This window comes from Geotalea toluenoxydans JCM 15764 (assembly GCF_001311985.1).
GTDB lineage: Bacteria > Desulfobacterota > Desulfuromonadia > Geobacterales > Geobacteraceae > Geotalea > Geotalea toluenoxydans.
Genome location: NZ_BBCJ01000012.1, coordinates 1 through 57,671, shown reverse-complemented (window position 1 = coordinate 57,671; position 57,671 = coordinate 1). Strand labels below are relative to the sequence as shown.

43 protein-coding genes, 14 pseudogenes and 1 riboswitch (1 of these 58 running past the window's edge) are annotated in these 57,671 nt (G+C 55.1%); of the genes and pseudogenes, 16 read left to right on the top strand and 41 right to left on the bottom strand.

Annotation, left to right across the window (positions count from 1 at the left end):
• From JCM15764_RS09480 to JCM15764_RS09440, 9 genes and pseudogenes are all read right to left on the bottom strand, one after another.
• Window positions 1-164: the 5' portion of a hypothetical protein gene (locus JCM15764_RS09480; protein WP_054695051.1), read on the bottom strand. Its footprint begins 409 nt before the window's first position; only the first 164 of its 573 coding nucleotides appear in the window; its start codon is at window positions 162-164; its stop codon lies off the left edge, out of view.
• A gap of 3 nt (window positions 165-167) precedes the next feature.
• Window positions 168-1,361 (bottom strand): hypothetical protein, encoded by a 1,194-nt coding sequence (locus JCM15764_RS09475; RefSeq protein ID WP_054695048.1) that lies wholly within the window; start codon window positions 1,359-1,361, stop codon window positions 168-170.
• A 28-nt stretch (window positions 1,362-1,389) separates the two neighbouring features.
• Window positions 1,390-2,090, bottom strand: a pseudogene (locus tag JCM15764_RS09470) (cytochrome C).
• 15 nt (window positions 2,091-2,105) lie between these two features.
• Window positions 2,106-3,320, bottom strand: coding sequence for a hypothetical protein (locus JCM15764_RS09465; protein ID WP_054695045.1), 1,215 nt, complete (start codon window positions 3,318-3,320; stop codon window positions 2,106-2,108).
• Between the two features lie 555 nt (window positions 3,321-3,875).
• The gene (locus tag JCM15764_RS09460; RefSeq protein ID WP_054695157.1) at window positions 3,876-5,045 is read right to left on the bottom strand and encodes an MFS transporter; all 1,170 of its coding nucleotides are present in this window, start codon (window positions 5,043-5,045) and stop codon (window positions 3,876-3,878) included.
• 155 nt (window positions 5,046-5,200) lie between these two features.
• Window positions 5,201-7,108, bottom strand: a complete 1,908-nt coding sequence (gene speA, locus JCM15764_RS09455; RefSeq protein ID WP_054695043.1) for an arginine decarboxylase — start codon at window positions 7,106-7,108, stop codon at window positions 5,201-5,203.
• 119 nt (window positions 7,109-7,227) lie between these two features.
• On the bottom strand, window positions 7,228-8,382 hold the full coding sequence (nspC, locus tag JCM15764_RS09450; RefSeq protein ID WP_054695041.1) for a carboxynorspermidine decarboxylase: 1,155 nt from the start codon (window positions 8,380-8,382) through the stop codon (window positions 7,228-7,230).
• Between the two features lie 87 nt (window positions 8,383-8,469).
• A pseudogene (locus JCM15764_RS09445) lies at window positions 8,470-9,662 on the bottom strand (saccharopine dehydrogenase family protein).
• Window positions 9,663-9,955: 293 nt separating this feature from the next.
• Entirely contained in the window at window positions 9,956-10,501 is a 546-nt protein-coding gene (locus JCM15764_RS09440; RefSeq protein WP_012646762.1) for a helix-turn-helix domain-containing protein, read from the bottom strand.
• A 434-nt stretch (window positions 10,502-10,935) separates the two neighbouring features.
• On the opposite strand from JCM15764_RS09440, the gene proC reads away from it, so the two are divergent.
• A complete protein-coding gene (proC, locus tag JCM15764_RS09435; RefSeq protein ID WP_439645274.1) occupies window positions 10,936-11,682 on the top strand; it encodes a pyrroline-5-carboxylate reductase in 747 nt (248 codons plus the stop codon).
• A 305-nt stretch (window positions 11,683-11,987) separates the two neighbouring features.
• Here proC and JCM15764_RS09430 read toward each other — a convergent pair.
• The 6 genes and pseudogenes from JCM15764_RS09430 to truD form a co-directional block, all read right to left on the bottom strand.
• Window positions 11,988-12,811 (bottom strand): annotated as a pseudogene (locus JCM15764_RS09430) (polysaccharide deacetylase family protein).
• Between the two features lie 105 nt (window positions 12,812-12,916).
• Window positions 12,917-13,722, bottom strand: a pseudogene (locus JCM15764_RS09425) (sugar phosphate isomerase/epimerase family protein).
• A gap of 9 nt (window positions 13,723-13,731) precedes the next feature.
• Window positions 13,732-14,964 carry a putative nucleotidyltransferase substrate binding domain-containing protein gene (locus tag JCM15764_RS09420; RefSeq protein ID WP_054695039.1) on the bottom strand — a complete coding sequence of 411 codons (1,233 nt, stop codon included), beginning with the start codon at window positions 14,962-14,964 and terminating at the stop codon, window positions 13,732-13,734.
• A 92-nt stretch (window positions 14,965-15,056) separates the two neighbouring features.
• A complete protein-coding gene (locus JCM15764_RS09415) occupies window positions 15,057-16,580 on the bottom strand; it encodes a VC_2705 family sodium/solute symporter (RefSeq protein ID WP_054695036.1) in 1,524 nt (507 codons plus the stop codon).
• Window positions 16,573-16,896, bottom strand: a complete 324-nt coding sequence (locus tag JCM15764_RS09410; protein WP_054695031.1) for a DUF4212 domain-containing protein — start codon at window positions 16,894-16,896, stop codon at window positions 16,573-16,575. The genes JCM15764_RS09415 and JCM15764_RS09410 overlap by 8 nt, the downstream gene beginning before the upstream one ends.
• 35 nt (window positions 16,897-16,931) lie before the next feature.
• Window positions 16,932-18,161 (bottom strand): annotated as a pseudogene (truD, locus tag JCM15764_RS09405) (tRNA pseudouridine(13) synthase TruD).
• Window positions 18,162-18,329: 168 nt separating this feature from the next.
• On the opposite strand from truD, the gene JCM15764_RS09400 reads away from it, so the two are divergent.
• The 5 genes from JCM15764_RS09400 (at window position 18,330) to JCM15764_RS26395 (ending at window position 22,222) form a co-directional block, all read left to right on the top strand.
• On the top strand, window positions 18,330-18,572 hold the full coding sequence (locus JCM15764_RS09400) for a hypothetical protein (protein WP_054695029.1): 243 nt from the start codon (window positions 18,330-18,332) through the stop codon (window positions 18,570-18,572).
• Window positions 18,553-19,878: a phosphoglucose isomerase-related protein gene (locus tag JCM15764_RS09395; RefSeq protein WP_243688668.1), complete on the top strand. Its 1,326-nt coding sequence runs from the start codon at window positions 18,553-18,555 to the stop codon at window positions 19,876-19,878. The genes JCM15764_RS09400 and JCM15764_RS09395 overlap by 20 nt, the downstream gene beginning before the upstream one ends.
• A gap of 36 nt (window positions 19,879-19,914) precedes the next feature.
• Window positions 19,915-20,853, top strand: coding sequence for a rhomboid family intramembrane serine protease (locus tag JCM15764_RS09390; RefSeq protein ID WP_054695022.1), 939 nt, complete (start codon window positions 19,915-19,917; stop codon window positions 20,851-20,853).
• A 113-nt stretch (window positions 20,854-20,966) separates the two neighbouring features.
• On the top strand, window positions 20,967-21,611 hold the full coding sequence (locus JCM15764_RS26400; RefSeq protein WP_279384352.1) for an exo-beta-N-acetylmuramidase NamZ domain-containing protein: 645 nt from the start codon (window positions 20,967-20,969) through the stop codon (window positions 21,609-21,611).
• Window positions 21,581-22,222: an exo-beta-N-acetylmuramidase NamZ domain-containing protein gene (locus JCM15764_RS26395; RefSeq protein WP_279384351.1), complete on the top strand. Its 642-nt coding sequence runs from the start codon at window positions 21,581-21,583 to the stop codon at window positions 22,220-22,222. Before JCM15764_RS26400 ends, JCM15764_RS26395 begins: the two co-directional genes overlap by 31 nt.
• 8 nt (window positions 22,223-22,230) lie before the next feature.
• On the opposite strand, the gene JCM15764_RS09380 is transcribed toward JCM15764_RS26395, so the two are convergent.
• The 8 genes and pseudogenes from JCM15764_RS09380 to fdhD all read right to left on the bottom strand — a co-directional run bounded on the left by JCM15764_RS09380 (window position 22,231) and on the right by fdhD (window position 28,263).
• Window positions 22,231-22,659, bottom strand: a complete 429-nt coding sequence (locus JCM15764_RS09380; protein WP_054695019.1) for a toxin-antitoxin system YwqK family antitoxin — start codon at window positions 22,657-22,659, stop codon at window positions 22,231-22,233.
• 227 nt (window positions 22,660-22,886) lie between these two features.
• Complete coding sequence (locus tag JCM15764_RS29475; RefSeq protein ID WP_243688667.1) at window positions 22,887-23,189, bottom strand: TOBE-like domain-containing protein; 303 nt, start codon at window positions 23,187-23,189, stop codon at window positions 22,887-22,889.
• A gap of 142 nt (window positions 23,190-23,331) precedes the next feature.
• Window positions 23,332-23,856, bottom strand: coding sequence for a sulfate/molybdate ABC transporter ATP-binding protein (locus tag JCM15764_RS29470; RefSeq protein WP_439645277.1), 525 nt, complete (start codon window positions 23,854-23,856; stop codon window positions 23,332-23,334).
• A 190-nt stretch (window positions 23,857-24,046) separates the two neighbouring features.
• Window positions 24,047-24,918: pseudogene (gene cysW, locus JCM15764_RS28085) on the bottom strand (sulfate ABC transporter permease subunit CysW).
• Between the two features lie 136 nt (window positions 24,919-25,054).
• The gene (gene cysT / locus JCM15764_RS09365; protein WP_054695016.1) at window positions 25,055-25,882 is read right to left on the bottom strand and encodes a sulfate ABC transporter permease subunit CysT; all 828 of its coding nucleotides are present in this window, start codon (window positions 25,880-25,882) and stop codon (window positions 25,055-25,057) included.
• 30 nt (window positions 25,883-25,912) lie between these two features.
• Window positions 25,913-26,917, bottom strand: coding sequence for a sulfate ABC transporter substrate-binding protein (locus tag JCM15764_RS09360; protein ID WP_243688664.1), 1,005 nt, complete (start codon window positions 26,915-26,917; stop codon window positions 25,913-25,915).
• A 75-nt stretch (window positions 26,918-26,992) separates the two neighbouring features.
• The gene (locus JCM15764_RS09355) at window positions 26,993-27,454 is read right to left on the bottom strand and encodes an RrF2 family transcriptional regulator (RefSeq protein ID WP_054695013.1); all 462 of its coding nucleotides are present in this window, start codon (window positions 27,452-27,454) and stop codon (window positions 26,993-26,995) included.
• Between the two features lie 102 nt (window positions 27,455-27,556).
• A pseudogene (fdhD, locus tag JCM15764_RS09350) lies at window positions 27,557-28,263 on the bottom strand (formate dehydrogenase accessory sulfurtransferase FdhD).
• A gap of 615 nt (window positions 28,264-28,878) precedes the next feature.
• On the opposite strand from fdhD, the gene JCM15764_RS22615 reads away from it, so the two are divergent.
• The gene (locus JCM15764_RS22615; protein ID WP_243688663.1) at window positions 28,879-29,454 is read left to right on the top strand and encodes a hypothetical protein; all 576 of its coding nucleotides are present in this window, start codon (window positions 28,879-28,881) and stop codon (window positions 29,452-29,454) included.
• A gap of 64 nt (window positions 29,455-29,518) precedes the next feature.
• Window positions 29,519-30,631 (top strand): hypothetical protein, encoded by a 1,113-nt coding sequence (locus tag JCM15764_RS22610; protein ID WP_243688662.1) that lies wholly within the window; start codon window positions 29,519-29,521, stop codon window positions 30,629-30,631.
• 110 nt (window positions 30,632-30,741) lie between these two features.
• Here JCM15764_RS22610 and mobA (JCM15764_RS09340) read toward each other — a convergent pair whose 3' ends face one another.
• The 6 genes and pseudogenes from mobA (JCM15764_RS09340) to fdnG (JCM15764_RS28080) all read right to left on the bottom strand — a co-directional run bounded on the left by mobA (JCM15764_RS09340) (window position 30,742) and on the right by fdnG (JCM15764_RS28080) (window position 36,805).
• Window positions 30,742-31,416, bottom strand: a complete 675-nt coding sequence (gene mobA, locus JCM15764_RS09340) for a molybdenum cofactor guanylyltransferase (RefSeq protein ID WP_054695152.1) — start codon at window positions 31,414-31,416, stop codon at window positions 30,742-30,744.
• Window positions 31,406-31,576 (bottom strand): formate dehydrogenase accessory protein FdhE domain-containing protein, encoded by a 171-nt coding sequence (locus JCM15764_RS26390; RefSeq protein ID WP_279384350.1) that lies wholly within the window; start codon window positions 31,574-31,576, stop codon window positions 31,406-31,408. The genes mobA (JCM15764_RS09340) and JCM15764_RS26390 overlap by 11 nt, the downstream gene beginning before the upstream one ends.
• Window positions 31,519-32,247 carry a formate dehydrogenase accessory protein FdhE gene (locus JCM15764_RS09335; RefSeq protein ID WP_054695011.1) on the bottom strand — a complete coding sequence of 243 codons (729 nt, stop codon included), beginning with the start codon at window positions 32,245-32,247 and terminating at the stop codon, window positions 31,519-31,521. The genes JCM15764_RS26390 and JCM15764_RS09335 overlap by 58 nt, the downstream gene beginning before the upstream one ends.
• Window positions 32,248-32,249: 2 nt before the next feature.
• Window positions 32,250-32,861: a formate dehydrogenase subunit gamma gene (locus tag JCM15764_RS09330; RefSeq protein WP_054695008.1), complete on the bottom strand. Its 612-nt coding sequence runs from the start codon at window positions 32,859-32,861 to the stop codon at window positions 32,250-32,252.
• On the bottom strand, window positions 32,854-33,630 hold the full coding sequence (locus tag JCM15764_RS09325; protein WP_054695005.1) for a 4Fe-4S dicluster domain-containing protein: 777 nt from the start codon (window positions 33,628-33,630) through the stop codon (window positions 32,854-32,856). Before JCM15764_RS09325 ends, JCM15764_RS09330 begins: the two co-directional genes overlap by 8 nt.
• 5 nt (window positions 33,631-33,635) lie before the next feature.
• Window positions 33,636-36,805 (bottom strand): annotated as a pseudogene (gene fdnG, locus JCM15764_RS28080) (formate dehydrogenase-N subunit alpha).
• A gap of 386 nt (window positions 36,806-37,191) precedes the next feature.
• Between fdnG (JCM15764_RS28080) and JCM15764_RS09310 the strand changes: the two are divergent.
• The gene (locus JCM15764_RS09310; RefSeq protein ID WP_243688656.1) at window positions 37,192-38,106 is read left to right on the top strand and encodes a hypothetical protein; all 915 of its coding nucleotides are present in this window, start codon (window positions 37,192-37,194) and stop codon (window positions 38,104-38,106) included.
• Window positions 38,107-38,190: 84 nt separating this feature from the next.
• Here the strand turns inward: JCM15764_RS09310 and JCM15764_RS09305 are convergent, their stop codons facing one another.
• The 10 genes and pseudogenes from JCM15764_RS09305 to fdnG (JCM15764_RS09265) form a co-directional block, all read right to left on the bottom strand.
• The gene (locus JCM15764_RS09305; RefSeq protein ID WP_054694999.1) at window positions 38,191-38,604 is read right to left on the bottom strand and encodes a type II toxin-antitoxin system MqsA family antitoxin; all 414 of its coding nucleotides are present in this window, start codon (window positions 38,602-38,604) and stop codon (window positions 38,191-38,193) included.
• Between the two features lie 451 nt (window positions 38,605-39,055).
• Window positions 39,056-39,328, bottom strand: a complete 273-nt coding sequence (locus JCM15764_RS30610) for a DUF4143 domain-containing protein (RefSeq protein ID WP_054694996.1) — start codon at window positions 39,326-39,328, stop codon at window positions 39,056-39,058.
• Window positions 39,325-40,245, bottom strand: coding sequence for an ATP-binding protein (locus JCM15764_RS09295; RefSeq protein WP_054694991.1), 921 nt, complete (start codon window positions 40,243-40,245; stop codon window positions 39,325-39,327). Before JCM15764_RS09295 ends, JCM15764_RS30610 begins: the two co-directional genes overlap by 4 nt.
• 200 nt (window positions 40,246-40,445) lie before the next feature.
• Window positions 40,446-41,018: a quinol:electron acceptor oxidoreductase subunit ActD gene (locus JCM15764_RS09290; RefSeq protein ID WP_054694987.1), complete on the bottom strand. Its 573-nt coding sequence runs from the start codon at window positions 41,016-41,018 to the stop codon at window positions 40,446-40,448.
• A 294-nt stretch (window positions 41,019-41,312) separates the two neighbouring features.
• A complete protein-coding gene (locus JCM15764_RS09285; RefSeq protein ID WP_054694984.1) occupies window positions 41,313-41,477 on the bottom strand; it encodes a twin-arginine translocase TatA/TatE family subunit in 165 nt (54 codons plus the stop codon).
• Window positions 41,477-42,139 carry a molybdenum cofactor guanylyltransferase gene (mobA, locus tag JCM15764_RS09280; RefSeq protein ID WP_054694981.1) on the bottom strand — a complete coding sequence of 221 codons (663 nt, stop codon included), beginning with the start codon at window positions 42,137-42,139 and terminating at the stop codon, window positions 41,477-41,479. The genes JCM15764_RS09285 and mobA (JCM15764_RS09280) overlap by 1 nt, the downstream gene beginning before the upstream one ends.
• A gap of 202 nt (window positions 42,140-42,341) precedes the next feature.
• Window positions 42,342-43,052 (bottom strand): NrfD/PsrC family molybdoenzyme membrane anchor subunit, encoded by a 711-nt coding sequence (gene nrfD, locus JCM15764_RS26385; protein ID WP_279384349.1) that lies wholly within the window; start codon window positions 43,050-43,052, stop codon window positions 42,342-42,344.
• Entirely contained in the window at window positions 43,046-43,540 is a 495-nt protein-coding gene (gene nrfD, locus JCM15764_RS26380) for an NrfD/PsrC family molybdoenzyme membrane anchor subunit (RefSeq protein WP_279384348.1), read from the bottom strand. The genes nrfD (JCM15764_RS26385) and nrfD (JCM15764_RS26380) overlap by 7 nt, the downstream gene beginning before the upstream one ends.
• 141 nt (window positions 43,541-43,681) lie before the next feature.
• Window positions 43,682-44,535, bottom strand: a pseudogene (locus JCM15764_RS09270) (4Fe-4S dicluster domain-containing protein).
• Window positions 44,532-47,562, bottom strand: a pseudogene (fdnG, locus tag JCM15764_RS09265) (formate dehydrogenase-N subunit alpha). Before fdnG (JCM15764_RS09265) ends, JCM15764_RS09270 begins: the two co-directional pseudogenes overlap by 4 nt.
• 312 nt (window positions 47,563-47,874) lie before the next feature.
• Here fdnG (JCM15764_RS09265) and JCM15764_RS09255 point away from each other — a divergent pair.
• Both JCM15764_RS09255 and JCM15764_RS09250 read left to right on the top strand, forming a co-directional pair.
• Window positions 47,875-49,257 (top strand): sigma-54-dependent transcriptional regulator, encoded by a 1,383-nt coding sequence (locus tag JCM15764_RS09255; protein WP_054694977.1) that lies wholly within the window; start codon window positions 47,875-47,877, stop codon window positions 49,255-49,257.
• A gap of 3 nt (window positions 49,258-49,260) precedes the next feature.
• A pseudogene (locus JCM15764_RS09250) lies at window positions 49,261-51,249 on the top strand (cache domain-containing protein).
• Between the two features lie 96 nt (window positions 51,250-51,345).
• Here JCM15764_RS09250 and JCM15764_RS09245 read toward each other — a convergent pair.
• Window positions 51,346-51,786 carry an MOSC domain-containing protein gene (locus JCM15764_RS09245; RefSeq protein ID WP_054694973.1) on the bottom strand — a complete coding sequence of 147 codons (441 nt, stop codon included), beginning with the start codon at window positions 51,784-51,786 and terminating at the stop codon, window positions 51,346-51,348.
• Between the two features lie 17 nt (window positions 51,787-51,803).
• Window positions 51,804-52,783, bottom strand: a pseudogene (moaA, locus tag JCM15764_RS09240) (GTP 3',8-cyclase MoaA).
• A 164-nt stretch (window positions 52,784-52,947) separates the two neighbouring features.
• Window positions 52,948-53,078, top strand: a riboswitch (molybdenum cofactor riboswitch).
• 141 nt (window positions 53,079-53,219) lie between these two features.
• Between moaA and JCM15764_RS09235 the strand changes: the two are divergent.
• The 5 genes and pseudogenes from JCM15764_RS09235 to pta all read left to right on the top strand — a co-directional run bounded on the left by JCM15764_RS09235 (window position 53,220) and on the right by pta (window position 57,529).
• Entirely contained in the window at window positions 53,220-53,909 is a 690-nt protein-coding gene (locus tag JCM15764_RS09235) for an ABC transporter permease (protein ID WP_054694970.1), read from the top strand.
• Between the two features lie 3 nt (window positions 53,910-53,912).
• A pseudogene (locus JCM15764_RS09225) lies at window positions 53,913-54,595 on the top strand (ATP-binding cassette domain-containing protein).
• Window positions 54,596-54,657: 62 nt separating this feature from the next.
• A pseudogene (locus JCM15764_RS09220) lies at window positions 54,658-55,871 on the top strand (molybdopterin molybdotransferase MoeA).
• Between the two features lie 13 nt (window positions 55,872-55,884).
• Window positions 55,885-56,379 carry a cyclic pyranopterin monophosphate synthase MoaC gene (gene moaC, locus JCM15764_RS09215; RefSeq protein ID WP_054694961.1) on the top strand — a complete coding sequence of 165 codons (495 nt, stop codon included), beginning with the start codon at window positions 55,885-55,887 and terminating at the stop codon, window positions 56,377-56,379.
• A 148-nt stretch (window positions 56,380-56,527) separates the two neighbouring features.
• Window positions 56,528-57,529, top strand: a complete 1,002-nt coding sequence (gene pta, locus JCM15764_RS09210) for a phosphate acetyltransferase (protein WP_054694959.1) — start codon at window positions 56,528-56,530, stop codon at window positions 57,527-57,529.
• Window positions 57,530-57,671 lie beyond the last annotated feature (142 nt).

Here is a 57,671-nt window from a genome sequence, read left to right as displayed (position 1 = left end):
TAGTAGACGGGGGTCTTGTTGCCGATATTGTGGTTGGCCAGGGTAAAGAGATAGAAGTCCAGCCCCCTGTCGAAAAGCTCTTTTTCTTCTTCGATGACGGCATCAACGCCACCTTCTGCTGCAAAGTTGCTATGGCAGCCGAAACATCTGCCTGGGCATTCCATGTCTCAGAAGCGCTCAAGGTATGGGTTCTGGTGTTGCCGTTGACGGAGCCCAGGTGACAGGCTACACAGGGACCATCTTCGCCGGTAGAGACACCGGAAGCAACATAGGGCTGGTTCGTCGACGGATCGATCATCCCAGCTTGCCATGCTCCAGGTACCGAAGTTCTTGCCGGTGTTATAGCCAGTGTCATACTTGACATTTGATGTGTAGAAATGGAAGGCGGATTTGCCGTAGAACAATGCTGCTGCAGCCAGATAATGGGAGTTGACGGCTGTTTTGGTGTCCATGTCCCCCGTAAGGGCGGTAAGAGTTCCGGTAAAGCCACCGATGGCGCCGCCGCTCTCGTACCCGCTATGGCAGGCGATACACAGGTTGGAGGTTCCGGAATTGGGAAAAGCGATGGGGTTTTTATTGCCGTTGAAGGGTGCGGAGAATGCCCCCGCACGGCGGATGCGGTTCTTGAAGTTGTAGTCGGTGTGGCAAGCTTTACAGGTCAGGACCTCGTTGGTCTTGTCCCCTGCTTTGCCCCATGCAGGCACCGGATAAGCATAGTTTGAGCTGACATAGGTAATGTAGCCGGTCGAGGTGTGGCAGCGGTTGCAGTTTTCTCTAAGCTTGAAATCATAGTGAGCCCAAGCTTCGCCGTCAACTTCACCGTGACCGGACTCGGCCCAGTCGGTATGCTCTGTGCCCTTCAGCTGACCGGTGACCGTATTGATCTCACCGTTAAGTATGCCGTTTTGGGCTAAATGGGGATCATGGCAGCTGGTACATGAGTTCTGGTAATTGGTGCTCACGTACTGGCCGGGATGAGCAGCTGCCGTGTAAGAGGCAAAATGGTTTGTCGGCAGATATTTCTCGTGGCATTCGAAGCACTTGCCTGCTGCGTCAGGATTGGGATAGGGGAGAGGCCCGACGCCGTTATGCTGTGCGCCGCCACCGTGACAGTCCTGGCAGCCTACAACACGGAAGTTGTTGGTGAAGTGGGCTGACTGCAGGTATGCATCATAAATGGGAGTACCGGCGATATGGTCGATAGCGGTGCTGTGGCACTGTGCACATGCCGTTTCCTCGACTTTAGCCACATCGGCTGCCGAGAGATTGCCCTCTTTGTTGCTCGTTCCACAACCGGCGAACAGCGCCGTCGCTAGGAGTGAAGCAATTACTGCCGAATAACTGAAAATGTTTCTACTCATGCTGTATCCTCCTTGGTTTATTTAACTATCAATAGGTTCCGGGCAGATGACATTTAGTACAGACTTTGCTTCCTGCTTTGTCCTTGTAGTTATTGCTGATGCTTCTCCAGTTGCGGGGATGGGGGTTAGTTCCACTGGTTTTCGCACTGTGGCACTGAATACAGACATCGCCATCCGGATGACAGGCTTGGCAGGACTGCAGGTTACGGCGTGCCTCGGCAGGATGCTCACCAAAAGCAACGCTGTTTATGGACTGGGTATTGCCTGACATCAAGTGCGACTTGATGCGCATGCTTCCTTTGGGGAAGCGGTCATGACAGGCGTTACAGAATTTCTGGTCATGGCAACGGTAGCATGTCTGGGGATTATCCTGTGCCTTGATTGGATGGATATTGACGAAATCGCTGCGATGACTTTTGGGCACATAATCACGGCCGAAGTTATCCACCGACAGGTCGGCGTTTATCCCGCCACCCTTATGGCAATCCAGACAGTAAGACTGGTCGTGGCATTGGGCGCAATTATTGCCGGCCTTGCTTGCCAGGGTCCGGTGACTGCGCACCCAGTCGCATCATGGGTGGGGGCTACACCTTCAGCCTTGTGGCAGCTGGCACACTCGGAAAGCTTGGATTCGGCATATTCCTTGTGGGGCTGCTTCTGAGCCGTCGCCTGCTGCACATAGAGAGCAGACATCAGCAGAAGCATACATATAAACAACAATTTCTTCACAGTGGCACCTCCTTTCTAGAAATCGTAATCGAACGTCACACGTCCGGAAACGTTTGTGCTGTAACGGGCATTGACATCATCCTGAATACGGCCGGATACCGCCATATTCTTCGCTATTTTGTATTTCCCGCCCAGCCAGTACCGACGGGCTATCTCGTCTCCCGTTAAAGAATCCCGCTGGTAAACGTCATAGGTAATACCACCTGCAACCTGAGCAGCCTTGTTGATGTCGTAGGAAGCATCGATTATGCCGCCGTTGGTACTGCCGTAGTAGCCATTGCGGTTGTCGTATTCCACATTGACCCGGAGCGGTTCGATGGGACGCAGGGAAAGGCCCACATGGTAGACATTGGCATGGGCGCCTTCGCCGTAGAACTGACGATTGTAGCCGCCGTTGACGGAGACCATGTCGTTGAAGGTGTAGTCGACTCGGAAGAGGCCTTCCTGATACTGATCAACGGCGAACACCGAGTAGAAAGAAGTGGTGTCGAAGGTGGCATAGCTCTGGTAATATTCACCGGTAAAGATCAGGTTTGAGAGGGGATAAAACTTCAAGCCCCCCTGCACCTCGTTGAAGGCTTCGGCAGTGAGGTCGTACCTGGCGTTACCATAGACCTTGACGTTGTTGAACAGATACTGCTTGCCGGACAGGCCCAGAATATCCCTGGCGATATCCCCCTCATCCCACTTGCGGAACCAGCTGACCTCGGCATCGGTGTTCTTGAAGCCGGTCAGGTAGGCGCCCATACCGAGAACGGTATTGGTAGCGTCGCCAATCTCACCGTTAATCCCGAACTGGACATCTCGCCCGCCAAGGATGGTAAAGGCGACAGGACCGACATTTTTCACATCCACCTGACCGCCGTCGATAATGGCGCTTCCCGCAGCCAGATTGACAAATTGACGGCCGATCTTGATATCTGCCTTGTCAAAGAGGTCGCGATATTCACCATACAGATAGTAAAGCCGGCCGTTCAGACCTTCTCCATTGGTGAAGTCCTGCGAGGCTCTGCCGTAGCCGTGGATGGAAAATTTGCCGGCCTTGTCGATGTTGGTGATAGAGAAACGCAGATACTCGTTCAGCTCGATCTGGCGTTTGTCATCCAACAGTTCGTTACTAAACGAGAGAAACTGGGTGGAACTTCTGCCGTGGATCTCAGCCGCCAAGCCTGTTGAAGCGCTGAGCAGAGAGCAGAACAGAAGCATTCGTAATAACCCTTTAATCCCCATTAATTGAACCTCCTTTCCTTGCGTTAATACATCTGAAACATAACAAGCTGCTGCTTACGGTTACCGATCACCTCCTCCACATGTAATGCCTTAAACAGCAGGGGCATTTGGTTTTAATGAAAAAAAGAGCTCTTGTCAACAATTACCCATTCAGGACAAACATCTGATAAGTCAGCATATTTCCTGCCAACTTTAGTTAGCATCACTTAATCAATCAAAACCAAGCAGCAAACACCCCGCCCGATAGCTTACTGGCTTATCGTGCCGAATTTGCGAAAGATTAAAAAAACGGTTTACTGGACAATAACAGGGCGGTGCCCCCCCTGTCACAAGTCAAGATACTGACGTCACATAGTTGACATGTATGGCCGGAATACTGGCGGCTTTAGCAGTCTTATGACCGAATCGGCCGCACCGTTACCTAGTCGACAGGGAGAGTTGAAAACTTGAGTAAAAAATATGGGGAAAGAGATTTTCTTCTATCTGTGGATTGAATTCAGGGGCTGGATTATCGAACAGAAAATTGCAAAAACTGAGTAAAAGCCTGGGGAAAGTCTAGCGCACCGGCGGATTTGCCGTTTTTATGAAGAAAAACATGAGCAAGGCAGCAACGGCAGCCAGGCTGGCGCCAAAGGTAAAGGCTGCCCCGGCCCCCGCCAGTTGCCAGACAAAGCCGAAGAGGAGGCTTGCGGGCAGCGCGCCGGCGCCGATGGCGAAATTGTACCAGCCAAAGGCGGTCCCACGCTCGTTTGTCGGTGCAATATCCATCAAAAGTGCTTTTTCGACCCCTTCTGTGAGACCATAGAAGAGCCCATAGAAGGCGAAGAGAAGCCAAACCTGGAGTTCCGTTACGGCCAGGGCAAAGCCCAGGTAGGTCAGGACATAGATCCCCCAACCACTAAGGATTATGCCGCGACGGCCGATCCGGTCCGAGAGGGCGCCGAAGGGCATGGAGGAAGTCATCTTGATCACATGGAAAAAGGTCCAGAGCAGCGGGATACGTGCCGGAGTAACGCCGAGCTGCCCCGCCTTGAGCAGGAGAAATGCATCGGAAGAGTTGCCAAGGGTAAAGAGGAAGAGGATAAGCAAATAGGTTTTTAAATTTCCTTTGGGAACGGCCTGGAGAAAACGGCCATCGCTCTCTTTTCTGGCGCGGGCGACATCCCTGACCCGCAGCACGATCATCAGTACCGCCAGCAGGCCGGGGATAGCCGCCAGCCAGAATACGGTCCGCAAGTCCTTGGTGACGTATGCCAGAAGAAAGGTGGCAATGAGAGGACCGACAACAGCGCCTGCATGGTCCATGGAACGGTGAAAGCCAAAGGCCTTGCCCCTCAGTGATGGATCTACAGAATCGGCAATGAGGGCATCCCGTGGCGACGTCCTGATCCCCTTTCCTATCCGATCGGAAAAGCGGATCAGCAGTACTGCCCAGGGGGCTGTGGCGACGGCCATCAGGGGGCGGGCAACAGAGGAAAGCGTGTAGCCCCAGAAAACAAGCCTCTGCCGGTTTTTTACCCGGTCGGAAACGATGCCCGAAAAAAGCTTGAGGAATGAGGCAGTGGACTCCGCAACCCCTTCGATGATACCGAGAAAGGCAGGCCCGCCACCGAGGACGGTTGTGAGAAACAGCGGCAAGAGCGGATAGATCATCTCGCTGGAAACGTCAGTCAAGAAACTGACTATGCCCAGAATGAGGACATTACCGGTTATGCCGCGGAACATGAGGACCTCCGAAGAAGCCTTTAAGCTTTTAACCACGAATTTCACGAATATTCACGAATTTAAAAATCAAAAACCTGGTTTAGGTTTTATTCGTGTCAATTCGTGTCATTCGTGGTTGCAGTTTACCTTTAAGGCCTTTGACCTTGCGGGTTTGCCTACTCGCCCAGGTAGGTATAGCCCAACAGGGTTCTGTCCAACAGCTCGATGAAGTGGCTGCTTTCCTCGATGGAGACCTTGCGCTGGGCCACTCCCTTCTCAAGATGCTCCCTGACCCGCTTCAGGATCTCTGGTCCCTTGTACTGGACATACTTGAGACTCTCCCAGCAGGCGTCACCGTTAATGACCGTGTCGATCATGTAGCCGGTTTTCTTGTTGAAGGTAATGTGTACGGCATTGGTGTCGCCGAACAGGTTGTGCATGTCCCCCAAAATCTCCTGGTATGCGCCGATGAGGAAGAAGCCGATGTAATAATCTTCGTCCTTGCGGATCTTGTGCAGGGGAAGGAACTTGGTCCGGCCGTTCTCCCCGACAAAGCTGGTGATCTCCCCGTCCGAATCGCAGGTGATGTCCGCGATGGAGGCGATAACGTCCGGCTTCTGATTGAGGCGCTGAATCGGCACGATGGGGAAGAGTTGATCGATGGCCCAGGAGTCGGGGATCGACTGGAAGAGGGAAAAGTTGGCGAAATAGGTCTGCCGTAGCGCCAGCTGGAAATTCTGCAGCTCCTCGGGGATCGGCTTGATCTTCTCGACGATGCTGTTGATCTTCTTGATGATCTTGCCGTAGAGCCATTCGGCCATGGCCCGTTCATTCAGGGTCAGGTAGCCCAGGTTGAAAAGGCTCACCGCCTCCTGGATCAGCTGCACGGTATCGTGGTAATCCTCGCGCAGGCTGTAGCGGTCGATGCTTTTGTGGATATCCACCAGCTTCTTCACCGTCGGCGCCAGTTTCTCCGCCGCTGCCAGTTCCTCCTCGAAATCAGGGGTAAGGCGCTGGGTATTGGTATTGAGCACGTTGGTCACCAGCACCGAGTAATGGGCAACGGTAGCGCGGCCCGACTCGGAGATGATGTTGGGGCACTCCACCCCGGCATCGTCGCAGATATTCTTGATTTGATAGATGACGTCGTTGGCATATTCCTCGACGGAATAGTTGACGCTGGAAAAGTAGCTGGACTTGGAGCCGTCATAATCGACCCCCAATCCGCCGCCGATATCCACGAACTCGATCCCCATCCCCATCTTGCGCAATTCGGTGTAGACCCGTGCACCCTCGATGAGGGCGGTCTTGATCTTGTCGATCTTGGTGATCTGGCTGCCGATGTGGAAATGGATCAGCTTGACCCGGTCGAGGAGGCCGTTCTCTTCCAGAAGGTCGATGGCGGCGATGATTTCGGACATGCGCAGGCCGAACTTGGCATCCTCCCCTCCAGAAGTTGCCCATTTGCCAGTTCCCTTGGAGGAAAGCTTGACGCGGATGCCCAGCCGCGGCTGGATACCGGTCTTCTTCACCAGCTCGATAACCTTCTCCAGTTCGAAGAGCTTTTCGATGACCAGAGTGATGTCGTAGCCGATGGCTGTGGCATAGAGCACGGTTTCTATATACTCGCTGTCCTTGTAGCCGTTGCAGATGATAGGCAGGTTGTTGCCGCTGGAGATGCCGATGCCGGCCACCAGCTCCGGCTTGGAACCGACCTCGAGACCGATATTGTAACGCTTGCCGTAGCTGGCAATCGCTTCCACCACCTGCCGCTGCTGGTTGACCTTGATCGGAAAGAAAGTCTGGTACTTTGCCGGGTAGTCATTTTCGGTGATGGCGCTTCTGAATGCCCTGTTGATACTGGCTATTCGCCCCTGGAGAACATCCATGAACCGGAGCAGAATGGGAGGTTTGATCTTCCGCTTGATCAGGTCGTCAACCAGCACCCGCAGGTCAATGGAACTCTTGGAACTGGGGGATGGGTGCACGCAGACATTCCCTTTCTTGTTAATGGAAAAGAGATCCGCTCCCCAGTTGTCCAGGTTGTAGATTTTAGAAGAATCGTTGATGTTCCAGCGTTCCATACATTGCCACCTTTACAATGCGAATCCCCCTTTATCAAAGGGGGGTAAGGGGGGATTTTGTCCGGATACCAAAAACAAATCCCCCTCTGTCCCCCTTTGTCAAAGGGGGAAGAAAAACGTTACGACAACCTGCTCTTGAAATCAGAATAATCAAACTGCCGCACCACCTTCAACTGCTCCGTCTCCGGCTCAAAGGTGCAGATGGCCGGGTGCTGTATCCCGTTGAAGGTGGTGGTTTTCACCATGGTGTAGTGGGACATGTCTTCAAAAGCCAGCCGGTCTCCCGGCTGCAGCGGTTTTTCGAACGACCAGTCGCCGATCACGTCCCCTGCCAGACATGACGGCCCGCCCAGGCGGTAGGTATGCTTCTTGGCGCCAGGGTCGAAACCGCCAGTGATGCCGGGACGGTACGGCATTTCCAGCACATCAGGCATATGGCAGGTGGCGGAAACATCCAGAATGGCAATATCCATGCCGTTCTTCACCACGTCCATCACCTCGCCAACCAGAATGCCGGTACCGATGGCGATAGCCTCGCCCGGTTCCAGGTAAACCTCCACATCGTACTTAGCCTTCAGGTGTTTGACCAGCTCAACCAGCCCGTCGATATCATAGCCTTCACGGGTGATGTGGTGGCCGCCCCCCAGGTTCAGCCACTTCATACCCGGCATGAAGGAGCCGAATTTCTCGTCGAATACCTTGACGGTCCGCTCCAGGGGCTCGAACAGCTGCTCGCAGAGGGTGTGGAAATGGAGCCCTTCAACCCCCTCCAACGACCGCCCTTCGAATTCCCGCCGGGGGATGCCCAGCCGGGAATTGACAGCACATGGATCGTAGATGGCCGTATGCCCCTCGGAATGTTCCGGGTTCACACGCAAGCCCACCGAGACCCTGCCCCGCTCCTTTTCCCACAGGGGGCGGAAGCGCTCCAGCTGGTTGAAGGAGTTGAAAACCAGGTGGTTGGAGAGCTGCAACAGCTCAACCACATCCCGTTCCTTGAATGCTGCGGCAAAGGAATGCACCTCGCGGTCGAACTCTTCCCGCCCCAGGCGCGCCTCCCAAGGGCTGCTGGCGCAGACCCCGTGGAGCGTCTCCCTGATGAGGGGAAACACCGACCACATGGAGAAAGCCTTGAGCGCCAGAAGAATCTTGGCGCCGCTCCGCTTTTGCACATCATCGAGGATGGCCAGGTTATGGCGCAGCCGCCCCAGGTCCACCACATAGGCGGGGGATGGAGCCAGCTTCAGAATTTTTTCTATGTCAATACCAGTCAAAGGTTTTCCTGATGTGGTAGGGGCGATCCTTGTGATCGCCCGCATCAAAGCCGATTCCCACGTAAAGGGCGAACACGAGGTTCGCCCCTACAATTCCGGCCATTCACCTTCCACAACCACTTCCGGCAGCCCCATCGGCCCCAGCTCCTTGAGGAACACCTCCGGATCGAACTGCTCCATGTTCCAGACCCCGGGGGCATGCCACTTGCCGGTCAGCATCATGATGGCGCCGACCACTGCCGGCACGCCGGTGGTGTAGCTGATGGCCTGGGACTTGACCTCTTTGTAGCAGGCCTCGTGGTCGCAGATATTGTAGATGTAGACCTGTTTCCGCTTCCCATCTTTGAGTCCCCGGGCAATGACGCCGATGCAGGTCTTACCCTTGGTCAGCGGCCCAAGGAGCCCGGATCGGGGAGGAGCGCCTTCAGGAACTGGATCGGCACGATCTTCTGGCCGTTGTACTCCACTTCGTCGATGCGGGTCATTCCCACATTCTGCAGCACCTCCAGGTGCTTCAGGTAATTGTCGGAGAAGGTCATCCAGAACTGGGCCTTCTTGATGGTGGGGATGTGCCTGACCAGCGACTCCATTTCTTCGTGATAGAGGCGGTAGATGTTCATGGGACCGATCCCCTCCGGGAAGTCGAAGACCCGCTTGGTGGACAGCGGCGGCGACTCCTGAAAAGCGCCGTTCTCCCAGTGCCTGCAGGTGGCGGTCACCTCACGGATATTAATCTCCGGATTGAAATTGGTGGCAAAGGGCTGGCCGTGGGAACCGGCGTTGGCGTCGATGATGTCCAGCTCCTCGACCACGTCCAGGTACTTTTTGGCGGCAAGTGCCGTATAGACGTTGGTCACCCCCGGATCGAAGCCGGAACCGAGCAGCGCCATGATCCCCTTCTCTTTGAAGCGCTCCTGGTAGGCCCACTGCCACGAATATTCGAACTTTGCCGTATCCAGAGGCTCATAGTTGGCGGTATCCAGGTAATCGACGCCGGTCTCGAGGCAGGCATCCATGATGTGCAGGTCCTGGTAGGGGAGCGCCACGTTGATGACCAGTTTCGGCTGCACCTGCTTGATCAGAGCCACCAGCTCGGGCACGTTGTCCGCATCCACCTGGGCGGTCTTGATGCTGCCCCCCAACTGGGCGGCAATGGCATCGCACTTGGCTTTGGTCCGCGAGGCAAGGGTGATCTCGCTGAAGATGTCGCGCCGCTGGGCGCATTTGTGGGTGACCACCTGGCCGACTCCGCCGGCACCAATTATCAATACCTTGCTCATGGCAACTCCTCCATAGAAAGGGCCGCCATATTTGCGCGCTGACGACGCCGGCTCGTCAGAAGTCTCCTCGACGTAGCGCTGCTACGTCTGCGGGCCTTCATCCTCTCCGTCGCCGCCATCATCACAAATCTGGCGCCCCGTAGGTTTTTTTAAAAGCGATACTGCCACAGGGGACGCGGATTTTTCGTCCTGGCAAGGCTGTCGAGGTGGTGCGCGGAGACGTAGCAGCGCTACGTCGCACAAGCAACCGCCGAAGACTTACGCAGCCAGGGCGGAAAAGCCGCGTCCCCCCCTCAGTAAGTAAAGGTGGGGGGCGTTACTACCCACAATATCCGCGCCTGGGTCCGGCCGATGTTCTTGATCGAATGCTTTTTATCCGAGCCGAAATAGAAACATTCGTCCTTTTTCACCGTGTAGAGCTTGTCATCCAGCTTCAACTGCACCTTTCCACTCAGGACAAAGCCGAACTCCTCCCCCTCGTGGAACGGTTGCTCCTCCATCTCTTCACCCGGCTCAAGGGTCACCATGGCCGGATCCATATCCCGGTTCTGGGCGGCCGGAATCAGCAGTTCCACCCGGATCTTCTCGTCGTCACCGGAGGCCTGCACCCGGTAGTCCTTGCCGTAGACCACATCCTCGTCAATGGTCTCGCTGAAAAATTCCTGCATGCTCACGCCGAAGACATCGATGATGTCCTTCAAGGTGGCAATGGATGGGGATGTGGCATCGTTCTCCAGCTGCGAAATGTAGCCTTTGGTAAGGTCGGCGCGGCTTGCCAGCTCTTCCTGGGTCAGGGAATTGATCATTCTCAGCCGCTTCAACCTTTCACCGATCTTCAAGCATTCCTCCAAAGTTTACCATTTCAGCCTCTTTACACAAAGATGGTTTAGTAATGGTAAACTTTTTGTCTGATGCCTTGTTTAGCATTTCTAAACTTTATGTTTAATCTCGACACAAACGGCTAAGGTTTATAATATATGTAATTCAACAAGTCAAATCTTTTTTAGCGGCAGAAAAAGGTCAAACTTTGGATGCAAATAACATCGAAGAAAGGAAAATAAATTCCCTTAGTTGTGGTGGTCATAGAAAAGGCAGCAGTGTCAACGACGACAGCAGGAAGGCGGATGAGGGTTCCTTTTTATTGACTTTTAATGGTGGATTTATTACCTATTGAGCACCAATAACTGAATGCATGATTGGAGAAATTCGATGATTACTGACAGGAAAATCGGTTTTATCGGCGGCGGCAACATGGCGGAAGCTGATCAAAGGATTGATCGGCGGTGGCGTACCGGCAAGGGAACTGCTGATTGCCGAACCCATAGGTGCACGCCGTGATTTTCTTCAGGAGCGATATGAGGTGACTGTCACCGATGACAACAGCGCCGTTACCGGTGCCTGCAATGCCATCCTGCTCTGTATCAAGCCCCAAACCTGCAATCAGGCTCTGCAGGACATAAAGAGGACCGTGCGCCAGGACCAGCTTTTCATATCGATCATGGCAGGGATCAAAATCGAGGCCATCGAGAATTCCCTGGGAGGGGCGCCGCGGGTTGTGAGAGTGATGCCCAATACGTCGGCACTGGTCATGGAAGGCGCCTCCGCTCTCTGTGCCGGCAGCCATGCCACTGCAGCAGATCTTTCCCTGGCCCGGCACATCTTCGACATGGTGGGAAAAAGCTGGACTGTGGAAGAAAAGCTGCTGGATGCCGTCACCGGGCTGTCCGGCAGCGGCCCAGCCTATGTGCTCACGTTTATTGAAGCACTGTCAGACGCCGGGGTGAAGAACGGCCTGACCCGCGAAGCGGCTACCGGACTGGCAGCCCAGACTGTGTTCGGTACGGCAAAGCTGCTCCTGGAGACCCGCGAACACCCCGCCGTCCTCCGTGACAAGGTGACATCGCCGGGTGGCACGACCATTGCCGGATTGGCTGCCCTGGAAAAAGAGGGATTCCGCAACGCCGCCATCGCAGCAGTGGATGCGGCCACGGCGCGGTCCATGGAGCTGGGGAAGAAATAAAGTTTTCGTTGGGATAAGGGAAATGAAGAGTGGTTGAGCCGAGGAAGCTCAACCACTCTTTTTTCATCTGAAGATTTTTGGTTTAAAGCATCGTAGAGGGCGATCTGCTCAGCGACGGAAAGCTTTCGCTTCCCGCCGCATCCCTTCCCCCGACACATGCGGCAGCGGTCATCGGAGCACCACTGGCAGAAATGGCAGTCGGGGCAGGGATGTTTTTTGGGAATATCGTTGGTCACTTCCTGCTCTCGATTCAATATCCCCTCACCTGCTCTCCAGGAGGGAGAGGGCAGGGGTGAGGCTTGCACCTAAAAAGCGATATTCCGTTTCGGCGCTGCGCCGGTGACGATCTGGCGAAGGCCTTGCCCTGGTCGGCGTTGATGAGCAGGTAACGGGGTAGCTTCATGATGGCGTCGTTTGGACCGGCATGGTGGGCCTGGATGGTAAAGGTAGCTTTGTAACCGGCTTCGGCCGCCTTGTTGAGAAGATAATCGTCATGGATACCGAAAGGCCAGGCGAGCATGTCCACAGAGATGCCCAGCTGCTTGTCCAGCCTCTCCTTGGCCTTCTTCAGCTGAATGTTAACCAGCTTCTCGAACTCTGCCGGCGGCAGCTTTTTTCTTTCCCGCTTAAAATTGGGATGCCAGAAGGTATGGGACTGGATGTCGAAAAGCCCGGTCTTTTTCAGCTCCCGCAGTTGATCCCAGGTCATGGCATACTTGGCGTTGGAGATGGCGGAGGGATAGACGAAGATCGTCACCGGCACGTTGTATTTCTTGGCCAGGGGCAGCATGTCGGTGTAAACGCTCTTGTGGGCATCGTCCTCGACGATGACTACCGATTTCGGCGCCGGCGCCGGCCCTTTCTTCTGATAGTAGTCAATCAGCTGACGCAGGGGAATGACCTTGTAGCCATTATCGCGCAAAAATTTGAGGTGGGACTCGAATACCGGGGTGGTGATGGTCATGCCGTCGGCAACGGTGGGACCGAAGCGATGGTAGAGCAGGATCGGCACATTAACCGCCTGGGTTACAGCAGGGACGACTTTTTTTGTGCCAGGTTGAGCGGCGTGAACGGGAAAGGCGGCAAACAGAGAGAACAGCAGGACGAACAGCAGCAGACGGAACTTCATAACGAATTTCATACCTCCGGAAGATTTTTGCTCCGGTCAGTGTAGCCGAATTTCACAGGGACGGGAATAAAATTCATGGGAAAATCGCGGGGAAGATTAGAGGTGTTATAACTTTACCTCATCCGGGCTCGGCTGCCTCGTCTCCCGTTCAAGATATCTCCTGATCTCCTTGAGACTGCCGATAATGATCTTTTCGTCTTTGGGAAACTCATGGGGAGAAAGTTCCAGGGTCAAGGTCTCGCTGTAATCCGTGTTGCGCAGGTGATTGAGAAATCGGGTCAGGGGCAGAATGCCGCCCGGGCAGCAGGTGCTCCCTGCCGTGGCCGTAATCGGAGAAGTGGATATTGCGGATGCGGCCGGAGTTGTAAAAGAGGTAAAAGTCGTTGATGAAGTTGGCTTTTCCCGAGCCCATATGGTACAGTCGAAGGTGAGGAAAAGGTTCTTCTCGTGGAGAAAATCTATCATCTTCTCCGTATTGGAAAGGATGTGGGGGTTGATGTTGAATCTCCCTACCCAGGGCATGTTTTCCAGGGTGAGGATCACCCCTTCCCGCCCCACCTCTTCCTGAAAATCCATAATCCGGTACAGCCAGCGCCAGAAGCGGAATTCGCCTCCCAACCATGAGGGGGATGGAAATTAACCAGCTTTATGCCGCAGTCGGCGGCTATTTCCACCGATCTCTTCAGTGAATCCATCGGCGTGCCCCACCCGTCGAGAGGCATGAACGGAGCATGCATGGAAAAGACGGGCAAAATTTCCGAGAGGTCCTTGATCAGACGGCGGCTGTTCACCTTCTGGAACTCGTGGTTGATGATCAGTTCCACCCCGTCGAAGCCTGTCTCCATGGCAATGGTGAAGACCTTTTCCAGGGGGAAGGTGAACAGTGTCCCTGTGGATATGGAAAGTTTCATGGGACGCCCCTACCCTTGCTCCGAAAAGACTTGGTAGACTATCTTCTGCAGGTTGATCACCGCCTCAAGGCCGCTCTTGAACAGGAAAGCCTCTTCTTCACCCAATTCGTCGGGATTCAGGTAAAGCTCTTTCACTTTGCAATCTTCCGCTTCCATGGACTGTTTAATCCTGTAGCCGGCAAAAAGGTGATAGGCCTTCAGCAGCCTGTCTGCCAGGTCCACCCCCAGATGTCCGGCATTGACAAGCCCCTTGATCCGCTCTACGGTGCCTGTTTCCACAAGGCTGTGATGTACTGCAAGGATTCGCACGTTGATCAGCAGTGGATTCAAGACAGCTTCATCGAAGTTGAACATGCCACGATGCTCGCCACTGCGTAAGGTTTTGAAGTTGCCGAACATGCCCAGTGCCACCGGCATGGAAGAGAGCTTTCTTGCTGCCTGGCCATAGAGGTCTTTTCCCTGCTCTTTTGCCAGCAACTCTGAGGAAATGGTTTTCAAACCGGCCGTCAAAGTTTCATCACCGGCAATTCCCCTCAGATCGCCAAGTACGGCCAGAATTTCCCCCAGTTTCCCCATCCTCTGCATCTGGCTTGAACTCCAGCTTCGCCACTCACTTTCAGAGCCTTTCCACAACCAGCCATCATCAACATACCGGTGGCCGGCGCCGAAAATTCCGCATTGGTCAAGAAGAGCGATCAGCCGGTACCTCATCTCCTCGAAATACCCGGCATGGTGAACCTGGGAATCAGGGTAAACGAGAAAATAATGGGAGTCAGTCCCCCGCAAAAACTCCTTGCGCCCGGCACTGCCAGTTGCCAAAAGGCAGCACGGTATGTTGTCGGGATACATGGTCCCGGTGCCGGTTTGGGCCAACACCAGCGCTTTGCGAAACAGCAGGTCGTGAAACGTTGCGCACAGACCGTGAAAGGCAATGACCGAGCTTCTTCTTATGAAATATTCCTTTGCCAGCAAAGTGAAACTGGTGCAAGCGCCGGCCAGCTGATCTGCATATTCAACCTGGGCAAATTCTTGCAGCTGCAGGTCCAAACGATGGGCAAAGTCCTCTTCGAAAGCCAGCTCATCTCCAACCCGCAACCGCAAGCCACGGAGGAGCTCAGCATCTTCCCCGGCAAGGAGATAGGCCATCTTTCCTGCCACTTTTTCGCGTACGGCAGCCAGCAGGCGGGAAGCACTCTGGGTGGCGACGATATCACCACCTTTGGCACCGAGAAAAATTGCCATCAATTACTCCTGTTTATTCAGGCGGGTCGGTAGCCCGTGATAAAGGTAGTCCGCGCCAATCACCAATCACCAATCACCGCTAATCATCACCGCTAATCAAGATGCCCGTGGACCTGTTCGGCCAGAAAACGCTGCATCTCTTCGTCAGGGGGAGGGGTCAGCAGTGAAACGACTGTTATAACTGCGATAACCAGTGGTGCTCCGCAAAGGGCGGAGGCGGTCAGGGGGAAGAGCTTTCCCACGAGAGGAAACGTGCTGGCCAGAAGCGGCGATGAAAAGGTGATGACGATCCCGGTGAGCATGCCGGCAATGGCCCCCTGGCGGTTGGCCCTTCCCCACCAGATTCCCAGTAGGAAGACGGGAAAAAAAGTGTTGCCTGCCAGGGCAAAAGCAACGGCGGTTATCTCGGCGATCATGGCCCACGGTTTTAAAGCCAGGAGAAAGACTATGGCGGCCAGGGCCAGGATAGCACCCTTGGCAATGGCCATTTTGTGGGCTTCGGAAGCGAGGGGATTGATGAGCCGGTAGTAGATGTCATGGGAGAAGGCAGCAGCACCGTTCATGAGCAGGCCGGCCACAGTGAAAAAAGTGGCGCTGACTGCTCCGGCGGCAAGAATGCCGGTAAGCCAGACCGGCGCGCCCTGGGCAGCTTTCAGAACGATAATGTCGGCAATCTGCCTGGCGGTCGCCGTGTCCGGCACGGCACCTCCTCTCGCCTCGAACAGCTTGGCAAAAACGGCGTAGGCGGGGGCCGACCAGTAAATGAGGGCGATGAAAAAAAGCCCCCAGACAAGGCTCCAGCGTGCGTCCCGGATATTGGGCACAACATAAAAGCGGGATAGAATGTGGGGCAGTCCGGCAGTGCCCACCATGAGGGTAAAACAGAGGGCGACCCACTGGAACAGGGAACCGGAAACAAAAGGAGCGGCGAAATCCACATGGAATTCCGTTGCCAGGTCCTGAATCCCCTGCCCGTAGCCGAACTGGGGAAGTATCCAGAAGTAGCCGAGCCGCCAGGCCAGGAACATCAGGGGCACGATAAAGGAGACGATCAGGACGAAGTATTGCATCTGCTGGTTTCTCGCCACCCCCAGCATGCCGCAGATGACCACGTATGACACCACTGCAGCTGATCCCACCATGAGACCAGTAGTGTAATCGCTCCCCAGCAGCCAGGCGAACACCATGCCCAGGCCCTTGAACTGGGCCACGCTGTAGATAACGGAGATAGCAATGGAAATAACGGCGGCAATGAACCGGGCAGCGTCGGAATCATACCGGTCGCCGACGAAATCGGGGGTGGTAAACTTGCCGAAACGGCGTATCTGCCCCGACATCAGCACCAGCAGCAGGACATATCCGCCAGTCCAGCCGATTACATAGGCAAATCCCTGATAGCCCTGCAGGTAGATGATGCCGGCAAGGCCCAGGAAGCTGGCCGCGCTCATCCAGTTACTGGCGATGGCGGCCCCCCCGCCGATACGCCCGATATATCGCCCGCCGAAACCGTAGCTTGAGCTATCCCGTGCCTTTGCACTCAGCCCCGCCAGAACGAAGGCAATGAGAACTCCGACAATAAAAATGAGTGGCCAGACCGATAGGTTCTCGCTAGTCATAGGATCTGTCTCTCCTGCGGCTGTGACTTTCACTGAGGCGATCAATGCAGAGATTGAAAACGATGCAGAGGATGATGAACCAGAGTGGAAGAAACTGGCCCGTAAACCAGAAATGGAACGGGAGGGTGAAAAAGGTGCGGATGGTGAGCAGGCTCTGCCCGTTCACATCCCCCAGGAGAACCACGAGCAGCTGAAAGCCGAAGGTCATAACCAGCCAGCCCAGAAGGATCAGCAGGATAATTCGTACCTCATCATGCATGTAGCCATTCTTCGGCTTGAAAATATTGACGCTATAGGAGTCTTTGCTGTCTTTCATGAATACACCTCCCCGGATCATTCTGCAGATGTTTTTTATGACTTCATAACCTCTCGCAGCACGGTGGTGGCATAGGAGCCTTGGGCAGGGAAAACTCCAGGACAAGTCCTGCCCCGTCCGCTTCTACTCCGATTTCTGCGATTGGCACACGCAAAGGGCGCCGTTCTCCCTCCATACGAAGGCCCCCTTCCAGGTCGAAGCTTGGCAGGGTCAATCCTTCAGTCTCCAGCAATCGGCGCTCCATGGCCAGGGTCTCCCCTTCGGGCTCTTTCATGCGACAGCCGAACATGGGTCCGGTGGCCGAAATCTCAAAGGCGGCTGCCTTGGCGCCTCGGCAGCTGCATCTGTGACCAGAAAGCATGCGCCGTTATCATGCTTGAAAGCGACATCTCCAGGGACAACCTGATCCAGGCTGTCCATGCGTTGATGCACTACCCGGTCGAACAGGTCGGCCTGGAAGGCGGACAGGTACAATTTTCTCAGGCGAGGATGAACGGCACGAAAAGCCTTTTCATGGGCATCCGGCTGCTTGACCAGTTTCTGGAGCAGTTCCCGCTCCGTGCGGCAGTGGGGGGGAAGATCTCCAGGCTTTTGGCCGGATCTCCCGCTTTGAATGCCTCGATAGCCCCTCGCCACCGTTCGTCCGTTACCTTGTCCGGCTCGCCGATCAGGGCATCCACTGCGCCACGATAATCGTTGCGCAGCATTGCTCCCCCGATGAGATGGGAGTTGCCCTGGGCGCCGTAGCGCTGCTCGCCGAAAAAATTGGGCACCCCCCTTTTCTCCAGGATGTCCAGTACCGCAATGGCGATAGTTGCAGCATCGGCGCCGACACCGCCTATTCGGATACGGAAACGGTTGCCCCGCAAATGACCGACCTTCAGTTTATTCCTGTGCGGTACCGCCGACAGGACCTTGATCCCGGACAGTTCCAGCCCGAGCACTTGCTCCGGCGCCACCCTGGGCAATGAAATGGTCTGGCGGGTAATCCCTTTTGCATCTTTCATCCCGGCGTAACCGACATCACGCTCCCCTACGCCCAGCGCCTTTGCCAGACGGCGTATGGCTTCAAGAGTGGTGATGCCTCGCTTTTCGATCTCGGCATAGATATGCTCCCCTTCACCGCAGGGGGTGTAGATGGGGATTTCCGTAACCAGGAAATCTTCCGGTGTCTCTTTGAATATTCCGCCCGTGCCCGGTATATTCCCGGTGAGATAGGGATGCAATAGGTGCTCCTGTAAAACCCTGTTATTTGTTGGCCACATAATAGCGTCTGACAGGCCATCTTTCAACCAGATTAATTAATTTTAGCAGCTGGGAAATGGAGAATTTTCCCGAGCAGGTTTGCCTTATTCACGTTATCGCTTAGAATAGTTTAATATCTATGGCAGCCATCGGTTCCATATACACCCGCGACATTAAAAGGAGAACCAATGCCAACAGCAGAGAACACCCCCCTGATGAACATCCCATTGCAGGCACTTAAGGTTCATCACCAGCTGATGAAAAACTCCCATCTCCTTCAGCTCTTCGCCGAAGACCACCAGCGTGGCGAGCGGTTCAGCATGGAGGAAAAGGGGCTTTACCTGGACTACTCAAAGAACCTGATCACGCAAAAACCATGGAACTTCTCATGGAACTTGCCAGGCAAGGAAATTGCCGGAAAAAATAGATGAACGGTTCATGACCTTTGATGAGATAGGCTGCCAGTCTGCCTTTCGACAGGCTTTGCAGAAAGATGAGGAATCGGCCAGGATGACCGACCTTGCCAACAGGATCTGGAACGGGGAATGGACCGGTCATAGCGGCATGCGCATCAAGACGGTCATCAACATCAATGTCAATGAAAGCGATCCCGGCCCGCCCATGGCTTATCAGGCGTTGAAAGGCTTCATCCGTGGTAATGTGACGACACTTTTCATTACCAGGGCCAACAACCTGGACTTCTGCAGCATCCTCAATGAACTCAATCCGGCGGAAACCCTTTTCAATGTTGTTTCCGATACATTCACCTGCCGCGAAACGATGGTCTGCGCCCATACCGCCCGCCGGTGGGTTCTCAAAGCCATGAGAGACGAATGCGCTGTAGCTCGCCACTTCACTGCCGTTTCCCTCAATGAGGAAGAAGCGAGAAAATTCGGCATCGATCCGGGAAACATCTTTGCCAGCCGGAGTCAGGGAAGCAGGCTGGTGGATTTTTCAACCATGGTTGGATTGGGAACAGGGATCTTCCAGCGCATGCTGGCCGGCATCCGTTCCATGGACCAGCACTTCAGCACTGCGCCGTTAAACCGCAATCTGCCGGTAACCATGGGACTTCTGCGGGTCTGGTACTGCAATTTCTACGGCAGCAGGCAAATGGCGCTCCTACCATACCACCGGTGGCTGTCCAACCTTCCGGTATATGTCAACCGGCTTGTCACCTGCAGCGGCAGCAACATGGAAGCAATGCCAATCGGGGAACCTGACGAGGCAACTAACATACAGCATGCCATCTGCCAGCAGATCCTTCACGGCAGCACCATTTGCCCATGCGACTTTATCGGCTTCTGCCGGGATGAAGAGCTTGACGGAGGGAGCAACAATCTGCTCATGGCAAAGATGTTCGCCCTGACAAAGTCCCTTGCCTTCGGCAGGCATGCAAGCCAATTCCAAGGGGGAAAGTGTCCCGATTCACTGAAACAATACCTGCCCATGGAAGGGAATCATCCAAGCAATACCATTCTTGCGGAAAACTTGACACCGGAAGTATTCGGCGAGCTCCTGGCCCTCTACGAACACGCTGTTTACACCCAACAGGTCGTCGGTCAATGGGGGATAATTGACCGGCAAGGGATGGAGTTCGGAAAGCTGGAGGCACGAAATATCGCGATGGAACTGGAAAATGGCTCAACCACACCAGACCATGACAGCTCCACCAGCTGTCTCATCAGGCATTACCGCAATCTTTCCGGGACAACGGGAAAGATATATGTTTCCTGATGGACGAGGGCCAGGCTATCTGCCATACTGGCAGGCATGGAACGGGAAGCTGAACAATCCGAATGGCTGAGCATCCCTGCGGAACTTGGGGTATGGAGAGAAAATTCGCCCCTGTCGGAACGACGGGTGCGCCTCTGGGCCCTGGTGCTGGAAGCCCGCGGCATCCCGTTCCGCACCGAGAAAAGCGAAGATGGCTGGCTGATACTGGTACCCGACGATTTTCTCATTGCCGCCAGGGATGAACTGCGCCTCTTCGAAAAGGAAAACCACGCCTGGCCACCCCACATATCCCTGACACCTCCCCTGAAGGAAAACGCCCTCAGCACGCTATCGGTGCTGATACTGCTGGCCACCTTTCACAACATCACCCGCCTGGACATCGCCATTGCCAATCATGCAAGCGTCAGCTGGCAGGCTCTTGGCAGCGGCAATGCGGCCAGAATCCTCTCCGGCGAATGGTGGAGGCTGGTAACTGCACTCACTCTACATACTGACGCGGCGCACCTTCTTGGCAACCTGGCCATCGGCGGTATCTTCACCATCTGGCTCTGCCGTCAGCTCGGCTCCGGATTGGCCTGGAGCCTGATCCTCCTGTCGGGCATTCTCGGCAACCTGACCAACGTTTACCTCAACCAGCCGCAGCATAGCTCCATAGGTGCATCCACCGCCGTCTTCGGCGCCGTCGGCGTCCTTGCCGCAGTCAACATGCTCCACCACCCACACGCCCTTCAGGGGCGCCGGATTCTTCCTGTTGCCGCAGCCCTGTCACTTCTGGCCATCCTGGGTACGGAAGGGAAAAACACCGACCTGGGCGCACATCTTTTCGGCTTTATCTCCGGCATAGCCCTGGGCTTTATCACCGGGCTCTCCACAGCCAGGTTCGGTCAGCCCCAGAAATTTCTCAATGCCTTTCTTGCCGTGACCAGTGCTGCAGTTGTCCTTGGCGCCTGGTGGCTGGCTCTCTTCGCTCGGTAACACTCAAGATAAAAGCCCCCTCGCCGATAAGAAAAATCAAACGCAAAATTTGTTGTTGTCGCATGTCGTTTCAGCTAAGCTGTTGCGGCTTCTACTGGACAAAGGGTACTCACGTGTTCCGCTGCGTTATTGCCATAACATTCCTTATCTTCCTCGGGGCTCCCTCCCTCTCATTTGCCGCACCGGTCAGAACCGGCGCTCAGATACTGGCCGGCGAAGACTTTTCGCCTCTGCGCGGCAAGAGATTCGCCCTGGTAACCAATCACACCGCCGTGGTGGATGGCATCCATCTCATGGACCTGATGATCAAGGCCCAGGTTCCCCCGGCAGTTGTCTTCACCCCCGAACACGGGCTGAAAGGGACGGCAGAAGACGGCATCCATATCGGCAACGGCACCTGCGATGGCATTCCGGTCAGGAGTCTCTATGGTTCGGCTAAGAAACCGAAACAGGAAGACCTGAAGGATATCGACCTGGTGGTCTTCGATATCCAGGATGTGGGGGTCCGGTTCTATACCTACATTTCCACCATGGGGCTGGTGATGGAAGCCGCTGCGGAAAAAGGCATTCCCTTCATGGTCCTCGACCGGCCCAACCCTCTGGGGGGCAATTATGTGGCAGGCTTTATCAGGAAAGAGCTGCCGGCAACCTTCACTTCCTTTTACCCCATCCCCATTGCCCATGGCATGACAGTCGGTGAAATGGCATTGATGATCAAGGAGCAGGCATGCTGCCTGGGCTGGCCCAACTGGAGATAATCGTCGTCAGGATGGAGGGCTGGCAGAGGTGGATGCGCTGGCCGGACACGGGGCTGACCTGGCTGCCGACCAGCCCCAATATTCCGGACTTCGAAAGCGCCCTCCTTTATCCGGGCATTGGCCTTCTGGAGGCAACCAACGCCAGTGAAGGACGAGGCACTGACAGGCCATTCCGCCTAGCCGGCATTCCGGGCCTGGACAGGGCAGCCGTTGCTAAAAAACTTAACCGGCAAGAGCTTGCCGGCATCCACTTCGATCCAGTGCAGTTCACCCCCCTTTCCTTGCCCGGAAAATCATCCCTGCCGAAACAGATGAATAAGGCTGTCAGTGGTGTTGAGTTGGTAATAGACGATTACCTGGCAGTCCAGCCGGTGGAGGTGGGCATTGCAGTAGTCTCGGAATTATACGACGGGCTTTCTACCGCAGAGAGAAAGACCTTTTTTCGTCAGGGTTTTGAAGACATGGTCGGATCAGGTCTGGCAAGACAGGCGGTGGAAGAGGGGAAATCACCGGAGGAAATCACTCAACTTTGGGCGGAAGAGATTGCTGACTTTCTGCAGCTGCGTAAAAATTACCTGCTCTATGAAGATGAACCGACCAGGCAAATCTGACAGGCCTGTTAAAAAGGCATCGTTCCGGGCGGCGATGAACAGGAAAGAAGCTTCCCGTTCTCCAGAAAGCTCACCTCCTCCTGCTCATTGCACTGTTTACCTTCAATCTCCGTGACGACTCTCAGGGTACATCTCTCAAGCCGGCCTGAGGGATAGAAACTTATCCAGCCGTATCTGGCGCAGGGCACGTTGCCAACCAAGACTTCATCGCTTGAAACACAGCTCTGCAGCTTGCCGTTGCCGTGAAAGGTGATTCTTTCCAAGTGGTTGCAGGTGATGCCGTCAATGGGGTAAAAGTCCCTCAGCAGGCAGGAGCGAACCGCCCCATTGGGGAAGTAACTTATTTCGGTGCCCGGATTGCAGATGGACTGATCGGCAGCGAAGCAATCGGCCAAAGCAATGATGGAGGCCAGAGCGATGAGCAGGATGAGCTTCATGGTATCTCCGCGCAATTAAGCTTTCCCGGATGACAAAACACTTCAAGTTAATAATATCCAACATTACCCTCTCATCAAGATAAAACCCTCAAAACGGCTATGAACGATCCAGGTTACGCTACAAAAAAAGGTCAACCTAAGCGAATCCTTGATCCTTTGTTCCACTTCCATGGTCCACGGCTGCTGCTCGGCATTTTTCAGCATATTCTCCTCGGTTGCAGTCCGCATCAGATCTGGTAGTCATCGACGAAGACCCGGTATTTCCTCGGCCGGACAAAGACCTTCTCCCCCACCTTGGGCGCCAGCTTCTGGTAAACGTCCTTGGTCAATTCCGCTTCCAGGATCTCGAAGGTATCCCCCCGCTCCAGCTCTATCCGTACCACCGGCCCGACAGCATGGATGTGGCGGATCGAAGCCTCCACCGAGGAACTGTTCGAGTAGTTCCGCTCAAGCTCCAGGTCATGGGGACGCACGTAGCCCACTGCAGGACGGTCCGGCACCGCTGCCAGTTCCGGGGTGGAGAGCTCCATCTCCCAAGTTTGGCCTGCCCCTGGTTTACCCGGCCATGGAAAAGGTTGACGTTGCCGAGGAAGTTGTAGACAAAGGGGGTAGCCGGATGATCATAAACCTCTTCCGGCGTTCCGGCCTGCTCCACCTGGCCGGCATTCATGATCACCACCCGGTCGGCCACTTCCAGCGCCTCTTCCTGGTCATGGGTGACGAAGACGCTGGTGATGTGCAGCTCATCATGGAGCCGCCGCAGCCAACGGCGCAGTTCCTGCCTGACCCGGGCATCCAGGCGCCGAATGGCTCATCCAGGAGCAACACCTGCGGTTCCACCGCCAGGGCCCTGGCCAAGGCCACCCGCTGCCGCTGCCCGCCTGAAAGCTGGGACGGGTAGCGCTGGGCCATCCCCTCCAGTTGGACCAGCCGGATCAATTCGTGCACCTTGGCAGCAATCTCTTCCTTGGCCGGCCGCGTCTTGCGGGGCCTTACCTGGAGCCCGAAGGCGATGTTATCGAAGACGGTCATGTGCTTGAACAGTGCGTAGTGCTGGAACACGAAACCCACTTTACGCTCGCGTACTTCGTGCCTGGTGGTGTCGGCGCCGTTAAAATGGACACTTCCCCCATCCGGCGTTTCCAGACCGGCAATGATCCGCAAAAGACTCGTCTTGCCGCAACCGGAAGGACCCAGGAGGGCAATCAGTTCCCCCGTAGGTATGTTGACGCTGACATCCTTGAGGCAGTAAAACCGCCGAAGGTCTTGGTTATATTTTTGACTTCAATGCTCATCTGTTCTTCCCCATTCCTTTGATGCGCCTTCACTCTTCACTCTTCACTCTTCACTCTTCACTCTTCACTCTTCACTCTTCACCAATCACCAATCACCCGTCACTCTTCACAGCCTTTATCCGCCATTCCACGAAACTCTTGGCAACCAGGGTGACGACTGCCAGCATCCCCAGAAGTGACGCCACGGCAAAGGCGGCCACATAATTGTACTCGTTGTAGAGAATCTCCACATGCAGCGGAATGGTGTTGGTGGAGCCGCGCACGTGGCCGGAAACGACGGATACCGCGCCGAATTCCCCCATGGCCCTGGCATTACAGAGAATGACGCCGTAAAGGATACCCCAGCGGATATTGGGGAGGGTAACCCTCCAAAAGGTTTGCCACCCGCTGGCTCCCAATACCAGTGCCGCCTCCTCCTCGTCTTTCCCCTGTGATTCCATGAGGGGAATCAGTTCACGAGCACAAAGGGAAAGGTGACGAAAATGGTAGCCAGGATGATACCCGGCACGGCAAAGATGATCTTGATGTCGTGCTCCTGGAGCCACGGGCCCAGCCACCCCTGCAGGCCGAAGAGCAGCACGTAGATGAGGCCGGAGATAACCGGCGACACGGAAAAGGGAAGATCTATCAGGGTAATGAGGAAGCTTTTGCCGGGGAAATCGAATTTGGCAATGGCCCAGGCAGCCACCACACCAAAAATCAGGTTAAGTGGTACGCTGACGGCTGCCGCCACCAGCGTCAGCTTGATGGAGGCAACAGCATCGGGCTCGTGCAGGGCGGCAAGATAAGTGGCAAAGCCCTTCTCCAGGGCCTGGCTGAAAACGGCGGCCAGCGGCACAACCAGGAAGAGGCCGAGAAATACCAGTGCGGCGGCGATCAGCAGCCATCGCACCAGCATTGGTTCGGTCAGTTCGCCTCCGCTGCTTCGCTCTCCATTTGTTGTCAGCGCTCCAACTATATTCATTTCACCCTCACATAGAGATTTAGGTCCAAACCATCAGCCACGAATTTCACGAATGTTCACGAATAACCATTCAAAGCCTCTTTATTCGTGTCAATTCGTGTCAATTCGTGTCATTCGTGGTTAAAAATTCCCTTTACTACCCGGCAAACCTTCTACTCCATTTCTGCAACAGGTTAACGGCAAAGAGCATGACAAATGAGGCCAAAAGCATCACCGAAGCGATAGCCGTAGCTCCGGCATAATCGTACTGCTCCAGCTTGGTGATGATCAGAAGTGGTGTAATCTCCGATACCATGGGCATGTTGCCGGCGATGAAGATGATCGAGCCGTACTCGCCAACCGCCCTGGCAAAGGACAGAGCAAAGCCGGTGAGAATTGAGGGAAGCATCACCGGGAACAGCACCCGGCGAAAGGTCTGCCAGCGGTTGGCCCCCAGGCAGGCAGCAGCTTCCTCCAGTTCAGCCTCCAGTTCCTCCAGGACCGGCTGCACCGTCCGCACCACAAATGGAAGGCCGATAAAGATCATCGCCACCAGAATACCCAGGGGCGTGTAAGCCACCTTGATGCCATGGGGCTCAAGCCATTTGCCGATCCAGCCATTGGGAGCATAGACCGAAGCCAGGGTAATGCCGGCTACAGCGGTGGGGAGGGCAAAGGGAAGATCCACCAGGGCATCCACCAGCTTCTTCCCCGGAAAGCGGTAACGCACCAGGACCCAGGCCACCAGCACGCCAAACAGGGCATTGATTGCCGCAGCCAGCAGAGCGGCGCCGAAAGTGACCTTGTAGGAGGCCACCACCCGCGGCGCAGTCACCGCGGCGACAAAATCGCCCCAGGACATGGTCGCCGTCTTGAAGACCAGGGCCGACAAGGGGATCAAGACGATCAGACAGAGATAAAAGATCGTGTAGCCCAGCGTCAGGCCAAACCCCGGAAGCACGTTATGTCGTTGGCTCTTCTTCACTCTTCACCCCTCACCCCTCACTCTTCACTCTTATTTGGCGTAGATCTGGTCAAATACACCGCCATCGGCAAAATGCGCCTTCTGCGCCTTCCGCCAGCCGCCGAACTGCCCATCGATGGTAAAGAGCTTCACTTTGGGGAAGGTCTTGGCGTATTTCGCCGCCACCTTTTTGTCCCTGGGCCGGTAATAGTGCCTGGCAGCGATCTCCTGCCCTTCCGGCGTGTAGAGATACTTCAGATATGCCTCGGCCACCTTGCGCGTCCCCTTCCGGTCAACGACCTTGTCGACCACGGTCACCGGCGGTTCGGCGAGTATGCTGACCGACGGCACGACAATCTCGAACTTGTCTTTGCCCAGCTCGTTAACTGCCAGAAACGCCTCGTTTTCCCAGGCAAGGAGCACATCTCCCAGTCCGCGCTGGACAAATGTAGTCGTAGAGCCCCTCGCTCCCGAATCAAGGACCGGCACGTTCTTGAAAAGCCTCGTGACAAATTCCTTTGCCTTGGCTTCATTTCCACCCTTCTGTTTCAAGGCATATCCCCAGGCAGCCAGGTAATTCCATCGTGCACCGCCGGAGGTTTTGGGATTGGGGGTGATAACTGCCACACCTGGCTTCACCAAATCGCTCCAGTCCTTGATCTTCTTCGGATTACCCTTGCGAACCAGGAAAACAATAGTCGAGGTGTAGGGGGAACTGTTGTTGGGCAGCCGTTTTTGCCACGCCTGCGGGATGAGCTTTGCCCTGTCATGGATCTCGTCGATGTCGTAGGCCAGAGCCAGGGTAACCACATCGGCATCCAGACCATCGATAACCGCCCGGGCCTGTTTGCCGGAACCTCCGTGGGACTGCTTGAAGGTAACATCCTCCTTGGTTTGTTTTTTCCACTGTTTGGCAAAGGCGCTATTGAAATCCTGGTAAAGTTCGCGGGTCGGGTCGTAGGAAACGTTCAACAGGTTGACCTGTGCGAATGCTGCCAACGGCAGGCCAACTGCCAAAGCGGCAAAGAAAATGGCTCTACTGATTGTTGTCATCATGGATTACCCTCCTTTATTCACTACTTATAATATTATATCTCTATCAATTTTATAGTCTTGTTGGTAAAAAATTTTTCAGATGCAATACGTAAAAATGCCCTTTTCCAGTTGCTCTGCCTTCTCGCTTCGCTCCAGCAGGTCTGCCAGCGATGTTCCATCCAGAATTTCCGCTATTGCATCCCGCACATCCTTCATCACCAGCCGGATACCACAGGTTCTCTCATCCAGACATTCATCGCATTTTGCATAGGCGGTCTCGCTGACGCAGGGAACCGGAGCCAACGGACCGTCCAGAATCCGCACCAGCTTGCCGAGGCTGATTTCCTTTGGGGGTTTGCCCAGGTAATAGCCCCCACCTTTCCCTTTCCTGCTCTGTAATACCCCATGGTTTTTCAGTGTCAGCAGGATCAGCTCCAGAAATTTTTTCGGGATTCTTTCTTCCCTTGCCAAATCGGCAATCAGCACCGGCCCCTGGTCATAGACCTTTGCCAGGTAAATCATCGCTTTCAAGCCGTATTTTGTCTTCTTGGAGATCAATATATTACCCTATCTACTTGATAGAATAGTAAATAACATTCTTGCATTATTTTGTAAAGAAATTTTATCGGTAAATCTGACCGCGGCAATTGCTGCGACTGATTACGATACAACCAAGCGCTGGGGGTGGGTGTAGACATTAAATTTTCTGCCTCGCACATAGCCGATCAGGGTAATCCCCAGCTGGTTGCCGATCTGTGCTGCCATATCGGTGGGCGAGGTCCGTGAGGCGATCAGGCTGATGCCCAGCAGAGCTGCCTTTGCAACCATCTCGCTGGAGACGCGGCCTGAGGTGACCAGCATCTTGCCGGTAAGGTCGACCCCCTTGAAGAGCGCTTCGCCGGCTATACGATCGAGGGTATTGTGGCGACCTAGGTCCTCGGCATAGAAGAGCAGATCTTCCCCATCGCCGACGGCGGCAGAATGAATGCCACCGTGACTGCGATACTGCTCGGCCCTCCTCCCAAGATCATCCATCAGGGCAAACACTGCTTCGGATGAACCCTCAGCCCGTTGTCAGGCTGAAACACTTTGCCGGCACTGTCAGAGCCCGGCAGAGTGAAGGTCACCCCGGTACCGCAGCCCGAAGTAAGGATCGGCCGCAACTTGTCAGGCAGTTCGCCTTTAATGCGGATGTTGGCAACGCCGAAGTCGTTGCAGACGCTGAACAGGACAAAGTCGTCAAGACTTTTGACGAAGCCCTGCAGCCTGAGAAAACCGGCCACCAGAAAACGCAGGTCGTGGGGTGAGGCAACCAGCGTCGCCAATTCACGCTCGTTGACCAGTAGTTGCAAGGGAAATTCTTTCACCGGATGGACCTGAACCGGGGCAAGGACACCGCCGTCATAATGATAGACAGGAATATCTTTGTTCAAAGGGAACCTCGTTGATATGGGGATTGATGAAGTTTACCGGAAGTGACGGCACAAAGACAAGGGGAAGCTTGCTGCTGCCGCTCCATCTTTATATACAAACACTATTTTACAATGGCAAAACAATACCAGTTTTCAAGTCCATTGACAAGATTAATGCCTAAGAGATATAGTGGTAAACAATAAATCATTGTTCTACCGAAAGGAGGCTGAGTCGCTGAAGAAAAACGCAGAAGCAGTGCCGGACTCCAACACGCGCAGGAGGTGGACTATTTTGCCGAAGGGAAGAAGCCGCTGAATTTTTGATGAAAGGAGGTAGTCACAGAAACAGCTTGGCAAATACTGGAGGAGGAAAATCTATAGGTCCCCCCCAAAAAAACTGTCATTGCAAAATCCAGTTTCAGTTTTAAATGCAATATTTAAAATGACGTTAATTTTTATAAAAGAAAAATAATTTTTGCTGACTTATGAAATCTTGACATATCAATAAACGGATGTATACCATTAACGCCATTTATTGATGTTGTTTTTACTAACATGGAGGATTTAACTATGAGAAAAACTTGGCAGGTCGTAAAGATGTTCATCCTGGCCGGCGCCTCGGCACTGATTCTTGCCGCGTGTGGCGGAGGAGGTGGCGGCACCACTCCTGCAGCAACAACCATCTCCGGCACAGCAGCCGCCGGCGCACCCATCATCGGCTCCGTCACCATCAAGGACAGTTCAACCCCCGCCAAAACAAAAACGGTAACCATCGCCGCCGACGGCAAATACACAGTTGATGTTTCGGACATGACCGGGCCGTTCATGGTCAGGGCCGACGGCTATGTTGGGGGCAACGAGTACCACCTCTATTCTGCCGGCACCACGGCAGATGTGGGTGGGACTATTAACGTCACACCGCTCACCGACTTGATCGTGGCCAACATTGCTAACACCGTGGCCTCAAATTATTTCGAAAGCGGCAACTTTTCCAACCTGACCGCGACCGAGCTGAAAACCGAGTCGGATGCCCTGAAGGCCAAGCTGCTGCCGGTTCTGCAGGCAGTAGCGTCAGCGATTCCATCGACCTCCTGCGGAGTTCGTTCAGCACCGATCATAGCGGTCTCGATGCCGCTCTCGATGTGATCAAGTTACCACCGACCCCACTACCAACGTTGCCACCATCGAAAATATCATTACCCAGCAGCAGATGACCTCTAACATTGCCACTGGAACTTACACCGGCGCCCTTACCGACACAACCAACGTCGCTACCGGCATGACCGACATCCAGAGCATCAGCGCCGGGTTCAAACAATTCTCCGACCTCTTCGCCACCAGTCTGCCCAGTGAAACCAATGCAACCCTGCGCGGCCTTTTCGACAGCGCCACCTTCCTGGACCAGGGTCAGAATCTGGATTCTTTCCTTTCCGAAATAACCACCGACAAAGAAATGATCGGCATCTCCTTTACCAACATCTCGATCCAGTCAATGGACGTTGCCAAAGGAACGGCAACAGTCGCCTTTACCGTCCTTGAAAACGGCAAGGTCTCTCTGGACGCGCCGGTTGCGTTTTACATGATCAAAAAGAACGGCAAGTGGTACATGCAGGGGGACCAGTACATTGTCGGGACAGATATCGAGCCGGTGGCGGAATATCATGTTACCAGTGCTACACCCCAGATCATTACCGGTATACGGTTTAACATTGAAGATCGTGGTGGCCTGAATGTTACAAAGGCAGTGGTGAAGGGAACCGGACTGCCGGTCGATGGCGTCACCCTGATCAACAACGTTGCCTACGACGAATTTCAGATTCAGAGTCAAAATCAAACCTTTGGTAACCTTTACCCATTGGCCGATGCGGATATTGCTAAAATAGCCGACACGGGAGAGCCTTATACCGTAGAGTTGTACATCGGCACCAGCACCACACCTGCAGCAACCTACACCGAAAAACTCGTCAAGCGTCCTTACCTGAGCACAGAATTGACGGCCGACAGCTTCCCGAAGGTCACCTCGCCGACAGCGACTGAGTTGTATGCTCTATTGGGAACCAATGCCGATATCAACGACTCGATCACCTGGACCCTGCCTAGCGGGCTCACCAATGATTGGCTGTCCGTATGGGTAGGCGACAATGCAGGCAACACTGCCAGATTCGAAGCAGGACTCCTGCCGACCGAGACCAGCAGATCATTAGTGCTGTCTCCAGTAACCAGCACCGGGCAAAGGTTCACCATAACCTGGGGGAACATCTGGCTGGGAGCACATGACAGCTACGGTAGACAATTGGGCATATCCATGAATGCATGGCAATGATTGCAGAAAAATTGTAATTTACTCGGCGGGGCCTTGTGCCCCGCTTTTTTTTGTTTCTGGAGGATAAACTGCCGCGGCTTGGTAATTGACCCTGTAACGGCAAACGGATGTCAAATCAGATTAAAGAAAGTAAGGGAGCATGAGTCGGAATCGTACCGCTGCACATGCTTGAAGAAGGGGCTTTCGCTGTGCCTCTCGGCGCGCAGCCGATAGTAGTCCATGGGAGTGTTGATGTTGCGGAAAGATTTGAATTCGGGGTCGAAAGTTGTGATGTGCTCCTCGGTAACGATCTCCACGGTAGTTTCGCCGAAAAAGGAAGAAATCTTCTTTTCACCCCTGATCAGGCTCGCTTCCATGGCAGCCAGGCAGCCACGGCCGTATACGGCATGGAGCGGTTCAAGACCAGCCGGGCCTCTGGGGATAACCACGTCGACACTGGCAGCTTTTGAAGCCAGGTGGCGAATGAACGCCTCGTTCAGATAGGGCATATCGCAGGCAACGACAAAGACGGCCGGGCTCCCGCTCTGGCAGAGCCCGGCATGAATGCCGGCCAAGGCCCCCCCGCCGGCGAAAACATCCTTCACTTTCATGCAGGGAAGAAAACGGTACTGCTGTGGTGCATTGGTGACGACAAGAACTTCGGTAAAAACGGCTGCCAGGTGGCCATATACGTTTTCGATCAACCTGCGCCCCTGGTAAGGAAGGAGCGCCTTGTTACTCCCCATCCTGCTCGACGTGCCGCCGGCCAATATGACGCCGGTTATGTTGGGTATCTCATTTGCCACGCTCGAATCCCTCTTTGCCTGCCAATAGATCAAGGTGGATGGTCGCCAGGTCTTCCGCTTCCAGGGGCACTTCTGAATTACCAATCCTGGCATCCCTGGTCTTCAGGTACCTGCTGCATTTGCGGCATACATCCACCCGCGTCGGTCCTTCCCCGACCATGAAATATGACAGGTATCCGGATCGTCATTCCCGCAATAGGGGCATTTCAATCGCTTGTAAGGCCACTTGAAGAAACAGCTGGAGCAGGAGAGAAAACGCTTGCCGTCATCTCCGCAGATTTCCCCCATGCCTGCCCTGGAGCCGCAGATTGGACAGTACCCTTCTGTCCAGCCCGAAACCTGCTCGGGAGAGATTGCCTCGGCGTAAATTCCCAGGGCAGTTTTCAATGGAATTTCCAGGACAAATTCCATGAGAGGCGAAGGGACCTCCAATTGGGCGGCAGCTTCCTCCACAGCGCTTCTTTCCCGGGAAAGACAGCCGGCAAAGAGTGGTTGCAGGTCCAGTTTCCCCAAAGCGATTGCCTGCCGCAAGCGGCTCAGTTCGTCGTGTCCCTCCCTGCTCACCTGCAACATGGCTTCGATGACTACTGTGAGAAAAGCGACTGTCTGGGGAGGATCGATCTCCAGGTGTTCAGGGGTGAGAAGAGGAAAGCCATTTCTCACTTTTTCCTGCACATGGTCGGCCGGTTGATTGAAATGGATGCCTGTCCGCTCTTCCTGCCCATCGATGACCTGATACAGGGCCTGGAACAGCGGCAGGATCTCGCCGTATTCCGGATGGTCGCAGACGGTTTTGCGCAGAAACTCAAGCTTCGCTGCTGTATTGGGCATGTTCACTCCCCTGTCACTTCCTTGTACCATTTTGGATGGTGCTTCTTGGCCCAGGCACGGGAAACCTTACCCCAGAGCATTGCTTCAAGGGTGCCCGGATTGCCGATGGTTCCCAGGTAGACATGAACAACGACGAACATGGCCGACAGCACGAACAGCAGACCGTGGATGAGCAGGGACAGCTGCACGATCCAGCGGGGAAAGGCGAGGGGCCACCAGATGAAGATGCCGGTGATGCCCAGAAAGAGTGTCGCCAGGCCGATGAAGACGCCGAATACTTTTTGTCCGGCGTTGAACTTGCCCACCTTCAGGTGAATTTCTTCCCGGCTCAGGTACCCCCCAAGGTAGCGGCACCATTCCAGGTCATCGCGGTTGAAATCAACGGTTCTGGCACGGTTGTGGAGGAAAAGAACGAGGGAGCTGATAAAGAAAAGGACACCGGCGATCTTATGGATGGTAATAGCTTTCTGGCCGCCGCCGAAGAGGTTGAAGTAGCCGGTGAAAAGCCGCGAGTAAAGCCCCAGTCCCGAGAGAAGAAGAGTAAAAAAGGTGGTGGTGACAAACCAGTGCAGCACCCGTTCCTTGGTATTGAAACGATCGATATAGTTACTCATGTCTTTCCTCCGTGCCGTTTCCATTCTCATGTTCAGGCCGTTTCGGCCCCACCGTCACGTAGTGGAGCAGCATGGCGCCGATACTCCCCCAGAAGCCGAGGATTCCCAGAGGCTTGACCACATCTTTCCAGAGAAAGATGGAAAGGGGGATCGATGGCTTGGCAGGCAGACCGTAATCGGCCGGCGGCCCCTCCAGTGCATAGACCACACCGAGCCCGAGCAGGTCATTTTCGCCGTAGAGTTTCTTTTTGGCGGCCTTGGCCTTGGTGATCAATTCACTGCGGTTGCCGAAGGTGATGGCCCCGGTAGGACAGGATTTGGCGCAAGCCGGCGCCATGCCGCCGGCGACGCGATCCTGGCAGACGTGACACTTGGCCACCTTGTCGTCAGCGCCATAACGGGGGATGTTGAAGGGACAGGCAGAAACACAGTACTTGCAGGAGATACACTTTTCTTTGTTATAGGCGATAATGCCGTCCCTGGTACGATAGAGCGCCCCCGGCGAGGGACAGACCTTAAGGCAGCCGGCATCGCCGCAGTGCATGCAGCGCTCGTTGAAAAAGGCCCAGGTGACCCCGGTGCCGCTTGCCCTTTCCATAAAATGGATGCGGTTGTAGAGGTTGGCGGTCAGCTCTGCGTCGGCGCCCACCTGCTCCTTGCCCGTTTTCTCCGCATCCAGCTTGTTCCACTGCTTACAGGCCACCTGACATGAACGGCAGCCGATGCAGCGGGAAGTATCTATAAGAAATCCTTTCCTGGTATCGGTCATGGCGCTCACCCCCTTCTCTTCAGCGTGACCATGAAGGCCTTGGTTTCGGGAATCATGGTATTGGCATCCCCGGCAGTCGGGGTCAGCAGATTGGCCGCATCCCCCACCCCCGGTGTACACCAGCCGAAACACCATGGCAGCCCAACCTGGTGCACCAGACGGTCTCCAATCTTCATGGGCTTCAGGCGCGGCGTAACCACGGCCACAGCCTCGATGCTTCCCCGGGCCGAAGAAACTACAACCTGATCGCCATTCTTCAGCCCCTTCTCCTTGGCCAGTTCAACGCTCATTTCCACGAACTGCCTTGGCTGCAGTTCCAGCAGCAAGGGGTGTTACGGGTCATGACGCCTGTCTGCCAGTGTTCGGTAACCCGGTAGGTAGTCGCCACAAGGGGAAATTTGCTGTCAGCCGAGGCCAGCACATCCTCGGGAATAGCGCCATCGGCAAAGATTTTCACCGCCGGATTGATCTGCTGCTTCGACAGCAGGTTTTTCGCTACCGGCGATTCCACGGGTTCGTAATGCTCAGGGAACGGCCCATCCTTCAAGCCTGGCCCGAAGAGTGCCCCCAGGCCATCAGCACGCATAATGAACGGCTTGCGCCCGTCCTTGGCATCGGCCATTGGTGGCCACGGCCCGTCGGGCACATCCCCTTCCCACTTGCCCAGCTTGCCGTCGGGCAGAACCGCCAGCGGGTTCCAGTAAACAACCGCCTTCTTCACATTGAACGGCTTGCCCTCCAGGTTGACCGAAGCACGGTTATAGATGATGCGCCGGTTCACCGGCCAGCACCAGGACCACTCGGGGAACATCCCCAGGCCGGTGGGGTCCTTTTTCACCCGCCGGGCCATCATGTTCCCCTTCTCGTTGTAGCTCTGGCAGTAGATCCAGTTGCCGCAGGCGGTGCTGCCGTCGGCCTGCAGCTTGGCGAAGCATCGATCAGCTCACCCTTTTTGCCGAGCAGTTTCTTCTCCCACGGCTGCGGTGGCGGTGGCGGCGGTTCTCCAGGCTTGGCCTTGGGCTTGTCCTCCACTTCAGCAATGAAGGTACCGTTGATCTCCTTGGCCACCGCATGGATATCAATGCTCCGGATTATGCCATCGGCCCGTTTGAAGCCGTAGTTCCAGGTCAGGTTGGTAAGTTGCTCGGGGAGCGCGCCCCCTTCTACCTGATAAAGCCCCTTGATGCGGAAGAAAAGCTCGTTCATGATCTCCGAGTCGGCCTTGGACTGGCCGAGGGGCTTCACCGCCGCGTAGCGCCACTGGGCCCAGCGCCCCGAATTGGTGATGGAGCCCTCCTTCTCGAAGGAGGCGGCGGCAGGCAGGAGAAAGACCTCCGTATTCACCTTGGCGGGATCCATGCCCGGACCGCGCCAGAAGGAGGCGGTCTCGTTGTCGAAGAGATTGACCGCCACCATCCAGTCCAGCTTGGCCAGGGCCTTGCGCACCTTGTTGGAGTTGGCTCCCGAGCAAGCCGGATTCTGCCCCCAGGCAAAGAAGCCGCTGAATTTCCCCCTGATCATCTGGTCGAAGATCATCAGCCACGAGCCGTTCATGCCCGGGTCCATCTTGGGGAGCCACTGGTAGCCGAAATCATTTTCCTTGGTGGCGCTGCCCCCGTAGATGGCCTTCAGGTAGCTGGCGATATATTTGGGGCGGTTCTGCCACCAGTTGGCGCTCTGGGGGTCGTTGCTCTTCGGGGTGTACTTGGCGTTGTAAGCGGCAAGGTCCTTCAAATCAGCAGACGGCATGGGCAGGTAACCGGGAAGGATATGGAAAAGCAGGCCATGGTCGGTTGAGCCCTGGACATTGGACTCGCCGCGCAGGGCGTTTACTCCGCCCCCGGCAATGCCGATATTGCCAGAAGAAGCTGAATGATGGACATGGCCCGGATATTTTGCGTCCCCACGGTATGCTGGGTCCAGCCCATTGCATAGAGGGAGGTCCCCGCCTTGTCGGGGGCGCCGGTGGAGCCATATGCCTTGTACACCTCGACCAGAGTCTCCTTGGGGGTACCGGTAATGCTGGAGACCATCTCCGGGGTATAGCGAGCGTAGTGTTTCTTCAGAAGCTGGAATACGCAGTTCGGATCACTGAGGGTCGGGTCGGTAAGGGGATTACCTGCTCCATCTCTCTGGAATCCCCAGGATTTGGCATCATAGCTGCGCTTTTTGGGGTCATACCCGGAGAAAAGGCCGTCAAGCTTGTCCGGCATCCTGAAATCGGCTGATACCAGCATGGCGGCATTGGTGTAGTGCGTGACGTAATCGGCGAAGTAAAGCTTGTTCTGCAGGATATAGTTGATCATCCCGCCGAGGAAGGCAATATCGGTGCCCGAGCGTAGCGGCGCATAGATGTCCGCCTTGGCCGCACTACGGGTAAAACGTGGATCGACGCAGATAACCTTGGCCCCTGCGTCCTTGGCCTTCAATATCCAGCGGAAGGAGACCGGGTGGTTTTCCGCCGGATTGGCCCCCATGATGAGAATAACATTTGAATTCTTCAGATCTATCCAGTGATTGGTCATTGCACCGCGTCCAAACGACTCTGCCAGAGCCGCTACAGTTGCGCTGTGTCAAATGCGCGCCTGATGTTCGATGTACACCAGGCCCAACCCCCTTAATAGTTTTTGGTACAGGTAACACTCTTCATTGTCCAGTGCGGCGCTACCCACCGAGGCCATGCCCATGGTGCGATTGACGGTGGCCGTCACCTCTTTTTCCACCTCGGCGGCCCCCACCTTCTCTTTCACCTTGATCTTGCTGGTGGCAACGAAGCTGGTATCGCGGCTTTTCTTCACCCGCCTGGCAATCTCGTCCATGGCCCAGTCCCAGGTCACCGTCTGCCATTCCTTGGCGCCGGCGGCACGGTACATGGGCTTGGTCACCCTGGCCGGGTTATCCCGCAGCTGGAAGACAGCTGATCCCTTGGGACAGAGCGCCCCCTCGTTGATGGGATGGTCCGGGTCCCCCTCCACGTTGATCAGATTCCCACCCAGGTATGCATGATCATGCCGCACCCCACCGAGCAGTAAGGACAGATTGAAGTGGTCTCCTTGGCAAAGCGGATGGGAAGGTCCTCCGCCTTCGCCTCCAGCGGGGCCAGATCCAGCCCCAGCGCCGATGCCGCCAGCCCGGCCCCGGAAAGCTTGAGAAAATTCCTTCGAGAAACTGCCATAGCACAACCTCCTTCGTGGAAAAAGTCTGCAATCACATGGCAACCTGGTTTACGTCATTATAATACTATGTTTTATATTCTCAAGTCAGCAATTATTACCGCCCCTGCAATGGCTATTTTTAGTTGCAAATCAATATGACATTGTTTTATTGGACTAGAGAAACGATATATAACGCTGCATATTAAAATATCGTCACATCCCTGCCGGAGCTTTAGCTATTTCCGTTTTTTCTTTCGTAGACTTGAAAGAAGGTTGTCCCATGGAGACAGGATCTGCCTGATAAAATGGGGTGTATCGCCCTTTGACAATCGTTAGAATCGGGTTTATAGTGCGCGTCAATTGGTGGGTTTTCATTCGTGAGACGATGGGAAGGTTGGAATAATTGGTGGGTTTACGGCTGCAACAGAGAAATATGGGGAGTATCCCTAAGTTCCTTAAGAAAAGATATGGAGGAATTATCGTGCGACAATTAGTCTGTTTTCTATTATTGCTGGCCCTAACTGGCTGTTCAAAAGATCTGGTGCAGCATGCCTACCTGAAAAACTACACCTTGGGCGAACCGCAAACCGTTCATATCGGCGAGCCTATAATTAAAATCAGGGATATCTATCGAGAATTTGATGAAAATCACCCTAGTGTCAAAGGAGTGTGTCTTGAGCCGTCTAGTGACTTTTCCGTATCCGCTAAATATACGGAACGATTCATTGACAGAAGTCTGAAAGTATCGGGTTCAAGTCAAAAGCAATATCCATTTAATTATGTCACTAAAATCAACAACGCCGAATATTCTGTGTTTTGGATTGGTAGTGAAAATGGCAAGGATTATGGCTTATTGATCGATGACAATGGCAAAATTTTTACTGGATATGCTTTCGTTGATAATCATGATAGTAGCAGCATGTACCTATTGAAAGATGTGGTTTTAGACCCAGCAAACACCACCATGAAAATAACAAAAAAGTCCACCCCATGTAGCGGGTTTAATAACTACGACTCTGATGACATAACTATTGGTGACAATAATCTTGAGCTTATTTATGGAGGAATTAACAACGTTACCATCTCACTCATGTACAGGGAATATACCTGGAACGATCTAGCAAGACCATCCTTCTTCCAAAACCTTGTATACGAAACCGGCGCGAAAGAGATTAGATTCAAAGATTTTAAAATTGAAGTTCTTGAATTAAGCAATGAAAAAATTGTCTACAGGGTATTGGAAGACAAACTTAAAGATACCACTTTGCGCCGTGATGGCCGGGAATGGCAAACCATTGAGAAAGCGAGAAAAAAAGACTAGGGGCGGCGAGAAATGCCCACGCCTTTGCCCCAAGCAAATCGGAGAGAATAGAGAACTGAACTGGTTTCCCCCGAAAGTCATTATTTAGGCTGCTTTTCGGTGTGCCTTAAGCACCGACAATGCTGCCGGGTCATGATCCAGCAATACCAGGGCACTGCTTATCGCCCGACTGGGCAGTAAATCACCGCTTTCATATTTCTGGAAAGCCCTTGGGCCGCCGCCTATTAAGAGACCGGCCTCTTCCTGGGAAAGATGAAGCTTCTTGCGGACACGGCGAATTTCATCCGGCTCCAGCAATTTTTCACTTCTGGCTTTGAGGAGATTCAACTTCCGATCGGAAATTTTCATATCCTCACCGGTATGTATACTCTCCTCCGATTGATCACAGTACCAGCCAGGCATATCGAAAGTGAGGCTCTCGCCTTTGTAGGTAAGAGTCATTGGACGTACCCCGCGATACATTGGCGCACCCGTTTCCGGGCAGACGGGATTATTCATGGTTCTTCTCCTTGAACGACAGCAGCAGGAACTCGGTTATGGTGTCGGCTGTGAATTTCACATACAGAAGGAAAAGAAGAAGGGTCGGGAAAAGAAGAAGGGTCGCGTCTCCAAATTCCAAATTTGTGATTTGAAAACGTGCCCCCTAATAATTCCCTTGCTATCTTGCTAATCTGGCAGAACAATCCGTTCCCGCAGTGATGGATCTCTTTTCATCAACTCCTCGCCTCTACGTACAGCGATGGAAACACCGGCTGATCCGAGTCCTGTTGTCGCGTCACAACCCCCTACAGCATCTCTTGCCGAAATACCTCGCAATTGTCTCCTGCATCGTCATATCCTGGCTCTGCCAACGGCAATAGTTACAGCGCCCCCAGCAGATACCAGTCCGGCACCCCCCAGACATTCCGGCGCAATTCGACAACCTCATCTCCCGGATAGACCACCAACCCTACTTTGGCCGCATCCCGATGTTCCGCATGAACGTCTCCACGCTTCTGCCGTCTGCTGCGGTCACCCGTTCCGATGATTTGGTCTCGATGGGGATAATTCCGTGCTCACTCGCCAGAAGAAAATCCACCTCCAGTCCAGCGGCTGTGCGGTAGAAATACAGCTCCGGCTCCACCGGCTGGAGCTGCTTCCACTTCAAAAGTTCGGTGCAAAGCCAGCTTTCGTAGGCTGCGCCGCGACTGATGGAAAGCTCCCCAACAATGGCCCTGTTCAACCCCACGTCCGGAAGAAGAGTTTCGGACTCTTGACCAGCCGTTTGCTGACGTTTTCATGCCAAGGGGGGAGCAGAACGCACTGAAACGACATGGTCAGCAGTTCCAGATAGCGCTTGATGGTATTGACCGCCACTCCCAGATCCCGCGACACTTCGCTGATTGAAAACAGATTTGCGGTGCGGCTGCATAACAGCTTCTGCGCCAGGGCAAAGGTATCGATGTTCGCCACCTGCCCCACATCGGCAATATCCCGCTCCAGGTATGTTTTGCGATAGTCCTTGAGCCAGTTCAACCGCTCCGTTTCTCCCGTGCGCTGCCACACTGGCGGATAGCCGCCCCATCGTTGATGTTCGTCCCGCATCCCACGCAGGGTACGCAATTGTTGAGGTGAAACCAGGGAGAGCCGCCCGGCGTCCTGTGGTGAAATCGCCTGATCCTGCCATATTCGGGAGAGAAGCGGTGATTCGCCGCCACCGGTCAGTTCAAAGAGGGAAAACGGGTACATCTGGCAGAGCGCCACCCGACCGGCCAGGGTCTCGCGAATGTTCTTCATCATCAGCAATTGCGACGATCCGGTCAAAACGAAGCGTTTCCGTGCGTTGGCAGGTTTTTTCCGTTCCCGGTCTACCACCAGCTTCAGCGGGTCGAACAATTGCGGGATTTTCTGCACCTCGTCAAGCACCACCAGCGGTGTCGTAATGCTTTCCAGGATCTGCACGGCCGAGCGCTGAAAACGAAGCCGTTCGTCGGGATCGTCGAAGGAGATGTAGGTAAACGAAAGGTCAAGCCGTTCTGGGAGCTGCATTTCGCAAAGCGTGGTCTTGCCTGTCTGACGCGCACCGGTCAGGGCCACAACCTGCTCATGGTTCAGACGGGTGATTATGGTGTCGGTTATTGATCGTTTGATGCTGTCCATGACGTATTTATATCAACTACATTGCAATAATACAATGCAAATTTGCAATGTAGTTGACAAATCATAGGGAAGACTCAACCCTCCTAATCTGCTATGGAGTACAATTCTTCTTGGGAGGCTAAGGGAATATGTTGATTAAATGGCTACAGGGGCAGGCTATGACCAGCCCTGCCCCTGTAATAAAAATCGAAGCTGTAACCTTATACCTGCGATCCGCCCCGGAATTCGGGTTTGTCGCTCTTGGCGAAATCCGCTTTGGCTTCCCCGTGGGATGAGACATCACGGGCACCGGTACGCGCCAGGATCTCCTTTGCCCGGTCGGTCCATTCCGAATTGTCGGAATGGACCGACATGAGTATTCCCCCTTCCTTTACGCGGCCTTCATAACGCTTAGCCTCATATTCGGGAATTCCCATTCCCACCAGTGCACCTGCTATGCCCCCTACCACTCCGCCTACCCCCACTCCGGCCAGAAGGGCAACAATCGGCCCGGCCGCGAGGAATGGTCCAATGCCGGGTATGGCCAGCGCTCCTATGCCGGTAAGCCACCCCAAAGCGCCACCTATTGCTGCGCCTGTCCCGGCCCCGGCTGCCGTACCCTCCGGAGCCTTGGTGTGCTTCTCATGGGCAAAATCCTTCGATCCCACATTTTCAGGTAGGAGAACCGAAATATCCGTGCTTCTGAACCCTGCATCACGCAATGCGTCCAGACAATCTTCCGCATCCGCCCTATTGGTGTAGATCCCATAAACTGCCGTGTTCTTTCCTGCCATAATTACCTCCTTTTTCCCTGTAATACTCGCCTTACAGCCACTCCAGCCTGCTTTATCTCTCAGATGAGAGCAAAGATCGCAAAGAATACAAGTTAAGTTTAATTATGGACAGGCCCTGTAACAAGAGACCTTTCGGCCATTAAATTCGATACCAAAAGGGTGACACCCAGATGTTTATAAGAAGCCTTGTCATTCCGCCCCGCCAATACATTAATAAACACTGTAACTTGGCAAAAGGAATAGCAAATTTGCATTCCCAAACGGCTCAGCGGCGAAAATGACCTCCCCTCCCCCCTACTCCTTCTCGATCTTCGCCATATCCTCGCCCTGGCTGGCTTTCTTAAAGTTCCTGATACTGCTCCCCAGGGCCTGGCCCAACTGGGGCAGTTTCGACGGGCCAACCACCACCAGGGCGATTATGCCGATGATAATGACTTCGGGCATGCCGAATCCGAACATTACTCTCTCCTTTTGCTTATGGCGCTGCTGTTGTTACTGCTGTGGACGACCGTATGCTCCCCGCGCAGACTGAAGTAGTCGGCGGGGGTATTGATGTTGCGGAAAGAGTTGAACCCTCCGTCGAAACAGGCCACCAGATCGGCCGGCACGACCTCCACGGGAACCGCATCGAAAAAGGAAACCACCCGCTTCTTCCCTGCTGCCAGGCTCTTCTCCATGGCATCCAGGCAGCCGCGCCCATATACCGCATGGAGCGGTTCAAGGCCGCCGTCGCTTTCGGGAATCACCACACCGGCTGGATTATAGCGCCCGGCAAGGTAGCGTATCAGCTCGTCATCCAGGTAGGGCATGTCGCAGGCGACGGCGAAGATGGCCGGGGTGGTGCTGTGGAAGAGCCCGGCATGGATGCCGGCCAGCGCCCCCATGCCGGGGAAGATATCTCCCACCGTGCGGCAGGGGAGAAACCGGTACTGCTCCGGTGTGTTGGTAACAACGATGACCTCGGGGAAGATCGCCGTCAGCTGGCGATGGATCGCCTCGATGAAACGCCCTCCCCGGTAAGGGAGGAGGGCCTTGTTGCTCCCCATACGGCTGGAGGCGCCACCGGCGAGGATGACGCCGGTGACGTTGGTACTCTGGGTCCTAAAGTTGCTGAGATGCATGACGATCCTGTTTAGAGAGTGAAGTCAACGGCAATATCAATCCCCCCCATAGCCTTCTCCCTGGGGGAGAAGGTGGCCGAAGGCCGGATGAGGGGAACAGCCATATCAATGCATCCACCATTTCCCCCTCACCCTGACCCTCTCCTTTAGGCCCTGTGGGTCCTCATGGAGAGGGAACTGAAACCACAGCTCCTTTTGGTTCTTAAGCTTCTACCGCCACTGAACCAGGCTTCTCCACCTTGCGGAACTTGTCCGGCAGGGAGTAATCCACCGTCTCCGGATGGTGCTCGAAGATGGGAAAGTACTTGGCGATGAGGACAAAGAAGAGGATCTCCGCGGCAATGATGCCTACCGTCACCAGGGTCTCCAGGAGCGACGGCACGTAGGCGGCGCCCTCGTGGATCATGCCGTACATGGAGACGTTGAAGCGGTTGACCACCAGCCCGAAGATGACAAGGCCGGCGGCGATGGCGCGGAGCCGGTTGTCGCTGCGGACTTTGCGCTGCAGGAACATGAAGAACGGCACGAACACGCCGATGACAACTTCCACGGCAAAGAGGACCAACATGCCAGGCCTATCGAAGAAGGGGCCCTGGCTGAGAAAAACCAGGGCATAGGCCTTGACCAGGATGTAGACGCCGATCACCCACGGGATGATCTTGGCCAGGGTCTCCAGCAGTTCTGACTCGTCCTCCTGTCCCAGCCACTTGTGGGTCATGGTTGCTTCGAGGATGATGATGGACAGGCCGCTGAAAATGGCTGAGATCCAGAACAAGAGCGGCAAGAGCGGGTTATACCAGAGGCTGTGCAGCTTATCCACGGCAATGAGGAAAAAGGTCCCCAGGGACGATTGGTGCAAAGTGGAGATGGCGGCTGCAGCCACCACCAGGGGCATCTCCAGGGTCCTCAGCACCCGCAGCGCAGGTAATAGCCCAGTTTCTCGCAGACCGGCGACAAGAACTCCAGGAAAAGCACCGTGGTGTAAGCCATGATGCACATGGAAACTTCGAACATTGGGGAATGGGGGTTCCAGAAGACCATGGTGTGCCAGCAGCGCTGGGGCTGCCCAAGATCCAGCAACAGTCCCACGCTCACCAGGGAGTAGCCGAGGAAGCCGGTGACAATGGCGGGCCGCACCAACGGCTCCAGTTTTTTGATGTGAAAGCAATGGGTGATGGCCCCCAGGGTGAAGGCGCCGGCGGCCAGCGGCACCGCCGTGACCACGTCGAAGGAGATCCACAGCCCCCAGGGATAGGTATCATTCAGGTTGGTGGTGACCCCCAGGCCGAAGATGAAGCGGGCCAGGGACGCCAGGGCGCCGAGGCCAACCAGCACCATGAGGAACTTGAGGAAGCGGTGGTAGCCCTTTATTTCATTTATGATCAGTTTAGCAGCAGTCATTTATTGTCCTCCAATGCCATATAAGGATTCCCCCTCCCTTGATGGGAAGGGGTAAGGGGGAGGGTGAGATCTTCCGCTTCCCCCCTCTCCCTAACCCTCCCTTTAGGCCCCGCGGGTCCACCAGGGGGAGGGAACTTTTTACTAAGATATTTCATCCTGATTCCGGTCCAGTTGTTTCCTGCTTTGGGTTCTCTGCTCTTCTTCCTTTTTCAGCCGTTCTTTCCGGTGGGTAAACCAGGAAAGAAGCGACAGGGAGCCGCCCACGGTGAGGAAAACCCCCGGCACCAGGCGCAGCGCCTGCCAGGTGTAGGAGGGAAGCGGCCGTTTGGTTACCTGCTTGAAACCGAGCTCGTCGAAGGGGAGCGCGGTCAGGTAGATGACACTGGTGCCACCCGCCTCTTCCTTGCCATAGATTTTGTTGAGATAACGCTCCGGGCGGGCGGCAATGCGCCGTTCCGCCTCCTTGAGCATGTCAGCCCGTGGCCCGTAGGTAATGGCAGACGGACAGGCGGTGGCGCAGGCGGGCTTGTGGCCTTCCCTGATCCTGCTGTAGCAGCCGGTGCATTTTTTCACCAGAGGAAAAGCCTTGCTCCACTCGTACTTGGGGACGCCGAAGGGGCAGGCGACCATACAGAAGCGACAACCGATGCAGCGCTTGGTGTCGTACACCACCGGCCCTTCCTTGGTTTTATTGAAGGCGCCGACCGGACAGACGGAGGCGCATGCCGGGTCATTGCAGTGCATGCACATCTCCTTGTAGAAGCGAACTCGTTCTGGCCGTTTTTCTGGTAGTCGCGGAACTTGATGCGGGTAAAAGTATGTTCGGACATGGCCGGGGGATTCTGATACCCCTCACCATTGAAGAAGCTTGTTTTCTCCGCCTTCAGCTGATTCCACTGCTTGCAGGCCACCTGGCAGCCGCGGCAGCCGGTGCATTTGGTCATGTCGATGAGGAACGCTCCGCTGTTGTTAAAGTCCTTGGTCTCGCCACTCATGAGCGTTTACCCCCTTTCTCGATATTGCAGAGGAAGGCCTTGAACTCGGGAATGCTGGTATTGGCGCAGCCAACGGACGGGGTCAGAACGTTGCCGCTGTCCCCCTTGGCCAGCCCGGCATAGCCGAAATGCCAAGGCATCCCCACCTGCTCGATCATTTTTCCATCAACATTGAATGGCTTGAGCCGTGCCGTCACCAGCGCCGTCGCTTCGATGGCGCCGCGCACGGTGCTGATTCGCACCTTGTCCCCCTGGTGGATTCCCTTCTCTTTGGCCAGGGTCTCGGAAAGCTCGACGAACATATCGGGCACCAGTTCCACCAGCCAGGGGAGGTTGCGGGTCATGGCCCCGGCCTGCCAGTGCTCGGTGACCCGGTAGGTGGTGCCGATATAAGGGAACTTGGCCAGATCAGAGGAGACGTTCTTCGGCAGTTTCACCACCGGGTTGTTCTGCACCGGCGACAAAAGGTTCCTGGCCGGGCTCTCCACCGGCTCGTAGTGCTCGGGGAACGGACCGTCTTTCAGATCCAGGCCGTAGAGGCGGGCATGCCCCTCGGCCAGCATGATGAAGGGGTACTTCCCCTCCTTGTCGTCGTTCATGGGAGGCCACGGTCCGTCGGGCACATCCCCCTTCCACTTCTTCTCCAGCCCGTCCCAGGCAATGACCGCCCGCTTGGGATTGAAGGGAACACCGTCGGGATTGACCGAGGCCCGGTTGTAGATGATGCGCCGGTTGACCGGCCAGCACCAGGACCACTTGGGGAAGAGGCCGAGGCCGGTGGGGTCGCAGGCATCGCGGCGGGCCATCTGATTTCCCTCCTTGGTATAGGAACCGCAGTAGATCCAGCAGCCGGAGACGGTGGAACCATCGTCCTGCAGGTACTTGAACATGGGGACCTGGTCCCCGGCCTTGAACTCCAGGGTCTTGTCCTTGTCCTTGATGGTCATGTCTTTCGTGAAGTAGCCGTTGATCTCCTTGGCCACCTGGTGCACATCGGGCTCATGGCCGCTGCCGTAGTTCCAGGCCAGCTTGGTAATCGGCTCGGGGAAGGCGCCCCCTTCTTTCTTGTAGAGGTCCCTGACCCTGGTGAAGAACTCGTGGATGATGTGCAGGTCGCTCCTGGATTCGCCTACCGGCTCCTGTGCCTTGTAGCGCCACTGGGCCCAGCGGCCGGAGTTGGAGATGGAACCTTCCTTTTCCACGCTGGAGGCGGCAGGAAGCATGAATACTTCAGTATCAATTTTCTTCGGGTCAACGCCGGGGCGCTTCCAGAAGATGGAGGTCTCCGTTTCCCACAGGTCCACGGTCACCAGCCATTTCAGTTTGCCCAGGGCATCCCTGGCATTTGTGGAGTCGGGTCCCCCCATGGCCGGGTTCATGCCCATGCAGACCAGCCCTTCCAGTTCCCCCTTGCCCATCTTCTCCATGAGCTTCATGTAGGAGTAGTTGCCGCTCCGCTTGGGGAGATAGCTGTAGCAGAAGTCATTGTCCTTGGTGGCGTTGTCACCGTACCAGCCTTCAAGAGGCTGACGGTGTATTTCGGGGTGTTGCCCCACCAGTTGGCGCTCTTCTTGTCCTTGGTTTTGGGGGTCCATTTCTCCAGGTAGGTCTTCAGGTCCACGTTGTCGAACTCCGGGGATTTCAGGTAGCCCGGCAGGATGTGGAAGAGGAGCCCGTAATCGGTGGAACCCTGGACGTTGCTCTCGCCGCGCAGGGCATTGATGCCGCCGCCGGCGATACCGATGTTGCCCAGGAGCATCTGCAGCATTGATATGGCACGCACGTTCTGGGTACCATGGGTGGACTGGGTGATGCCCATTGCATAAAGGATGGTCCCGGCCTTATCGGCACGACCGGTGCTGCAGAAGGTGTTGGCGACTTTGAGGTAGCCTTCCTTGTTCGTGCCGGTGATGGCGCAGACGGTATCCACATCGTAACGGGAGAAGTGCTTCCGCATCAGCTGGAAAACGGAGCGGGGATGCTGCATGGAGCGGTCCTGCTTCGGATTACCTGCCTCATCAAGCTCATAGGCAAGCATCTTTAAATCATAGCTCTTCTCCGTGTCGTCAAAGCCGCAGAACATTCCCTGTTCGAAATCGAACTTGTCGTTGACGATGAAGGTGGCGTTGGTGTACTCCCGCACGTATTCCTGGTGGATCAGGTTATGGCTGAGGGCATAGTTGATCAGCCCGCCGAGAAAGGCGATATCGGTGCCCGGCCGGATCTGGGCATAGATATCCGCCTTTGAGGCGGTCCGGGTAAAACGGGGATCTACGGCGATCAGCTTGCCGCCGTTATCCAGTGACTCCTCGATCCATTTGAAGGAGATGGGATGGTTCTCGGCCGGGTTGCAGCCGATGGCCAGTATTGCATCGGAGTTCTTCAGGTCAATCCAGTGATTGGTCATGGCACCACGACCGAATGAAGCCGCCAGACCGGCGACTGTAGCACTGTGTCATAGTCGGGCCTGGTGTTCCAGGTTGGCCACACCCATGGCCCGGCCGAACTTGGACCAGAGGTAGCATTCCTCGTTGTCTAACCCTGCGCCACCTAGAAAAGCAAGCCCCTCGGTCCTGTTCACCAGATACTCTTTATTGTCCTTCTTGTTGATCTCTGTCGCCTTGAAGGTCTTGTCTCGGGTTTCCTTCATGTTTTTGGCGATCCGCTCCAGTGCCCAGTCCCAGGATTTTTCTTCCCATTTGTCGGAACGGGGGGCACGGTACATGACCTTCTGCAGACGCCGCTCATTGTTGGCGATCTGAAACAGGGCGCCCCCCTTGGGACAGAGCGCCCCATGGTTGATTGGGTGATCCGGATCCCCTTCGATGTTGACGACCTTGCCGTTCCTGGTGTGGACGATCAGCCGCAGCCCACGGCGCAGAACGGGCAGATGGTGGTGGAACTCTTCAGCCCCTTGGTCCGCATCTGGGGCGCATCGACGCTTGCCTCCCCGGGCTTGCCGGTAAGCGTCAGCCCTGCCGCTGCCAGAGCGCCCCCCTGCAGGAATTGTCTTCGTGAAACTGCCATATGTGCTCCCTTCCATGATAGGTAAACGTGCAAGACGTTCTGCGTTCTGTAAACAAATGTGGCTTCAACCGAGCCGTATACGGCAACAGCCGTGCCAATACGTTTACACGTTTACAAAATGATACAAAGGAGTTCAAGCAGCTGGAATACCGCCTTTTTTTGTTATGTCGGGAAGAACATCGGTAGCGGGAAGAAAAGTTGTCTTGCGCTGTTCTGTCCATCTCATGTATCATTTTGACACAATATTTCACCCCCCTCGCCCCCCCTCCCTACAGAGCAGGGGGAATTGAGGGGGATATGGAGTGCAACTGCATGTCAGAGACAAGAATACTCATCTGCGATGACGAAGAGGGCATCCTCAAATATATGAAAAAGCTCCTTGAGTCTCAGGGGTTGGTCGTTGAAACGTTCACCTCCGGAAAGATGCTCCTTGCCCGGCTGCAGCAAGGCGCCAATGCCGACCTGTTGCTGCAGGACGTGAAAATGCCTGACATGGATGGGCTCCAGGTCTTACAGAACGCAAAAAAGGTCTGTCCGGGGCTGCCGGTAGTCATCATGACCGCCTTCGGCACCATCGATGCTGCTGTGGAGGCAATGAAACTGGGGGCCTACGATTATGTAACCAAGCCCTTTCCGAAGGAAAAAATCCTAGGAGTGCTGGAGAATGTTCTGGAACGGGAACTCCTGCGCAAGGAAAACCAGCAGCTTAAGGAGGAACTGGGAAAGGTGACCCTGACGGATGCCATCGTCTTTGCCAGCGACCGCTTCCGCGAAGTCTACGAGTTGACCCTGGAGGTAGCGGCCAGCGAGGCAAACATCCTCATCCTCGGCGAATCGGGGACGGGAAAGGAACTCATTGCCGGCGCCATTCACCGGCACAGCAAGCGCAGGGGACGGCGTATTCTTTCCATCAACTGCGCCGCCCTGTCCGATACGCTCCTGGAATCGCAACTCTTCGGCCATGTGCGCGGCGCCTTCACCGGCGCCACCACCAACCAGAAAGGGCTTCTGGAAGAGGCGGACAGCGGCACCCTCTTCATGGACGAGATTGGTGACATGAGCCTGATGCTGCAGGCCAAGCTGCTCAGGGTGATCCAGGAGGGAGATTTCATTCCGGTGGGAGCGACCAGGGCGAAGAAGGTGGACATCCGCTTCGTTGCCGCCACTAACAAAAACCTGGAGAAGGAGGTGGCCGAGGGAAGGTTCCGGGAGGACCTCTATTACCGGCTGAATGTCATCTCCATACCCCTGCCGCCGCTCAGGGAGAGAAAAGAGGACATCGAGCCCCTGGCCCGCCATTTCCTGAGAAAGTACAACCAGCGCATGAACAAGGAGGTCGACCGCTTCACCAGGGAAGCGCTGGACCTGATGCTGGGCTATAGCTGGCCGGGCAATATCCGGGAGTTGGAAAACGTCGTCGAGCGGGCAGTGATACTGGCCCGCAGCGGCGTAGTCACCACCGACCACCTGCCCATGTGGAAGAGAACTGTGGCCTCGACCGCTGCAACTGGGCCGGCATCTGCCCCGCCGCCCGACCAGCTGGTCTCCCTGGAGAATGTGGAACGGGAGCACATCCGGCAGACGCTGGCGCGGACCGGCTTTCATAAGAGCAGGACCGCCGAAATTCTCGGTATTTCCCGCAAGACCCTCGACCGCAAGATTGCGGAATTCGGGCTGAAGCCCGAAGGAGAGTAACCATTGCCGCAGCAGAAGCGCTTCTCCATCAAAAGGAAGCTGTCCATCGCCATTCTCATTCCCATCGCCGTGGCTATCCTTATCTGCTGGCTTGCCGGGGTGTTCATCCTCAACACCAGGACCGTCAGGCAAGCCCAGGAAAAGGTGCGCAATGACCTGAACGCCGCTCGCGAGGTCTACCTCCACGAAGTGGGCCACATCCGCGACGTGGTCAGGTTTACAGCTTCCGCCCCCTACACCGCCGCAGTCCTCCACGGCAACAGGGAGGTGCTGGCCGGCATTCTCGCCCCCCTGAGGCAGACGGAGCAGCTTGATCTGTTCATGGCGCTGGATGCCCAGGCAGAGTCCTTTACCGCGCCAACAACCCGGCCGCCTCCGGTGACGACAAGTCCCGTAACCCGGTCATCACCCGTGCCTCAAGGGGGAAATCATTGCCGGTACCTGGATCGTGTCCGCCGAGGCCATGGCCATGGAAGGAAAGCAGCTGGCAGAAGAGGCTGCCATACCCATCCTCCCCACCCCCCATGCACGGCCCACCACCGAGGCCATGGAACGGGCCGGAATGATGCTCATTGCCGCAGCACCGGTCAGGGACGGCGCAGGCGGATTATCGGCGCCCTCTGCGGTGGCGTCCTCCTCAACAAGAACAACAGCCTGGTGGACAAGATCAAGAGCATCGTCTACGAAGGGGTGAAAGCGGACGGCAAGGATGTGGGGAGTGCCACCATCTTCCTCGGCGACCTGCGCATCGCCACCAACGTCATGACCTCAGGCGGTGCGCGCGCAATCGGCACCCGGCTTTCGGAAGAGGTATATAATCGCGTCATCCTGCACAAGGAAAAATGGATCGACCGGGCCTTCGTCGTCAATGACTGGTATTTTACCGCCTATGAGCCGATCCTCTCCGTCGATGGCGTCCCCATCGGCTCCCTCTATGTGGGGATGCTTGAGAAGCCATACACCGCCATCAAGTTCCGGCTGGGACTCCTCTTCAGCGGCGTCCTGCTGGTGGGAGCGGTGATCGGCATTGCCGTAGCAGGTTGGTTGGCGGCCCGCCTGGCAAAACCGGTCAAGGAACTGGAAAATGCGGCACGGCGGGTGGCTGCGGGGGAACGGGATGTGCAGTGCCTGATATCGAGCCGGGATGAACTGGGGGATCTGGCAGAGGAATTCAACCAGATGAACCGGGCTCTGATGCAGCGCGAGGATGATATCAGGGAGCTGAACAGGGGATTGGAAGACAAGGTCAGGGAACGGACGACGGAACTTGAAGAGAAAAACCGGTTACTGGAAAAAACACGGGAGCAACTGGTCCGGAAGGAAAAGCTTGCCGCCATCGGCGAACTGGCCGCCGGCGTTGCCCATGAAATCAACAACCCCATGGCCATCATCCGCGGCAACACGGAACTGCTGCAGATGTCGATCCCCCAAAACGCCGACAACCGGGACGAAGTGGACACCATCTATCAGCAGGTGGGGAGAATAGAGCGGATCGTCGGCAACCTGCTCCGCTTCGCCCGCCAGGAGAAGAAACAGCTGGGGCAGGTGGATATAAATGGGCTGTTGGAAGAAATCCTGGCGCAGATTGGCCACCAGGCGCCACTTGCCGGCATCCGCATCATGAAGGAGTATGAGGCGGGGCTACCGGTCATGGAAGGGGATAGCGGTCAGATCAGGCAGGTCTTGACCAACCTGGTGCTCAATGCCATTCAGGCAATGGCTGCGGGGGGGATGCTGACGGTAAGAACACGGATGGAAACAACAAAAGAGATGGCTGAGATTACGGTCGCCGACACCGGTAGCGGTATTGAAGCAGAAAATCTGCAACAGATCTTCAATCCGTTCTTCACCACCAAGGCCAACGGCACCGGCTTGGGGCTCTCCGTATCATACGGCATCATCAACGACCACGGCGGGACGATCGAGGTGGAAAGTGAAACAGGAAAAGGAAGCACATTTAAGGTTTCGCTGCCGGTGAAAAGCAGGTTCTAAGTTCTAAGTTCTAAGTTCTAAGTTCTAAGTTCTAAGTTCGAGGTTCGAAGTTCGAAGTTCGAAGTTCGAGGTTCGAGGTTATGATCGCCTCACCAATCACCAATCACCAATCACCGCAACCACGTCTCCCGGCTTGACAGTTCCCCCTTTGAGGACCTTGGCAAAAATCCCTTCCTTGGGCATGACACAGTCACCAGCCTGGTAATAGATGGCACAGCGGGTATGGCACTCTTTGCCGATCTGGGTAACTTCCATTTCGGTCGGTCCGATGCTGAGCCTGGTGCCGATGGGCAAAGAGACCAACTCTATCCCTTCGGTTGTTATGTTCTCGGCAAAATCCCCCGTGTCCACGGAAAGGCCCAGCGCCTGCATCTTGCGGATGCTCTCCATGGCCAAAAGGCTCACCTGACGGTGCCAATCACCGGCATGGGCGTCGCCGATGATGCCATGATTCTCCTTCAACTCCACCGAAGCAACCGGGGTCTTCCGCTCCCCTTTTTTCTCACTGATGCATACTGCTAGTACCTTTGCCGACATATCTTTCATATCCTTTCCTAGCCCCCGACCCTTGACATGGCGAAGGGCTGCAATTCCTTGTTGTTATCATCCAGGCCATGCCGGTCCGGCTTGCCGGCAACAATCTGTCGTAACGCCTCCCGCAGCCGTTTCTCGTCGCCCAGTCTCAGAAGCGGCTTAAGATCCATACCATCCCCGGACAGCAGGCAGCCCTTGGCCATTCCGGCAGAAGTAACCCTGATGCGGTTGCAGTCGCTACAGAAATGCCCTGAAATAGGGGTGATGATGCCGATGGAGCCTGCAGACCCTTTGATCTTGAAGTTACGTGACGGCCCAGCCAGTTCCTGACTGCCGTAAGGGAGCAACTCATATCTCTTGCCGATCCTCTCTAAAATCTCACTTCCGGAAACCGACAGGTTTCGCCAGTTATCAGCCTGCAAGGTCGGCATGTATTCGATAAAACGTACAGCATAGGGGCGATCCAAGGTCATGGCCGCAAAATCAAGCACCTCTTCGTCATTGATGCCACGCATCACCACCATGTTGATCTTATGGGGTGGAAAACCGGCTGCTTCAGCTGCGTCCAATCCTCTCAGGACCTGTGCACGTCACCACCGCGGGTAATGTGGGCAAAAGTCTGCTCCTTCAGGGAATCCAAGCTGATATTAAGCCGCTGGACTCCAGCCTTAAACAGATCCTCAGCCATTTCCGCCAGTAACAAGCCGTTGGTGGTCAGCACCAGTTGCTTCAGGCCTGGCACAGCGGACAGTTCCTTTAAAAACCGGATGATATCTCTGCGCACCAGCGGCTCGCCACCGGTGATGCGAATTTTTTCTATGCCGATGGCAACCGCTTGCCGCGCAACACAGACAAGGTCTTCGTAAGTGAGAATGTCGTCATGGCAAAGCTTTTCGATCCCCTGCTCAGGCATGCAATAACTGCAGCGCAAGTTGCAGCGGTCGGTCACGGAAAGGCGAAGATAGTTTATATGACGGCCATGGGTATCAAGTAGTTTCATTGACTCCACCAATTATTTTTAACTAGCAAAATGCCGTGATAAAAAATATCACAAATTTTAAAATTTTGTGGTATTTTATACATGCATTAAGAAATTAACACATGGGCGCTGTGCAGCAAGGCTTTTAGCAACCACAAACACTTGAATTAAACAAAAACACCGTTTTAAAACTAAATCTCCGAGTCGCAATTGCCTACCGGGGATGACAAAGCTGTCATTCCATGGCAACCGACCATTGGGTCCTGCTGGAAACGGCAGCGCCTCCCTTTTGGAAAGGAGAGTCACCGAACGGCATAAAAAACCGTTACCCGCGGGGTCTCTTTCCATCAAGAAAGGGACCTTTTTTATTTCGGAAGACAGGGTAAGGAGCCTTCAATGTCGCTGGCAAAGGAGGACCTTAAGCACATTCAGTATCCACAGGAGAGGATAAACTAAGGTGGGGTTTTTTTCCGAATCACTGCAGACAGCTTTCAGCCTCATCATGTCCATGGACAGGGAGGTCTATACGACCGTCTGGACTTCCATCTACGTATCCATATGGTCAACGCTTTTTGCATCGGTCATCGGCATCCCTGCCGGTATTACTATCGGCATCGGCACATTTCCGCTGAAAGGAGCCCTGACGACAACGCTTAACACGCTGATGGCCCTACCTACAGTTGTTGTGGGACTGGTGGTCTATGGCATGATAAGCCGCCAAGGGCCTCTTGGGCAGTTGGGGCTTCTTTTTACACCAAAAGCGATGGTTTTGGGACAGACACTTCTGGCCATCCCCATCATTACCAATTATACCCTCAGTACCATCGAAGGCGCCGACAAGCGGATCCTTCCCACGGCTCTCACTTTGGGAGCTGGCCCTTTGCAAGGGGTCCTGCAGCTGGTACGTGAAGAGCGGTATGGCGTGATGGCGGCCGTCATTGCCGGCTTTGGAAGGGTCATCGCCGAGGTAGGCGCTGCCATGATGCTCGGAGGAAACATTCGCGGTTATACCCGTACCATGACCACTGCCATTGCCATGGAAACCAGCAAGGGAGAATTCGCCTTCGGACTGGCATTGGGGATTGTTCTCCTGGCGGTGGCCTTTCTCGTCAACCTGGCACTGAACATTCTTCAGCAACAGAGGTAAACCATGACCACGCTCTTCACTTTGCGATCGATTCGTAAGTTCTACAGGAATAACATCGTACTTGACCTGGAGCACCTGGATATCCATCAAGGGCGCTGTTATCTGTTGACCGGTCAGAACGGAGCCGGCAAAAGCACACTGCTGAACATCCTGCTTTTCTTTCGCCACCCACTTCGGGAGATATCTCTTTCGAGGGGCACGGGGTTGATTGGAAAAGCCGCACCTTGCTTGCCTGCAGACAAAAAGTGACCCTGCTCCATCAATCCCCGTATCTTTTTGCCGGGACCGTCTTTGCCAATGTGGCTTATGGACTCAATGCCCGCAAGATACCCCATGGGCTGCAACAGCAGCTGGTTGATGAAGCCCTCGACTCGGTCGGACTGAGTGGCTTTCAGGCGAGGCCGGTTCAGGACCTCTCCGGGGGTGAAGCACAGCGGGTGGCAATGGCAAGGGCCCTGATATTGAAACCGCTGGTGCTGCTGCTCGATGAGCCGTTTAGCAGCGTCGACAGGAAGACTGCGGAAATGATGGAAAGCATACTGGCTTCCCTCCCCCAAGGAGGAACGACGGTGATCATGGCAACCCATGAACCTTCGCGGGAGCCTCTGCTCTTTGCCGAAAGCATTCACCTCGTCCAGGGAAAGCTGGCAGGCTCACCGCAGGTTAATTGCCTTACGGCTGCATAACTCTTCTCTTGCAGTAGAGGCTTTTGTTTCAAAATCTTAAGAAGCCAGACGAGGTAAACTCCATGCCCACCTTCACTGAAGCCAGGAAAATCATTCTTGACAATGTTGCAACCACAAACATGGAGCGTGTTGCCCTCCTTGATGCGATAGGCCGGACTCTCGCCGAGGATATGGCCGCCCCATGGGACATGCCCCCTTGGAACAACTCGGCCATGGATGGTTTTGCCGTCCGGGCCGAAGACTGCCAAGGACCGGCAACGCTCAGGGTCACCGGATATATTCCTGCCGGAGCCATAGCCACTGCTGCCGTGGAACCGGGCTGTGCCATAAAGATCATGACCGGCGCCCCAATCCCTCCCGGAGCCGATGCAGTAGTGCCGGTCGAGGAAACCGTCGAAGGAACTGATTCGGTAAAGATACTGGAGCAGGTAAAGAAAAGGCAGCATATCCGCTTTGCCGGCGAGGATATCAAGGCTGGAGACAAGGTCCTGGCAGCCGGCACAGCAATTACTTCGTCGGGCATCAACATGCTTGCATCTCTGGGCGCTGCCCTGGTGCCTGTTTTCCGCAGACTCAGAGTTGCCATAGTTTCGACCGGGGATGAACTGGTTGAACTGGGGGGACAGATTGGACAAGGGCAAATCATCAACAGCAATGCTTTATCACTGGCGGCGGCCGTCAGGGAAATCGGCGGAGAACCGGTCATCATCGGCATCGCCAGGGATAACAGGGAAAGCCATCTGCATCTCCTCAGCCAGGGACTACAAGCGGATGTGCTATTGACATCTGCAGGCGTTTCCGCCGGCGATCGCGACCTGGTGCGGGAGGTCCTAACCGAACTGGGGGTGCGGCAACTATTCTGGAAGGTTGACATCAAGCCGGGGCGCCCCACCGCCTTCGCCATGAAAGACAATATCCCCGTCTTCTCTCTCCCCGGCAATCCTGTGTCGACCATGATTACCTTCGAAGACTGGTAAAACCTGCGCTTTTGAAGATGATGGGGAGAACGAGGATTATCGCCCCCACATACAAGGCAACGCTGACGGAAGAGATCCGCAAGAAACCCGGGCGGCTGCATTTCCTTCGCGTCACCCTCGGGAAAGGAAAGGATGGCTACCTGGCAACCAGTAGCGGCAACCAGGAAACCGGCATCGTCAGAACAATGATTCAGGCGGACGGACTGGCCCTGCTGCCAGCCGATAAATCGGTGTTCGCTGCCGGTGAACAGATTGACGTGCATATCCTTAACCACAATTTCGAAATGGAAGAAGCATAAAGCGAGGTGATCAATGTTCAACCACTTTGACGACCGGGGCCAGGCAATCATGGTCGATGTCAGCGGCAAACAACCGACCCTGCGCACGGCTGTTGCTGCGGCAACGGTTTTTCTGAAAAAAGAAACCCTGTCTGCCATTATCGAAGGAAGAATCAGCAAGGGGGATGTCTTCGCCGTTGCCCGACTGGCAGGGATCACTGCCGCCAAGAAGACCCCGGAACTGATCCCCTTATCCCATCCCCTTGCCATCCATCACGCCGCCATTGAATTTGAGACCGACGTGGAGACAGGGACTATAACCATAGAGGCCACGGTCCGGGCGCTGGAGCGTACAGGGGTTGAGATGGAGGCGATGGTTTCGGCTTCCCTGGCAGCGCTTGCCATCTATGACATGTGCAAAGGGGCAGACAAGGGAATTTCCATTGGCGAGATCACTCTTCTTTACAAGGAGGGTGGGAAGAGCGGCACCTATCGTAAACAGCAAAATAAATCGTCCGATTCTGCCTGAACTGCTACCCCACTTTCCAGATAAAACCCTCTACCATCAATTGCTTGGCAGAGGGTTTTTAATTTTAGAGCCACTTTTTTTATTGACCAGGCCTAAAGCTTGCGGTATAAAATCAAATCTTGTTCTAAATATTAAATGGGAGGAAATTATGCACTTAATGGAGCAGATCAAGGCCAAAGCCAAAAAAAACCTGCAAACTGTCGTGCTACCTGAAAGTTATGACGAGAGGATGCTTTTTGCCGCTCAGAAAATAGTGGAACAAGGTTTGGCCAAAATAATCATCCTTGGTAATCAGACGGAGGTTTCCGCCGCTGCCCAGAACAAAGGGGTCAATCTTGCGGGAGTGGAGATCCTCGATCCGGCAACCTCGCCAAAATTAGAAGCCTACATCAATGCACTGGTGGAACTGCGGAAAAGCAAGGGATTGACCAGGGAAGAGGCCCGTAACCTTCTCACGGCAAAGGATTACCTGTACTATGCCGGCATGATGGTCAGGCTGGGAGACGCCGGAGGTGAAGTTGCCGGTGCCACCGGAACCACCGGCAATGTGCTGAAGGCCGCATTTCAGACAGTTGGGACGGCTCCGGGGATCAAAACCGTCTCTTCATTTTTTCTCATGGTTACTAAAAATACCGACTTCGGTGAAAACGGCATCGTCCTTTTTGCCGACTGCGCCGTCAATCCCAATCCGGATGCCCAGGCCCTGGCCGAAATAGCCGTCGCCACCGCCCGCAACTGCAAATCCTTCCTCGACGTTCCCGCCCACGTTGCCATGCTCTCCTTCTCCACCAAGGGAAGCGCAGCCCATGCCGATGTGGACAAGGTGCTCAAGGCTCTGGAAATCGCCAAGGGGATCGATCCATCACTGCAGATCGACGGGGAATTGCAAGCCGATGCAGCCCTGCTGCCAAAAGTCGGGGAAAAGAAGGCGCCAGGAAGCCCGGTTGCCGGTAAGGCCAACGTCCTGGTCTTCCCCGACCTGGATGCCGGGAATATCGCCTATAAGCTGGTGGAACGTGTTGCCGGGGCAGAAGCTATCGGACCGGTCATCCAAGGACTTGCAAAGCCGGTAAACGATCTTTCACGCGGCTGCTCCGTGGATGACATAGTGAATGTCGCAGCAATCACAGCTGTTCAGGCACAAGGATAAAAAGCGGTCGGCGTTAAAGGTGGTTGGTGGTTGGTGGTTGGTGGTTGGTGGTTGGTGGTTGGTGGTTGGTGGTTGGTGGCCAAGCAGAAAAGGCCGGGGGAAATTCCCCGGCCTTTTTTCTTTTTTTTGCCATCACTTGCTA

Bases quoted from the DNA above. Each gene is read 5' to 3' on its own strand.
- JCM15764_RS09475 (WP_054695048.1), bottom strand. From the start codon at position 1,361: ATGAGTAGAAACATTTTCAGTTATTCGGCAGTAATTGCTTCACTCCTA.
- JCM15764_RS09465 (WP_054695045.1), bottom strand. From the start codon at position 3,320: ATGGGGATTAAAGGGTTATTACGAATGCTTCTGTTCTGCTCTCTGCTC.
- JCM15764_RS09460 (WP_054695157.1), bottom strand. From the start codon at position 5,045: ATGTTCCGCGGCATAACCGGTAATGTCCTCATTCTGGGCATAGTCAGT.
- speA (WP_054695043.1), bottom strand. From the start codon at position 7,108: ATGGAACGCTGGAACATCAACGATTCTTCTAAAATCTACAACCTGGAC.
- JCM15764_RS09420 (WP_054695039.1), bottom strand. From the start codon at position 14,964: ATGGCAATTTTTCTCGGTGCCAAAGGTGGTGATATCGTCGCCACCCAG.
- JCM15764_RS09415 (WP_054695036.1), bottom strand. From the start codon at position 16,580: ATGACTAGCGAGAACCTATCGGTCTGGCCACTCATTTTTATTGTCGGA.
- JCM15764_RS09410 (WP_054695031.1), bottom strand. From the start codon at position 16,896: ATGAAAGACAGCAAAGACTCCTATAGCGTCAATATTTTCAAGCCGAAG.
- JCM15764_RS09400 (WP_054695029.1), top strand. From the start codon at position 18,330: ATGCCAACAGCAGAGAACACCCCCCTGATGAACATCCCATTGCAGGCA.
- JCM15764_RS09390 (WP_054695022.1), top strand. From the start codon at position 19,915: ATGGAACGGGAAGCTGAACAATCCGAATGGCTGAGCATCCCTGCGGAA.
- JCM15764_RS26395 (WP_279384351.1), top strand. From the start codon at position 21,581: ATGCTGCCTGGGCTGGCCCAACTGGAGATAATCGTCGTCAGGATGGAG.
- JCM15764_RS09380 (WP_054695019.1), bottom strand. From the start codon at position 22,659: ATGAAGCTCATCCTGCTCATCGCTCTGGCCTCCATCATTGCTTTGGCC.
- JCM15764_RS29475 (WP_243688667.1), bottom strand. From the start codon at position 23,189: ATGGAGCTCTCCACCCCGGAACTGGCAGCGGTGCCGGACCGTCCTGCA.
- JCM15764_RS09360 (WP_243688664.1), bottom strand. From the start codon at position 26,917: ATGATGACAACAATCAGTAGAGCCATTTTCTTTGCCGCTTTGGCAGTT.
- JCM15764_RS22615 (WP_243688663.1), top strand. From the start codon at position 28,879: ATGAGAAAAACTTGGCAGGTCGTAAAGATGTTCATCCTGGCCGGCGCC.
- JCM15764_RS22610 (WP_243688662.1), top strand. From the start codon at position 29,519: ATGACCTCTAACATTGCCACTGGAACTTACACCGGCGCCCTTACCGAC.
- JCM15764_RS26390 (WP_279384350.1), bottom strand. From the start codon at position 31,576: ATGGTCGGGGAAGGACCGACGCGGGTGGATGTATGCCGCAAATGCAGC.
- JCM15764_RS09335 (WP_054695011.1), bottom strand. From the start codon at position 32,247: ATGCCCAATACAGCAGCGAAGCTTGAGTTTCTGCGCAAAACCGTCTGC.
- JCM15764_RS09330 (WP_054695008.1), bottom strand. From the start codon at position 32,861: ATGAGTAACTATATCGATCGTTTCAATACCAAGGAACGGGTGCTGCAC.
- JCM15764_RS09325 (WP_054695005.1), bottom strand. From the start codon at position 33,630: ATGACCGATACCAGGAAAGGATTTCTTATAGATACTTCCCGCTGCATC.
- JCM15764_RS09305 (WP_054694999.1), bottom strand. From the start codon at position 38,604: ATGAATAATCCCGTCTGCCCGGAAACGGGTGCGCCAATGTATCGCGGG.
- JCM15764_RS09295 (WP_054694991.1), bottom strand. From the start codon at position 40,245: ATGGACAGCATCAAACGATCAATAACCGACACCATAATCACCCGTCTG.
- JCM15764_RS09290 (WP_054694987.1), bottom strand. From the start codon at position 41,018: ATGGCAGGAAAGAACACGGCAGTTTATGGGATCTACACCAATAGGGCG.
- JCM15764_RS09285 (WP_054694984.1), bottom strand. From the start codon at position 41,477: ATGTTCGGATTCGGCATGCCCGAAGTCATTATCATCGGCATAATCGCC.
- mobA (WP_054694981.1), bottom strand. From the start codon at position 42,139: ATGCATCTCAGCAACTTTAGGACCCAGAGTACCAACGTCACCGGCGTC.
- nrfD (WP_279384348.1), bottom strand. From the start codon at position 43,540: ATGACTGCTGCTAAACTGATCATAAATGAAATAAAGGGCTACCACCGC.
- JCM15764_RS09255 (WP_054694977.1), top strand. From the start codon at position 47,875: ATGTCAGAGACAAGAATACTCATCTGCGATGACGAAGAGGGCATCCTC.
- JCM15764_RS09245 (WP_054694973.1), bottom strand. From the start codon at position 51,786: ATGTCGGCAAAGGTACTAGCAGTATGCATCAGTGAGAAAAAAGGGGAG.
- moaC (WP_054694961.1), top strand. From the start codon at position 55,885: ATGTTCAACCACTTTGACGACCGGGGCCAGGCAATCATGGTCGATGTC.
- pta (WP_054694959.1), top strand. From the start codon at position 56,528: ATGCACTTAATGGAGCAGATCAAGGCCAAAGCCAAAAAAAACCTGCAA.